This window comes from Zeaxanthinibacter enoshimensis (assembly GCF_004362865.1).
Classification (GTDB): Bacteria; Bacteroidota; Bacteroidia; order Flavobacteriales; family Flavobacteriaceae; genus Zeaxanthinibacter; species Zeaxanthinibacter enoshimensis.
The window spans coordinates 922,744-980,414 of record NZ_SNYI01000001.1 but is presented as its reverse complement, the minus strand read 5'-3'; the positions used below and the strand labels follow the sequence as shown (position 1 = coordinate 980,414).

Genomic DNA, 57,671 nt, shown 5'->3' with positions numbered 1-57,671 from the left:
AAAGTCCTTATCCATGGGATCGGTCAGGCTGGATTGCTGTCTCAGGATATTCAGGTTAAGACGGTTCGGCCACCAATCCCTGTTGGTCATCCCTCCGCCGGCGGTCTGACGCAGAGCACCATTGAGGAAAGGACAATGGGCGGGATCATTCATATTGTAACTCGATGTGCCGTGATTCTCCGAGGAGATCACATTGGTATCCTTTTCTTCCATAATTGATTTTGTTATTTATTTTGATTCTGTATCGCTTAAGCAATTTACCAAAGAAATAGCTATGTAGTTTTGCATGTTCATAGATTTTATCTATTAGCTATTTGCCGGGCTGGCTCCTATAAAGTACAATAATTTACTTACTTTAGAAAGTATCAAAACAAGCAGGTATTCAGATATGAGCTCAAGTAATATTGCGGCGGCAGAAGCACAAATGTTGATTCGGAAACCAGTGTCAGCAGTCTACAAGGCATTAACCGATCCCGCCATTACAACTAAATTCTGGTTTACAAAATCGAGTGGTAAACTACAGGAAGGTAAGACCGTAACCTGGGAATGGGAAATGTATGGGGCCAGGGCCGAGGTCAGGGTACGGGAATTACTGCAAGACCGGAAAATTTCAATTGCATGGGGTGATCCTGCGACCATAGTAGATTTTGAATTTATGGCCGTTACAGAAGATAGCTGCTACCTTAAAATCAGGAACTATGGATTCGTCGAGTCCGGGGATGCACTTTTGAGCGTAATAAAAGACAGCACCGGAGGCTTCACCTTGTTGATCGCCGGTCTTAAAGCTTACCTGGAGCACGGTATTCAGCTCAACCTGGTTGGGGACAAGTACCCCGAAGAGGTGCGAAAACTTAACTTGTAAGCTGCAGATTCTCCCTGTTAAAGTATTTCGCCAAAGAGCTTGAGTAGCTGTCCCGAATTTATTAACTTTAATAGAAGTGTTTATAAAACATATAGGCCATGGGACGCAGCCCGGTCATATCATCCGAAATATCTATTGCAGCATCAACTGCACAGGTGTGGGATGTTATTACTAACCCGGAATATGCCCAGGAGCTTGGGAATGCTTTTGATACCAATGCGTACTTGGATTCGGACTGGCAGTTGGGATCCAAGGTTCATTTTAAATATACCACCGGCGGAATCGTTGCTACCGGCAAGGTCACTAAACGGGTTGATCGCAAACTGATTCAGGTAGATTATAATTTTGACGGAATGGCCTATGTTGAGAAATTTAACCTCAGCGGGGGCGATTATGGATCTACTTTACAGGTTTTTTCCGGCCCCTATGGAGAAGATGTTGACGCGCAGAAAATTGTATGGAAGAACTGGTTACAGAAGGTAAAAGAACTCAGTGAGCAGTAATTTACTCTCCTGGTTTATACTTCCAGAATGTCCTTCCCTTAAATCTAAATAACGAACCATGAGAGTAAAAGTCGTCAGTATTCCCGTCCGGGAGCAGGAAGAAGCATTACAGTTCTACACTAAAAAACTGGGATTCATTAAGAAGCAGGATATCCCGGTAGGGGGCGGAAACCGCTGGCTTACCGTGGTGGCTCCTGAAGACCCGGAAGGACCCGAAGTTTTACTGGAACCTTCGCCCAATAATTTTGAACCTTCAAAAACTTACCAGGAAGCCTTGTTTGATGCTGGTATTCCCTGTACAGAGTTTTATGTTGACAGCCTGGATAAGGAGTATACCCGACTGAATGATCTCGGGGTGGAATTTACTACCACACCCACAGATATAGGACCTGCTAAAATAGCTATCCTCAAGGATAATTGCGGGAATCTTATACAACTTGTAGAGGTGAAATAATTTGCAAATTACCCTTTGCCCGAATATGCTCCGGACAGAACCTGTAATAGCCGTAAAAAATGTGGAAAACAGTGCCGCCTGGTACAGGAAACTCCTGGGCTGCACCCCAAGCCATGGCGGGTCATTGTTCGAAATACTGACAAACGACAAGGAAGAGCAGATACTATCTCTTCATCGCTGGGGTACCCATGAACACCCTACCCTATTCAACCCTGACATTATTCCGGGCAATGGGCTCATCCTCTATTTTGTGGTCGATAACCTGGATACTATCTGGGAAAATGCCCAGGACCTAAAAGCTATCATAGAGGAACGCCCGCATTTGAACACAAATTCCGGCAGGATGGAATTCTCATTACGCGATCCCGATGGGTATTATATTTCTATCTGTTCAGATGAATAATACAGAGAATTTTTGCCAATACTGCTGAGCATAATCCAAATGCAGCACAACGAGTAAAGTGGGTAATGTGCTCAAATTTCACTATCTTATAGTATATGAAAAACCCCTGTTATGAAATTTTTCGTTTTCATAATATTTCTGAGTTCAATCATGTCCAATGATATCATTTTTAATTTTACCAAATCTGCGGACATCAGTGATTGGGTTGTTGTTGTGGATGGTGTTATGGGCGGAAAGTCCACAGGCGAATTTTGCCTGACAGAAGAAGGGAACGCCCTGTTTAAAGGGCATATCTCCCTCGAAAATAATGGCGGGTTTTCTTCGGTGCGATACAGGTTTCCAAAAATGGACGTTTCTGACCACAGCCAGATTCACCTGCGGGCTAAAGGCGATGGCAAAAAATACCAGTTCAGAATAAAGGATCACGTCCGAAACTATTATTCCTACACCTCACATTTTGATACTTCCGGGGAATGGGAGGATATCACCATTGACCTGAAATACATGTACCCGGTCTTCCGCGGCAGGATCCTGAATCTACCGGATTTCTCTGCAGATGATATTGCCGAAGTCACTATCCTCATAGGGAATAAAGCGGAAGAATCATTCAGGTTGGAAATAGACTCCATTTACCTCGAGTAGTTTAGCCTTTCTATCCCCTGTTATTATAAATATTTACTTATTGAACCGCATATATTATACTTCCATGGACGGACTTCAGATAAGGTGACGCAGGATTAAATTATCTTTAATCTATACCAGGTTCTTAAGCAGGGAAGTTTTACTGTTTTTAGTCACCCAATTAACATGCTGAATTTTAAATCCACACGTGAAAGAAAATTATGGCTCTGGCTGCTGGCTACCCTGTTTGCCATTTTCACAACCCTGGGCTTTGCCGGTTCCCTGGCACGGGAAATGGAGGAAAGTTTTTTGGGCGTTGGACTTTTTATTACCTGTTGCGTGCTGGTGCTGGTCATGGTGATCACAAGTGGGTTATCCCGTCGGCCGGGAAAAGTTGAGGTAGGGCTCGCGCTGGGGATAGCCGCAGTGTATATCATGATCTTTGTACGGATGCGCAGCCCGGTTGAACGAAGTCACCTTTTTGAATACGGGGTAGTGTCCTTACTGCTTCACGAAGCTTTAAAAGAGCGCAAGAGCAAAGGTGCTAAGATCCCTGTGCCCGCCATTACTGCAATCGTGATCGCAACGCTGATTGGTGTTATAGACGAATGTGTGCAAGCCTTTATACCCCGGCGTGTATTTGATCCCATTGATATGTTTTTCAATGCATTTGCAGCATTTATGGCTGTGACAGGGAGTGAATTGCTTTCATGGGCCAGACGAAGGTTTGGCAGGTCGGGGTATTAGAATTCCTTACATCATTATGAAGGATGTGAACTTAAACTTCCTGCCTGGTGATGAGCTATCCAATTAAATTATTGACAACAGCTGGACTAACCATGAAAACCTGTTGATCTGCACCCCGGCTGGATTGAAAGTCATGTGGAGTGAGAGCGTGAAAAGCACACAGAATAAGTGAGAGGGTGAAAAGTACACAGGAATGGGTGAAGAATCCCGGTGGGAAAATTTTAGGCTTATGGGCTTCCCACCCGCCCCGTTTACAATGTAAGCCCGGACCCTGCAGAAAACGAGCACCCGGAAATGACCTGGACGGTCACAATTTCTGAAGGGTAACGTATGCCCTCATGTGCATGCCCAAATAAGTAACCGATTTACCCAACATGTACACCGAATATTTTACCATTTATTCATCCGAACTTTTGTATTTTCAATTCAAGATAACCCTGTATGAAATTTACCATTAAACTTGAAAAGATACGGTCTGTGGAGCGGATCGAAAATTTCTGGCAACCGGAAGATTATAAGAATTTGCTGCTTGCCATGGATTATGACGATGCAGACAGCATCCCGGAAACAGAACTGAAAGAGATGCTGTTTATGGCCCTGTCAGACCTTGAGGCCGAAGAGGCTGCCGCAGTAGTTTTGCGGTATAAACTGGGACAGCGGCTAAAAGAAGGTCAGATCAGTAATCTCTCGCACGAAATGCTGGTGAACCCTATGGCAGAAGAATACCCGGATATCGCATACCATTATCCCCTTTTTAATATCAACCAGCTGCTATACGATGCCTTCAATGGTAAGTTCCCACGATCCAAAGCCTCGGTAATCGACCTGTCTTTAAAACTGAATGGTAACCTTAAGGTTAACAAAGAGGTCATCCTGAGAACCCTGGGCGACCTGCTTTCCTCGAAAAGCGTGCTAAAACGTCTTTTCCAGGAACAACTGGATGCAGACGGGGAACTAAAGGATGCCGAGAATATCATTTGGCAGATGGAAACCACCGGGCAGGACAGCTACAGGATCATAACCTCGGACTACTGGATCGGGCGGGAGGATATTGAAAGAGAAGAATTCACCGGAAACCTGGACGATGATGAAATTGATCATTTGAAGTAAATACCAATGACAGCCCGGGAAAAATTTTCAGATCCTATTCATTCTGCGGTAGAAAAAGCCGGACTCGCACTGCTGATTCTTTTATGGATATATGTTGGGTTTACCTATATGGATCTGCCCGAATCAATTCCGGTCCATTTTAATGGGAAAGGTGAACCCGATAGTTTTGCGGATAAGAGTATGTTCTTTATGTTACCCCTGCTCGCCACCTTATTATTTGCCGGGTTGAACTGGTTGAAACAATACCCCGAATACCTGAACTACCCTGTCAGGATCACCGAGGAAAACGCTGCGCGGCAGTACCGGAATGTCCGGCGGATGATCCTGGTACTTAACACGATCATTATCCTCACCTTCTGGGCGATTTGTATCGGAACTGTTCTTGTCGCGAATGGAGAAGCAGACGGACTCGGAGATTGGTTTATACCCCTGTTTTTATTTCTTTCACTTGGTACAACTTTCTATTTCCTTTTCAAAGGATATAAAACAGGTTGATTGGGTCGGGACCTCGTTCTTATCCGGCAAGTATAGATTAACGCTGAAACCATTCAGGCATATTTCCAGGAGTCAGCAGGATTCGGTAAATTTCTATCATGGAAAAAAGTAATAGGTTCCGTGAATTGGCATTATCCTTTCCCAATTCTGAAGAACGCCCGCATTTTGAGCGGATGGGCTACAGGATTACAGGGAAGCGCATGTTCGCAACCTTTCTTCCGAAAGACGAAACCGCCAACATATTTCTCACCCCGGAAGAACAGACGGTTTTTTGCCGGATAGATCCCGGGAACATCTACCCGGTACCCAATAAATGGGGTGAAAAAGGGGCGACCACATTTGTAGTGAATAATCTATCTGAAAAAATTGTACTGGAGGCATTGCTCTCCGCTTATAACCAGGTTCTAAAACCCAAGCCATAAACTAAATGACAGGAATTGGAAATACTCCATTGATCAGATTGGAACAACTTACTGATAAAAACTGCGCAGATATCTATGTGAAATTTGAAGGCGCAAACCTGACGGGTAGCATGAAAGACCGTATGGCACTGTCCATGATCGAGGGTGCCGAAAAAAGTGGTAGACTTAAAAGAGGTATGACCGTGGTAGAATATACCGGGGGAAGTACCGGGAGCTCCCTGGCAATGGTATGTGCACGTAAAGGGTATAAAGCCCATTTTGTTTCCTCTAACGGCTTTTCTGAAGAAAAGATACAGACTATGAAGGCCTTTGGTGCTACGGTAGAACTTATCCATGCTGAAAATGGAAAATTGACCGGGGAAGTGATCAACCGTATGATCGCTCGGGCCAAGGAACTTATCGCGGAAGAAAACACCTTCTGGCCGGACCAGATCAACAACCCGGATAACAAACGCGGATATCACCCTATGGGGCATGAGATTCTCGAGGAATTGGGAACCGGGATCGATGAATTTGTTATGGCTGTCGGGGGTGGTGGATGTATATCCGGCAACAGCGAGATCCTGAAGGAAAAGATCCCCGGGATGCGAACCGTTGCGGTAGAACCTTACTACGTCAGGAACATTTCGGGCGGGGATACCAGTGGAACCCATAAATTGGAGGGTATCGGATTATCCTTTGTGCCTTCAATCTTGCGGAAAGACCTGATTGATGAGGTAATAGCGGTCACCGATGAAGATGCATATAGTACGGCAAATGATCTCGCAAAAAAGGAAGGTATATTCGGCGGAGCTACCTCTGGGGCAAATGTGTGGGCAGCCCTGCAACGTGCCCGCCAAATCGGCCCGGGAAAGAAGATCGTCACCGTGGTATGCGATTCCGGCTTAAAATACCTGAAAGGCGATTTACATGTGTGACATTTGGACGACGCAGTTTCTGAAACGCTAATTTTATTATATTTATAAAGGACTGCATTGTATAATTCTTTCGCTGCGGACACCCTGAAATAAAATATGGATCAATGAATCCATTTGCCGTTCTGTTGCTGCTGGTATTCTGCTCCTGTCATCTCCATGCACAGGCCTCTCTCCTATCCACAGACCCGGAACAATTTACTTCTCGCATGGATGCTGCATTTCAACTTTCCGAGCTGCCTGCAGTAGTTGCCATTGCCGTAGATGAGAAAGGCAATCAAATAGTATATGAAAAAGGCAATGCCATCTGGGACGAAGATATACCTGTCGATTCCGATCACATTTTTCGGATCGCATCCATGACCAAATTGCTGACGAGCATCGCAGCACTGCAGTTGGTTGAGAAGGACATCCTTGATCTCGATGAAGACCTTTCAGGATTAATGCCGGAAATGGCCGCTATCCCTATCCTCCAGGGAGATTCCCTTATTCCCGCAAAAAAACCGGTCACCCTGAGGCATTTGCTTACCCATACTGCTGGTTTCGGGTACTATGGGTATACCGTAGACCCCGCATTATTTAAACATGAGAACTGGTCTTACGATGATAAACCAAGGTTGTTTGAAAGTGGTACCGATTTTCTTTATGGCACCAGTACCGACTGGGTGGGTAAACTGGTTGAAAAAATAAGTGGTCTATCATTGGAAACATATTTTAAAGCTAATATCACCGGACCCCTGCAAATGAACAGCACCTTTTTTAATGTTCCCGATTCACTATATCATCGGATTGTATCCAGGGGGCACAGGGGTGCCAGCGGTAAGGAAGATTTGGTCGAATTAACTCCCCGTATTCCAGAACAACCCATCACATCTTTCAATGGGGGCGGTGGTCTTTTTTCTTCTCCTGCCGATTACACTAAACTCCTGTTATGCCTTTTGAACAAAGGGAGATTCCCGGGAGGAAGAATCCTGACGGAGGACACTGTAAATAAAATGATCACAAACCATGTGGGAGACATATCACTGAACCCTGCGGGTCGTTATGCTGCCCCTGGAAGTTGCTGTGATTTTAATGAGTTGATGGATGCCAAATCAAAATGGGGGCTGGCCTTTATGATAGATAATTCCCCTGAATCTTACGGGCGAAGTAAAGGTACAGTGGGATGGGGCGGTTATTACAATACTTACTTTTTCATTGATTATAAAAAAGGAATCGCGGCAAGTATTTACACCCAGCATATCCCTTTTAACCATCCAAGCACAAGGGCACTGTTCCGTCAGTTTTCAGAATTATTATATACATCTAATTAAGCTGCTTTGACTACCGAGAATATAATTACCTCAATCAGTAAAGGAAGGACAGATTATATCTTTCGGCTTCTCGCTATACCCGACTGGCAGGAGATCCTAAAGCAGGGCCAGGTTAAACCACTACAATGGTTGGTCTATTACAACGATACCACGGCCCTGAGGGCAATAATTGAACAGGGAGGCAACCTTGAAAGCATTAACCTGGATATTGAACTGGGAAATGCAGCTTTTTTCGGTCATTGGAAAGTCTGCGATTTCCTGATTTCCCAGGGAGCTGATGTTAATTATAAAGTGCCCGGTACAGGAGAAACCCCTTTACACAATGCGCTTTCCAAAGCTGGCAGACCCTATTATCTATACACAGTAAAACTGCTTGTAGATAAAGGGGCACATATTAATGCAAAAACTAATAACGGGCAGGAAACAGCCGCTTTTATGCGCGATGTCAGAACCAAGGGAGAAACCCCGCTCCACAGGGCTGCCGCCTATGCCGACGAACAAACTATTAGTTTTCTTCTGGATAATGGCGCAGATAAGACTATTAAAGACGCCAATGAAAATTCACCATTGAGCTGGGCTTCGGAACACCTTCGTCCAGGAAATATTCTTAGGATGCTGAGTTACGGTGACCACCGGATAAGTGAAGCCCATTTGAGGAATACAAGCGACCATGGTCATGGTTGGGGAAACGGGATGGATTGGAACCTTTTGGGTGAATACCTGCCGGAATAATCTAAAACAGGAGAATGAAAGCCATATTGATCGACAGCTATGGAGAAGGGGACAATCTGGTGTACACGGATATACCTATACCTGTACCAAAAAAGAAAGAAGTACTGGTTAAGATTCTTTACAGTACCGTCAATGATTACGAATGGTGTATTATGAGGGGAAAACCAAGATTATACCGTTTGCTGTTCGGGATATGGAAGCCAAAGCTTAAGCTTGGTATGGAACTATCGGGAGTGGTGGAATCCACTGGCCCTGACGCCAGTATTTTTGCAGTGGGAGATGAAGTTCTCGGAGACATTTCCCAGTATGGTTCCGGGAGTTTTGCGGAATATATCTGCATTGATGAAAGGGCACTCAGGAAAAAGCCCCGGGAGATCAGTGCAAAAGATGCAGCCTGTTTACCTCATGCAGGATTACTGGCCTACCAGGCTATTCAATTGTATGGGGAAATCAAAGAAGGTATGGAAGTACTTGTCAATGGCGCCGGAGGAGGATTCGGGTGTTTTACAGTACAACTGCTGAAACTCAATAAGGCAAAAGTCACAGGGGTAGACAGTGGGGATAAATTTGAGCTGATGCGGCAGTTAGGCTGTGATGCGGTACTGGATTACAAACAACAGGATTTTACCCGCCAGGGCAAAGAATATGACCTGATCCTTGACCCGAAAACTAACCGGTTTCCATGGCAGTATTTCAGAGCATTAAAAAAAGGTGGGCAATATATTACCGTCGGGGGCTCTCCGTCAAAATTATTACTGGGTGGAATTATGAATTTCCTTCTCGGTCCCTTCGCCGGGAAAAAATATCGCATCCTCTTTTTGGAAGCGAACAAGGGATTAGAAAAGATCCTGCATCATTATCGTTTCGATGAAATTCGGCCCTATATCCACGGGCCACTCCCCCTTGATAAAGCCGCTGAGGCTATCCAATGTTTCGGGCAGGGAAAACATAAAGGGAAGATTGTTATAAACGTATATAATGAGCAATGATGAAAACAGAAGAATTAGTGAAACTGTGGTTCAGTAAATGGAAGAATGGAAGTTTCCTGGAACTACCATTAACAGAAGATTTTTGCCATACCAGTCCATTTGGCACCATAAAAGGCAGGAAGACATATATGAATACCGTAATACAGAATAAGGATAAATTCCTGGGATACGATTTCATTATTAAGGACGCCGTTTACGAGGAAGCTAAAGCCTGTGTCCGGTACCAGGCGGTACAGGATGATTTTGAATTAGAAGTAAGTGAATGGTATTACTTTGAAAATAATCTTATCAGGGAGATCATTGCCTATTATCATATTGGGGAGATCAGGGAAGAAAGGCAATTGGAAACGCGGGCTTAGCTGTGCATTTCACCTGGGGCATTTACCTTTTCTATAACCACTGAATGGCAGAAAATACCCTATCTTTAATCGTAGTTAAACACCACCTTATGAAAAGTATAATTTTTTTACTACCTGTTGTTGCCCTGCTGTTCCTGGCCGGTTGCACCAACCTGGAAGAACGAAAAAATCACCTGATGGTCACGGTCACTTACAAAACCCAACCCAATAAAAATGTAGACGCACTTGTAGCCCTGGAAGAACTGCTGGCCGAGGTGAAAAAGGAAGAGCACTTTGTTTCCATTACCCTCCTGGTAGACCCTGAGGACAATTCGAATATCATGTTATATGAAGAATGGGCTGATGCCACGTATTACAGGAATCAGCATATGCAGACGGAACACCTGAAGAAATTTCGTGATAAGGCCGGTGAATTCCTGGCAGGACCACCTCAGATATCCTTTTGGAAGATCAACGAGGTATTAGACTAAACATATAATGGATACAAATATTTATCCCTGTATATGGTTTAAAGAGGATGCACAGGAGGCTGCCGCATTTTACACGCAGGTATTTCCGAACAGCCATTACCTTTCAAAAAGGGATCCCGTTATAGAAATTGACCTCAACGGCACCCGTTTTATGCTTTTGCAGGGTGGCCCGGCATTCAGCCCTAGTGCTGCGGTTTCCTATTTTGTCTATTGCGGTAGTGAAAAGGAAATAGACCGGCTGTATGCTGAATTATCAGAAGGCGGGAGTGTACTGATGCCTCTTGACACCTACGATTGGACCTCCCGTTATGCCTGGGTGCAGGATAAGTTCGGGGTGAACTGGCAGCTGGACATCGATGACATCCGTTCTGATCAGAAAATAGTTCCTGCACTGTTGTTTTCTAACGAGAAAAAACTCGCAGTGAAAGAAGCCCGTGATTTCTATACCGGGATCTTCGATCCTTCCCGATTTTTAATGGAATCTCCATATCCCCCGGGCCATGATATGCCCGGAGGAACCCTGCTCTTTGCACAGTTCAGGATCCGGGATGTGATCTTTAATATTATGAGTAACCCGATGCCGGCCGAATTTGATTTCAGTCCCGGCAATTCCTTCGTACTCGAATGTAAGGACCAGCAGGAACTGGACAAGTACTGGGAAGAACTTGGGAAAGAAGGAGCCTATAGCCAGTGTGGTTGGCTGGAAGACAAATACGGACTGTCATGGCAGGTAATTCCGGCCGAACTACCATCCCTGCTCTCTGACCCGGATCGGGCAGAGGAAGTCATGAAGCGTCTGCTAAAGATGCAGAAACTAGAAATTGCTGAATTAAAAAATACCTGAACCAAACCAGGTGATGTATGACCCTCAGTAAGCAAATCTCAGAACATTTCGCCCAGGCCTATTTTGGAGGTAACTGGACAGACGTACATTTAAAGGAACAACTGGCAGATCTCAGTGTACAGGAAGCAACTGCAAAGATCGGGGACCTGAACAGCATCGCCTCCCTTACCTACCACATACATTTTTTTGTAAAAGCAACACTTCAAGTGCTTGAAGGAGGCGAACTGGATGCCCATGACAAATACAGCTTTGATCTTCCTCCTATATCAAAGCAGGATGAATGGGAAACCTTTATCCAAAAGATATGGGCAGAAGCGGAAGCTTTCTCCAATGCTATTGCGGGCTTAGAAGATGATCAGATTTACCAGGTTTTTGTGGATAGGAAATACGGGAGTTACTACAGGAACCTAAGCGGGATCATCGAACACACCTATTACCACTTAGGACAGATCGTCCTGATAAAAAAACTACTGCGATCGGTTTGATTTCCAGCTATGCCGTTCGTTATTTACGGTTTCAGATTAAGCCTCATCCTGTGTTATACCTACCTTTTCACCATGTTTAAAAAATGGAAGACCTGGTTATTTGTCCTGATTGGGGTGATAGCCGTATTACTGCTGAGTGCCAATTTTATCGTCACCCACGTTGTACGCAACGCAGTAGAGACCGAGTTGGACAAACTTAAGACCAAGCATGACCTCAGCTGGGGGATGCATGGCCTGAACGTTAACATTTACGGGGGCAATATGAATATTGATCAGCTCCGTATTCACCAGGACAGCGCGGATATCAAGGCATACCAGGAAGGAAAGGAAAACTCTCCCCAGCTACTGAAGCTAACCCTGGACAGCCTTTCCCTGAAAGGGTTCAACCTATACAATATTCTTATCCGCAGAAAATTCCAAACCACAGGCTTTACTATTACCGGTCTGGATCTAAGCATGCATCAACGCACCGAGAAACAAAAGGAGGAACAGCAGGGGGACCTTGTACCGCACCCGGTCTGGGATTCTATCGCGTTCCTCGGGGTACAGGAGATCGATCTGGGTACCATCAACATAGACCGGGCCTCTTTCCGTATCCTCAACGATAGTACCGCAGACACCCTGCAGCACTACCGCGGCAGGTCTCTCGCAGTGAACGGGTTGATCCTGGAACCCGAAAAAAGTAAAAAGAGGTTAATGAAACTGAATACCTCGGGACTTAATCTCCGGATGATCAATCAGGAGTTAGAATTTGATAAGGCAAATTACAGTTTGTCTTACGATACGCTTCATTTTGATAAAAAAAGCCGGTTATTGCGCATCCATGGCCTTGGCCTTGAACCTACGACCAACACCTATGACCTGGCTTCTTCTTACCGGTTGGGTAAAGATGTTTACAAAGGCAAATTGTCTACCCTGCAGGCCCACGGATTCAGGTTTGATGAGCTTCTGCACCGTGGTTTATTTATCGCAGATAGCGTTGAGGTAGATTCAGCCTTACTACAAGTCTACAAAGACCATAAACAACCAAAGGATACCCTGAAGCAACCACAACTTCCCCAACAGGCGCTGGTTGCCTCAGCCCTTCCTATATACATTCCTTTGCTAAAGGTGAAACATGGGGAACTTACCTATCGCGAGTTTATTAATACCGACAGGGATTTCCTGAGGATCCAAATTAATGACATCGGCCTTACAGCTACCCAACTCAGGTCACCCTATTTTAATAACCGGTCCACTGACCCCCTGGAAATAGAGATTTCCGGGGTATTCCAGCAGATTGCCGATTTTGACATCTGGCTGGAGTTTCCCTATAAGGAATACGAGGGCTTTAAATTCCGGGGAGAGATCGGGGCTTTTGATTATACCCGTCTCAACCCCGTATTTGAACCCCTGACCAAGGTCAGGTTCACCCAGGGGAAGGGAAGGGGAATCGACTTTAACTCTTACTGCAACGGTCAGACCTGTGAAGGAAGAATGGCCATGAGGTATGACGAAATAAAACTCAAAATCCTGGAAAATGATGGGAACGGGAACAAGTGGTTCAATACGTTTATTGCCAATATCCTTATCCGGCAGAATAACCCGGTTGGAAATAACCTGAAAACGGTTCCCATGCGATTTGATATTAAACCCTGGAGTGGCACCATCAATCAATTGACCGGCAGCCTCCTTGGGGGAATGAAAGAGACAATAAAACCGTAACTTACAGAATACGATCCAATATTATGAGTAATACAATTATTTTAAAAAGCAGGCCACAAGGGACGCCCAAGGATTCAAATTTTCAATTTATACATGAAGAGGTACCGCAACCGGGAGAGGGTGAAATGCTCCTGAAATCCAGGTATGTTTCCGTAGACCCTTACCTCAGGGGAAGGATGAACGATGCTAAATCCTATATCCCTCCGTTTAAAGTTGGGGAACCAATAGATTCCGGTATAGTGGCGGAAGTCATGGAATCCAAAAACGAAAATTTCAAGAAAGGCGATTATGTCAGCGGCCGGCTACCGTGGAAAAAAGAACTGGTCAGCGACGGGGAAGGTCTGCATAAAGTAAACCCGGACAAAGCACCGCTCTCTGCCTACCTCGGTGTACTTGGACTAACCGGACTTACAGCCTACCTGGGTTTAATGAGGATAGGAAAGCCGGAAAAAGGAGAAACTCTTGTCGTTTCGGGGGCTGCAGGTGCCGTAGGAAGTGTAGTTGGCCAGATAGGGAAGATCATGGGGTTACGGGTAGTAGGTATTGCCGGTACAGATGAGAAGATCGAGCTGCTGAAGAAGGAATTTGGTTTTGATGTAGGCATCAATTACAAAACCACTGAAGACATGCGGGCCGCTCTGGGAGAAGCCTGCCCTGACGGGATCGATATCTATTTTGATAACGTAGGTGGTGAGATCTCTGATGCGGTATTATTCCATATCAACAAATTTGCCCGTATGGTGATCTGCGGGGCAATTTCCGTATATAATGAAACCTCGATCCCCAAAAGCATAAGTGTTCAACCCTTCCTGATCAAGAACAGCGCGCTGATGCAGGGATTTATAGTTTCGAATTACGCCGAACACTTCCCCGAAGCCATCAATGCGCTCGCAGGGTGGTTAAAGGAAGGCAAGCTGACCTATGAAGAAACTATTGTAGAAGGATTTGAAAATATTCCCCAGGCCTTTATGGACCTGTTCTCCGGGAAGAATAAAGGTAAGATGGTCGTAAAGATCTGAGCAGCGGGCAGTTTCACATACTCCTGGCATTAATGATTACAGAGATGACAGATCTGTGTTGAATTTACTTTTCATCACCCGGAACGCACATACCTGCCTTATAACCAGGAAGATATAATTACATTCCCACTAGACAATTTTGATGTCATTCACGGGTTTTTAATGTATTTTCGCTTTGTCAATGAAGTTTAATTTCCTTCTTTGACCCCTTGAAATGAAAAGCACTTTGCATACTGAACAGGAAATTGAACAGTTTGAAGAACTGATCAACGGATTTATGGATAAAGGCTATGGTTCCTGCGATGATTTCCTGGGGCCGCAGCTGATCAACAGCCTCCGGGATAAGCTCCTGGCTCTTCACCAGTCAGGGGATATGCACCCGGCCGGGATCGGGAAGAATTTCGACTATAAGAAAAATGCCGAGATACGGGGAGATGTTATTCGCTGGCTGGATGAAAAGAACTGCGATCCGCAGGAACAACAGTTCTTTGATAAACTTGACAGGTTTGTAACCCACCTCAACAGCACCTGCTATACCGGCATCAACGGGTATGAATTCCATTACGCCTATTATGCCCCAGGCAGTTTTTATAAACGCCACCTGGATCGCTTCCGCAGTGATAAAGGAAGGCAATTCTCATTTGTGATCTACCTCAACGATAACTGGCAGGAAACAGATGGTGGCGAGATCAGCCTGTACCTGGAGAATACTGATACGAGATTGTCCCCGGTAGCCGGGAGAGTAGTGTTCTTTAAAAGTGATGAGACAGAACATGAAGTACATATAGCCCCGGGGAGACCAAGACTCAGTATCGCCGGATGGTTAAAGAAAATATAGCTCACCCGCAACCATTTTACTAATCCCGACCGGGATTAGCGGGAGTCAGTATTTTAATATCTTTGAATATGATCGATAAAATCCTGAAAGGAAACCTGCTCACCGATATTCTCTGGACCGTCTTTGGCCTGATCGGCACGCTTTATTATTTCTATAAAGAGATCTACTGGATAGGTATCATCTTCGCTCTATGCCTTTTCCTGTATGCTGCTAAGGTTTTTTCCAGGATCAGAGAGCAGAAGAAAAAATGATTCCCGATCGGGAAAACCTGATATTATTTTCCCGGTTATATTCAAGCTATGCGATTTTTTTCTATATTTATATTATGAAAAGAATACTGGGAATATTGTTTCTGTTGGTTTCTTTATTTCTGCTGCTTGCATTCATAGGGCAGTTTTCTATTTTCCTATCAGACCTCACCAATTTTCTCGGCATATCCGACTCCACCGGTTCCTATGATACAGGATACCTACTGGGCCGGCTTTTCTACTGGCTGATCCACCTATCTGCTATGACACTGTTCCTCATTTTCGGGATCAGGATAATAGACAGAAGAAAAAAAAAGCTGCAAAATCCTGAAATATGATCTATTTCCTCTCTTCATCTATTTTGCCTGTAGTGGTCCTTATAATCCTAATCGTGGTTCCACTGATCGCCCTGATCGAAATTATCGGTGGTCGTCTACCAGGGCACCTGCAATTAATGTGGGTAGTACTCATCATCACCCTTAATGTAATTGGTGTGCTTTTGTATTATTTTTTTGGAAGACCAAAAAAAACCAGTGTGGAAAAAATTTCACACCGCTGATTTTTAATACCTTAACAGGGCGCCATGAAGATCAGCCTTGTACAGAACCGACCCTATACCGCCAATCTCTCGGCGAATATCAAAGATCATGTAGAATATGCTCAAAAGTCTGTTGAAACCGGGGCAGAGCTGGTCGTCTTCCCTGAACTGTCCCTGACAGGATACGAACCCACCCTGGCTGCTGGCCTGGCCCTGGAAAAAGACGATTCCCGTTTACAGCCGCTGCAGGATTTTAGTGATAAGCACAAGATCACCCTCGGCGTTGGTGTACCATTACTGAGCAAAAAAGGAATTTGTATCAGCTTATTATTCTTTCGTCCAGGTCTCCCGGTCATTGTACACCATAAACAATACCTGCATCCGGATGAGGAAGCCTATTTTGTCAGTGGCCCCAACCTTCCGGGGATACGGCTTGACGGTCTCCACGTCGGACTGGCCATCTGCTATGAACTGTCTGTAAAGGAACAATTAGTGGAACAGCTGAAACACGAACCGGGAATCTACCTAAGTAGTGTGGCCAAAGCTCCCAGGGGCCTGGCCACTGCTACTACTCAGCTTGCGCAGATTGCAAGGAAATACAATATTATTACCGGCATGGTGAATTGTGTAGGACCGGCCAATGGGTCGATCTGCATGGGGAATACCGCCATCTGGGATTCCGGCGGCTCCCTCCTGGGACTGCTGAACCAACAGGATACGGGCATCCTCATTCTCGACCTTGAGAACCGATACTGCGAATCCGTTTATTGCTGAACCGACTATCTTACGCATCATCACAGGGAATTGAATATCTTAGACCCGGAATAACCCTATGCAGCAGAAATACTCTATGTCTCCCAGGAAAATATCGTCGCTTCTGATTGCTGGTCTGATGATCTTAATCACCGCCTGTAGGGAGAAACCAATGGAGCAACAACAGGAGAACGCGAAAGAGTTTCCAGAAGCCAATTACTGCTTCCGGAAAATTAGGTTCCACCCGGCTGATTCTTCCCGGCAGGATGTACTCAGGATGAGTCTGACCGTGATCGGGGACAGCGTGGTTGGCTCCTATAACTGGCTCCCTTTTGAAAAAGATGCAAGACGCGGGATACTCAGGGGAATAAGGAAAGACTCCGGTTTACAATTAACTTATTTCTTTATGCAGGAAGGCGGTTACGACACTGCCGATCTGAGTGTAATACTCCGCGATGGGAAAGCTGTTATTGAAGGCGGGGAACCCTCGCTCGGTCTTTCTGCCGTACTGGAACAGGTGAGCTGTCTCGAATAGGTAAAATTCGATCCCGGATTAGCAAAGGATCCCACAATTAATGACGCAACCTCTTGCTTCCCCGCGCATCTGATTTAAAATATTTTCTCAAATTAGTACTCACAAAACTTAGACCATCTATCATGCGCAAATTTTATGCTTTACTACCCCTTGTTCTGATCTGCATACTGGTCTCCTGTAATGCCGCAGACGATGATATACAAAACACTACAGATATTATCGGCACCTGGCAATTGCGTGCTGTCCTGGCAGATCCGGGTGATGGCAGTGGAGAATATGAGCCGGTAAGAAGTGACAAGACCATCGAATTCTTTGCCGACGGAACCTTTATTACCAACGTCTCATTCTGCGATGGCAGCAGGGATGCGGAGGAAGGGTTTTCAGGAACCTATAATCCGGAAACAGGCGTCCTTTCCCCTGAAGGTTGTGTCTATGCCGGCTATATGCCCTCCTATTCGTTCGAGGGAAAAAACCTCATCATACAATTGCCCTGCATTGAACCCTGCGGTGAAAAATATGAGAAGATCAATTAATACTGAATGTGTATAATGACATTAAATTCTTTTCTTTTTATCTTAGTGTTCAAGAAGAAATAAACTATGCGTTATCTGTTCCTGGCGGTAATATTTTTCAGTCTCTTAACCGGCTGTTCAAAGGATGAAAATCAACCGGAACTGCAGGGCAGCTGGTATTTAAAATCATTCCAATGCTGCTTGGCACCCGAAGAAACTTATGAAGATGGGGAAATAACCTGGACCTTCGGCGAAGAGGGTGTCCTGACGGTAGAGATCCCCGGGGAGGTTGATGAATATTCCTCATTGCCCCTGAAGTTCAGCGATACTTACATGTACACGAGCACTTCCAAAACCATTAAGATCAAAAGCCTTGTCTTTGATTATTACTTTGAGGGAAAAACGCTGGTTCTCGCAGATTCGCCGGAAACGGATGGTTCCATTATCCGGTTCACAGCAAAGTAAATCTCTTTTATCTGGATCCCGTTTTCAATACAGTACACGCTGCCGAAAATGCTGTAGGGGTAATCTTTTGATGGGCAACGGAACTATTTGAATATTAGAGAATATACTGTTTTCGGCATGCGTTGTTTGGAAGTAAGACATCTACTTTGAAAAATCACCCTCCCTATCCTGTTTATTAATTAAATAATTTTACTTTTAACTGGTTACAAGCTTCAGCTCTTATCCCCAACGCTTATCACATGACCAGTCCAAAGTTCAATTCCCCCAAATCACAACTTCCAAATTGGATCATCTGGATAATTTTGGGACTTTGTATTCTTCCGATTATACTCCTCTTATCGGGGGTAAATTTTTCGAGTCCCCCGTTGGGTAATGAACTGGAACATTCCGGATTGATGTCTGCTAATTCTTATCAGGAGGCTGTTTTTCAATCGCTTGCCGGGGCATTCACTCACTTTATGTTAGAATGGAGCGCTGTAGCCGTAGCTTTTGCAACAGCCATACTGGCATTTATTCAATTCCGTATTACTGGAAATCTTGCAACCCCAATAATTGGCATGGCCCTTCTCTGTGCAGGCTTCATGGATGCATTTCACGCCCTTGCATCAACTCAATTGATCAAATCAGTTGCCGACAACGAAAATTTCATCCCTCTCACCTGGGCTGTTTCAAGGATGTTCAATGCCCTTATTCTTTTAGCTGTAACATTATTCATCCTGATTCGGATAAAACCGACCGGCAATCTCAGGAAACGCCATAATACGGTTGTAATTACCAATATAATTCTCCTTCTCATCTCCTACATCGTAGTCCGGCTTTGTGCAAGAAGTGAAAATCTTCCCTCCACAATGTTTCCTGAAGATATAATAACCAGACCATACGATGTGGTGCCGTTATTACTTTTTATTATCCTGGGGTTAGTGATTTTTCCTCGTTTTTATCGTCGTGAACGCAATGTTTTCAGTCACGCCCTCATCTGGAGCATGGTCCCGGCGGTAGCGACTCAATTACATATGTCTTTTGGCTCGGCCAGGTTATTCGATGCTCATTTCAATATCGGACATTATCTGAAGGTGATTTTCTATCTCGTACCATTCACAGGAATGTTAATTGATTATTTGATCACTTACCGAGAAGAAAAGAAAAGATTGGCATTGCTGGCCGTTGCTCATAGGGAATTGGAAAGAAAGAACAAGGAACTTGAACAGTTTGTATATATCGCTTCCCATGATCTGCAGGAACCACTAAGGACAGTTATGAATTTCACTGAATTACTACATCAAGATTATGGAGAGAGGCTTGATGATACAGCCAATACATATATGAATTTTATTCAAAAAGCTTCATCGAGAATGAGTGCTTTAATTAAAGGTTTGTTGGATTACTCAAGAATTGGAGCTGCAAAAAAAAGGAAAACGGTCAACCTTACAACATTAATAAATTCGGTTATTGAGGATTTAAATGCCAGCATCAAAGAGACGGGGGCTGTTATCGAACTATCCCAGATGCCCTCCCTTCCTGTATTCGAAACAGAACTCAGATTACTATTCCAAAATCTATTGACCAACGCTATAAAATTCCGCAAAAAAGATATACCCCCGCATATACGCATTAACTCCAGGGAAAAAGATGATTCGGTCGTTATTACCATTTCTGATAATGGTATCGGGATTGCAAAGGAGCATCAAGAAAAAATCTTTAGTATTTTTAAACGATTGCATGGCAATGATGAAATAGAGGGTACCGGTATTGGACTCGCCCATTGCCAGAAAATCATGAATTTGCACGGAGGTCAGATCTGGGTGACATCAGAAAAAGGCCAAGGAAGCAGTTTTAATATCTTAATCCCCCTGAACCATGATGAAGAAAGTGAATAGTATCCTATTAATTGACGATGATGAGGCTACTAATTTTTTGCATAAAATTATAATTAAAAGAGCAGATTGCGCCCACAATATTGTAGCCGTCGATAGTGGTCCTAAAGCCTTGGAATTTTTAAACACAAAAGTGAATGGAGAATATCCCCGACCGGATATAATTTTCCTGGACATAAATATGCCCATAATGGACGGGTGGGAGTTCTTAGAAGAATACAAAAAGTTAGACAAGAAAACTCACGCAGCCAAGATCGTGGTGATGTTAACTACCTCATTAAACCCGGACGACAGGGAAAAAGCAAAATCATTAGACCTGTTGGATGGCTTTATGAATAAGCCGCTTACCCAAGATATGTTACAAGATTTGCTGCAGAAATTCCATGCCAGTAACTTAAAGTAATACGTAAAACAGAACTGGATAGCCCTTCGAACGTACGACGGAATAAATTGGAACATAATACAAATAGAACCAAATGGTAATCCCCAGGAAATTTCCTTCACTGGTTTAACAGCTACGAATTTACATCCCTGTCATTCGTTCAAAATCCTGTTTTTTACTACCTTCAGTATCCGCTGAAGCTGGAGCATTCACCAGGCTGTATACATTACGTTTCCACATTGAATATAAACCTATGAAAGAGCGTTTTCAATTCGAGGAGATCTTTCCCGTAAGTCCGCAAGTGGTCTACGAATCGTGGCTCGATAGCGAAGCCCATTCGGCCATGACAGGTGGCAAAGCAGAATGCAGTAACGAAAACCGGGGAGAATTCTCTGCCTGGGATGGCTATATCAGGGGTGCCAATAAATCACTCCGGCCTTACAAGGAGATCGTTCAAAGCTGGAGGACCTCGGAATTCAAGGATGATGACCCGGACTCTGAGCTGATCCTGCGGTTTTACGAAGTAGTAGGCGGATGCAGGATGGTATTGATCCACCGGAACGTTCCCGAAGGTGAAACACATTACAGGCAAGGCTGGATAGATCACTATCTTAAGCCCATGAGAGCCTATTTTAATAAAGAGTGACGATCCCGAAACATATTTTACCTGTCATAGTTATTGCCCAATTCTGCTGTACCTCCCTGTGGTTTGCAGGAAACGGGGTCATGAGCGACCTTATCCGGGAATTTGACCTGCAACCCGAAGCCCTCGGACACCTCACCTCGGCAGTACAATTCGGTTTTATTTCGGGCACTCTCATCTTCGCTGTCCTCACGGTGGCTGACCGGATTTCGCCTTCCAAAGTTTTTCTATGGTGTGCAATCGCCGGGGCTGTTTGTAATCTCGGGATATTATGGGAGAAAAATAGCCTCGCCAGCCTTTTCACCCTGCGTGCAACTACCGGTTTTTTCTTAGCAGGCATTTATCCCGTAGGGATGAAGATTGCGGCCGATTACTACAGCAAAGGATTGGGGAAATCCTTGGGTTACCTGGTGGGTGCCCTGGTGCTTGGCACTGCCTTCCCCCACCTGCTCAGCAGTTTACCCGCTATGTATGATTGGGAACAAGTTATCATAGTGGTCAGTGGCATAGCTCTCGCGGGTGGCCTGCTTATGTTCTTAATGGTACCGGACGGTCCCAACCGAAAGGCCGGGAAGAGAACATCATTCCTCACTGCTTTCCGGGTATTCAGGAATATCGATTTCCGTGCAGCTGCTTTCGGGTATTTTGGGCATATGTGGGAGCTCTATGCTTTCTGGACCTTTATCCCCCTGGTAATTATGCAGTATTCAGGATTTCACGGGGAACCAATATCAGCTGTTTCCCTCTGGTCCTTTATCATAATAGGCATAGGAGGTCTGTCTTGTGTTGCAGGGGGTTATCTTTCCACGAAATGGGGAGAGGTCAGGGTGGCATTTGCTTCACTAGGACTATCCGGCCTGTGTTGCCTGCTGTCTCCCTTGTTCTTCTTACAAGAGATCCCTGGTTTAATGCTCACCTTCCTGGTTTTCTGGGGGATAGTGGTGATTGCAGATTCCCCTCTATTCTCAACCCTGGTGGCTCACAATGCCGAACCCCGTATCAAGGGGTCAGCACTGACCCTGGTAAATTGTATCGGTTTTGCCCTGACCATCCTCAGTATACAGTTGCTGAACTGGCTGTCAGATACGATCAGGTTTCATTACCTGTACCTCTTTTTGGTACCCGGCCCTGTTCTCGGGTTGTTAGCTCTCAGGAGTTTGGTGCGTTCACCTGGCCCAGTAAGCAGGGACTAAATTCAATCCGGTCACCCGGCCTCATCACCATGGGCTAAAGTTTTATTCTTTATGGCTATTTTTTCCTTCTCCCGGCACACCCTATCTCCCTGTTTCTGTGATACTTTAGCAGTGTCCCGGGAACATCATTACCAAGGCCAGGGAAACCATCAGATATGTATATCAAAAGGAATATCAGCTGGAAGTTAATTTTGCGCTATGCCTGGAAGAATATGCTCCTTTTTGTGCTGTATTCGCTGGCAATCTTTTATATGTACCACTACCTGGGCTGGTATTTTATTGACATTCCATTTGAGCCGCTTACCATTATCGGGATCGCCGTGGCATTTTACCTGGGTTTTAAGAATAGCCAGAGCTATGATCGTTTCTGGGAGGGCAGGAAAATATGGGGCGGTATCGTCAATTACAGCCGGACCTGGGCGATCAATGTTCTTAGTTTCGTGGATACCGGCAACGAGGAACAGACCAGGGAGACAAAACGGCAACTGGTTCACCGTCACCTGGCTTGGGTCAATGCCCTAAGGGTACAACTCAGGCAAAAACGCCCCTGGACCCGGGAACATGGTACTTTGGTTGAATCATTATTGGATATTCACGGGGAACGGAATAAAGTCTCGAACGAAGCTTTTAATTTTGTGAGCCTTGGGGAATACGAAGAGTTAAAGCAGCGCGTGAATCCCGCTACCCATATAATTAAGAACCAGGCGTTGGTAGTAGCCGAACTCAGAAAAAAAGAGTATATAGATGGCTTCCAGGAACAACAATTAATGAGCGTCCTCGAAGAACTGTATAACCTGCAGGGTATGTGCGAACGCATCAAGAACACACCTTTCCCCAGGCAGTACGCATATTTCACTAAAGTCTTCACATGGTTATTCGTATTGCTGGTCCCGCTTGGGTTACTCAATATCTTTGAAAGCCATGTCATCGGGGAAAGTAATGCGAATGACCAGACCGAATTCCTGTTCCTGCAAATGATCCCATTCACAGTTCTGATCATGTGGATCTTCACCACTATGGAAATGATCGGGGACATCAGCGAGGATCCCTTTGAAGGCAGCACTAACGACGTACCCATGACCTCCCTTTGCCGGACGATCGAGATCGACCTCCGGGATATGCTGGATGAAAAAGATCTGCCAGAGAGTATTGAACCCAAAGACAATATCCTCTATTAATATTCCTCTAAAACCGGGGCAGGCATTTTTAAGCTTCCTTTATGAAGGAAATTTCCTTAATTCTCTCTATTTTAGGATCACCAAACCAGAGCTGTTACAAAAATAAGTTTAAAAAGATGCCTTATAGAACCAAGTGGGAACCCGATGGAATCATCTGGGAATACTACGGCCATGTAACCTCGAAGGATATTTCTGAATCCAATTCAGAGTTCTTCCAGGACATTCGGAGTAAAAATGCCCGCTACCAGATTGTCGACACCTCCGAAACTGAAATTCTTGAATGGCCCGAAATGGACATCGTTGAGACCTCTGCCAATGATGTTGGCGCCAGCCGGGTAGTTGAGAAGATCAAGCTGGCATTCGTGATCCGGAAAGAAGAGATTTACCGCAAGATCCAGAAATACATTGAGATATCAAGGAAGCTCGATACCAATTGGGAATTCCGGATTTTTGATAATATCGAAGATGCCAGGTCCTGGGTAAATGAAGAGGCATGAAAATGGCCTGTCATTCAAGGCCTGTTTTTGCGCATGAATCTATAGTATTTGAGCGCCTCTGCCCCGGCAGCTTCCTCTATATTTAAATACTCTTTAAAAACGGATTATATGTATAGAATTGTTCTCATACTACTGCTGGCATTAGCAAGTTGTAAAGCTCCGTACAGCAGGACCACATCCAGACACGGCGCCGTAGTCGAAGGACCGGTTATGAAAATTCCCGGCCTGGATCGCAGCCGGCAAATAAGGGTATACCTGCCGCCGGATTACGAAAGTTCGGATCAGAGATACCCTGTGCTCTATATGCAAGATGCCCAGAATCTGTTTGATGAACGCATTGCGTATGCCGGTGAATGGCGGGTGGACGAAATCCTGGATTCCCTTGCCCTTGAGACCGGTTTACACCTCATTGTGGTGGGAATAGACAATGGCGGTCAGGAACGTATTCACGAGATGAATCCCTTTGAACACCCGGAATACGGCTTAGGGAAAGGAGAAGAATATGTAGAATTCATTGCAGATTATGTAAAGCCGCAGATCGATAGTGTATACCGGACCTTGCCTGAGCGTGAGCATACCGGGATCATGGGTAGTTCCCTCGGCGGACTCATTTCGCATTACGCAATCCTGCAATATCACGACAGGTTTGGAAAAGCGGGCTTATTTTCACCCTCCTATTGGTTCGGCGAACGCATCTACGAGCTGACAGAAGAAGACCCGTTCCCGGAGGATAGTAAGATATATATATTGGTCGGGGAGAAAGAGGATGATATGGTAGAAGGAGCAGAAAAGATGTACGAGCTACTGTTAGAAACCGGGCATCCCGATGAAAACCTGGTACTCGAGGTTGATCCCGAGGGTGAACATAATGAGCGATTTTGGGGGAAACATTTTGGTAATGCTGTTTTTTGGCTCTTCCGGGAGGAGTAAATACAGATACGATTACTTCAATTTAAAGGCACAACTCATAAATCTGTCCGGGGATCATAGCCCTCTTATCACGAGAATGGCACAGATCCGCGATCGTTTATTTTATTCCCGAAATCTACTTGGCAACACTTCAGTTTTTTAACATTTTTACCACTTAATTTTAACACTATAACGTTTTCGCTTTAACTTTTTTAAAGATTTTTATATATTCAGGCCATCCTTCATAAGAAGGAATAACTTAAATAACTAAAACTTTAAATTCATGAAGATGAAAATCACATTCCCCCGGTTCGCTGTATTTACAGCATTGGCGTTGTTGGCTTCATGCCAGCAATCCGGTGACCAGGTCTTAGACGACCTTCAGGAGCAAAATGCACTATTGGTAAGAGAAAATTACGAGCCCATTCCGGACCAATATGTGGTTACCTTTAAAGAGGGAACCCTCAGCAAGCCATCTCCTGCAAAAGGCCAGCAAGAATACGCCAGGACTACTGCAAGCAGCAAGGACGAAATCGTTAATAAATTCAGTAAAACAGGAATTACATCCCAGCAGTTGAAATCTGTGTATGCCTTTACGGTTGAAGGATTTGCAGCTGTTCTGGATAAGTCGCAACTATCTTTATTAAAACAGGACAATCGTGTAAAGTCAATAGAACAGGATTATCTTATCGTACTTGCTCCGCCGTCGGGAAAGAAGCCCGGAAACGGAGGCGGAGGTTCCGCACCTGAGGAAATCCCTTATGGGATAGAACGTGTAGGAGGAGGAGCCACTTACACAGGTTCAGGGGTAGCCTATATCCTGGATACAGGGATTGACCTGGACCATGAGGATCTGAATGTAAATGCCGGACTAGGATTTAATGCATTTACCACCGGTAAGGATGGCAGAAATCTTGATGATGGCAATGGACACGGAACTCACGTGGCCGGTACCGTAGCTGCCATCGATAACGAAGTCGGCGTTGTAGGGGTCGCAGCTGGTGCCACTGTGGTGCCTGTAAAAGTACTTAACAGCCAGGGTAGTGGTTCTTATTCAGGAGTTATTGCCGGGGTAGACTATGTCGGAAGCGCCGGGCAAACCGGCGATGTTGCGAATATGAGTTTGGGTGGACCCATTTCCGAGGCTCTGGATGCTGCAGTAGTCAGTGCTTCTTCCAAAGTGAAATTCGCGCTTGCGGCAGGAAATGAGAGTGATGATGCAAATAATCACTCCCCCGCCCGGGCAGAAGGCAATAATATCTATACTGTCTCTGCCATGGATAGCAGTGATAATTTTGCTTACTTTTCTAACTATGGTAGCCCCGTGGATTATTGCGCCCCAGGGGTTGCTATTAAATCGACATGGAAAGGTGGTGGGTATAATACCATTAATGGCACCTCTATGGCCGCACCTCATATTTGTGGTATCCTCCTTTGGGGGAATGTGGGCAGTAGCGGTTTTGTAAATAATGATCCGGATGGTGTTCCGGACCCAATCGCACATGTACAATAGAGCTTTCTTTACATAATAACCATAAAGCCGCCCTCAGGGTGGCTTTTTTTATGAGTATCCTCCTAAAACTATATTTCTATCGGTGAATTTTATTCTATATTTAATTCCACTTATACCGATAAACTTATCCTATGCGTTCAGCAATTTTTCTATTATTCTCCTTTCTTGTTGTAATCTCGGCATGCAAAGAAATTAAGACCGATTCGGCAGAAGCCTCTAAAGATGTGGAAATCGTCACCAACAAAGGTTCTATTATTATCAGGTTGTATGATGAAACACCATTACACAGGGATAATTTCTTAACCCTGGTGGAAGATAAATTCTATGACAGCATCCTTTTTCACCGGGTAATTGAAAATTTCGTTATCCAGGCCGGGGATCCTGAGAGCAGGAAAGCTGCAGCAAACGATTCCCTGGGAGAAGTGGACCTGCCTTATACAGTACCGGCCGAATTTCACCCGGATATTTATCATAAAAGGGGAGCCCTGGGGATGGCCCGGAATAATACGCCTTCCAGGGCCTCCAGTTCTACCCAGTTCTATATCGTGCAGGGAAGGGTATTCAATGACAGCCTGTTAAATATTGCCGAAGACCGCATCAACAGTCGCCTTGCCTTTAACCATGTAGTTAATGATCCTGCGAACAAAGAATTATCGGTTGTCTGGGCAGGTCTGGAATCGGATAAATCCTCCCCAAAAGAACTGGCCCGGGTTATTGCCCAACTGGATTCCCTGGCGATACTCGTTAAGGATTCCCTGCCTCGGTATATTATCCCGGCAGAACAGCGAAATATATATACTACGGCAGGAGGGGCCCCACACCTGGACCAGAGTTATACCGTATTCGGGGAAGTTGTGAGTGGCATGGCTGTGGTTGACAGCATAGCGGCAATGCAGACCAACCCCATGGACAGGCCCCTGGAAGATGTCCGTATTAAGGAAGTAAGACTTGTAGATCGGGTACAGCAAGCTCCACGGGATGAATAGAACGATAATATGTACCATCTCATTCTGCCTTGTATTGGGGGCTCTTTTCTCCCAGGACAGGGCCTACCGTCTGTACACTTCAAAAGGTAAAAAGACCTCTTTCAAAAAAATGGTGAACGAGCTCGAGGAAAAAGATATTATCCTTTTCGGAGAACTCCACGATAACCCGGTAGCTCATTGGTTACAACTGGAACTCGCCAAACATCTCCATGAGACCAGTCCACTGCTATTAGGTGCAGAAATGATTGAAACGGACAACCAGCAGGTCTTGAATGCCTACCTGGATGGAGAGATAGACCATGCCGGACTGGACAGCCTGGCTCGTTTATGGTCTAACTATAAGACCGATTACGCCCCGCTTGTCAATTTTGCAAGGGATAATAAATTGACATTTATCGGCACTAATATTCCCAGGAAATATGCCAGCATGGTATACAGGAACGGGTTCGGGATTTTGGACAGCCTTCCGCCTGGCGAGAAAAAATGGATTGCCCCCCTGCCTATCCCTTTTGACAGTACGTTAACCAAATACCGGGAGATCCTTAATATGATGGGAGATCATGGGAGTCCCGAACTAGTCATGGCCCAGGCCATTAAGGATGCTACCATGGCCCATTCTATCCTGCAGAATTATAAAGAAGGTTATATTTTCCTCCATCTCAACGGTTCTTTCCATTCCGATGATTACCAGGGCATCCTCTGGTACCTGAAAAAGCAACGTCCCAGACTAAAATACGCAACCATATCAACGGTTTCGCAAGATGATCTCGGTGAGCTGGAAGAAGCATACCTGGGAAGGGCAGACTATATCATCTGTGTGGATAGTGATATGACCAGCACTTATTAATTATGTACCTTACATGGGATCATTTTCTTTAACTCTCTTCTCTCAGAATGAAAATTAAATTTACCATAATAGCTCTAATCCTCCTCCTGGCCAACTTCTCCTGTAACACGGAAACCAAAACGGTAAAAACAGCGGACCTGATTTTACTGAATGCCACGGTGGTACAGGTAGATAGCGCCACAACAATTCCTAAACAGTTCGTGGCCATCAATGGCCGGAATATCCTTGAAGTAGGTTCCATGGAAGATGCCGGGGATTGGAAAGCCAAGGAAACCCGCGACCTGGGGGATGCCTTCATCATGCCCGGGCTCTGGGACAACCACGTACATTTCCGGGGAGGTGATTCCCTGTTACAGGAAAATAAGGATCTCCTTCCTCTTTTCCTCGCCTACGGCATCACTACGGTCCGGGATGCAGGGGGAGATATTACCCCGCAAGTACTGGAATGGCAGCAAGACATAACCCAGGGAGAATTGCCGGGACCCAGGATCTTCACTTCAGGACCTAAACTGGATGGTGATCAACCCGCATGGCCGGGATCAATAAAAGTAACCGATGCAACGGAGGTTGGTTTGGCATTGGATTCCCTCAAGCTGATCGGTGCTGATTATGTGAAAATGTACGATGGCAACCTCAGCCCTGATAATTATTATGAGATCATTCGCCAGGCAGAGGACCGGGGGATGAAAACCACCGGGCATATGCCATTGCAGGCAGACCTTCTGGAAGCCGTGGAATTTGGCCTGGATGGCACGGAGCACCTGTATTATGTCTTAAAATCATGCTCCCCGGCAGCTGACAGTATCAGTAAGAAGCATCCTGGATATGGGATGATCGGGGCCCTCGTTGATACCTACGATACCATCCTTGCTAAAAAGGTATTCAGACAATTGGCAGAAAAAGAAGTTTATGTAACCCCAACCAATTATATCGGTCATATCCTCGCTACCGTACTGGATACGGACCACAGTAAGGACAGTCTTCTGAATTATATTGGTCCGGGTATCCGGAAGACCTACGAAGGCAGGGTAAAAAGTGCAGAGCGGGCAAGGGCTTCCGGGAATTCCATGCGTTCCAAAACAGAAGGTCAGTTTATGTCCATGATCAAACCGATGCAACAGGCCGGTGTCCCCCTCCTTGCGGGTTCAGACAGCGGGGCATTTAATTCGTATGTCTATCCTGGCGAATCGCTCTGGGGAGAATTGCAGTTTATGGTCAGGGCAGGGTTAAGTCCGGCAGAAGCATTAGCCACATCCGTGATCAACGGTCCCCGCTTTTTTGATGTTACCACCGCCTATGGAAGTGTAGCCGGCGGGAAAAGGGCTGATCTGCTGATCCTGGAAAAAAATCCCCTGGAAGATATCAGTCACCTGCAAAGTATGACCATGGTAATAGCAGGAGGGACTGTTTTTGATAAAGAGCAGCTTGGAGAACTCCTTAAATCTGTAAAGAACAACTAACAATAGGAACCGCATATTAACACTCCCTATGAAACATTTACTTTTTGCCCTTGGCTTCCTGGTGACAATTGGGTACCATAACCTCCGGGCACAGCAGGATTCGGAAAGTACAGGACACGTTACCGAACTTTACCAGCTGGCGACAGAATTCAGGGCTGACCAGGGCAGCCTGTCTCGTTTCTATGCGATTGAGAACAGCCCTGAACGCAGAGAACGATTCCGTAAATTTTACGAGGACTACCTGGCTAAACTTCAGGAATACAAATTCGACTCCCTTTCCAGGGGAGGCCAGGTAGATTACCTGATGATCAAAAAATACCTGCATCAACAAATTCGGGAACTCAATACAGAAAAGAACGAATATGAAAAACTCCGCGACTGGATCTCTCCGGGCGAAGAATTATATACCCTTGAGAAGCTCAGGAGAAGGGGGAAACGCCTCGATGGACAAGAGGTTGCCGGAATACTCAATAATATAACTAACGATTTCTCGGCAGCTTCTGAGCGGGTAAAAGAACAACAACCCCTATTTACCCGCCAGCTGACTTCCAGGGCTAAAGGCATTTTGGAAGGGCAGCGTGCGGCCTTGCAGAGCATGTTCGGGTTTTATGAAGGGTACGACCCGCAATTCACCTGGTGGGTAACTCAGCCTTACAAAGTGCTCGACAGCGTCCTGCTCATCTATGCCGCCACACTGGAATCCAGGGTAGATCCTGCCACCCTCCCTGAAGATGATGGGAGCGGCATCATCGGCGATCCTATAGGCAGGGATGCCATCCTGCAGCAACTGGCATTTGAGCTGATCCCCTATACCCCGGAGGAACTGATCGCTATTGCCGAGAAAGAATTTGCCTGGTGCGACAGGGAATTATTAAAAGCTTCCCGGGAGATGGGATTCGGGGACGACTGGAAAGCTGCACAGGAAAAAGTTAAACAGACCTATGTTCCCGTTGGGCAACAACCGGAGGCTATGCTCGAATTATACGACCAGTCTATAGCCTTCCTGAAAGAGAAAGATCTGCTCACCATTCCGCCCCTGGCGGAAGAAACCTGGAGAATGACTATGCTGTCTCCCGAAAGGCAGCTGATCGCTCCCTTCTTCCTGGGAGGAGAAGTGTTACAGATCGCTTATCCAACGGATGCGATGAATCATGAAGAAAAGTTGATGAGTATGAGGGGAAATAACCCTCATTTTAACCGGTCTACCGTCCATCACGAATTGATCGCCGGGCACCATCTCCAGGGCTTTGTCAATAACCGGAATAAACCATACCGGTTCTACCGCACTCCTTTCTGGACAGAAGGCTGGGCCCTCTACTGGGAACTGCTCTTATGGGACCTGGATTTTCCCCGTTCCCCTGAAGACCGGATAGGAATGCTGTTCTGGAGAATGCATCGCTGCGCAAGGATTATTTTTTCTTTGAATTACCACCTGGGCAACTGGACCCCACAGGAATGCATAGATTACCTGGTGAACAGGGTGGGCCATGAAAGGGCGAACGCAGCAGGTGAAGTAAGACGTTCTTTCACCGGTGGGTACGGTCCGCTCTACCAGATCGCGTATATGATCGGGGGATTACAGTTCTATGCCCTCAAGGAAGAGCTAGTCGATAGCGGACAAATGACCTACAAAGAGTATCACGACGCCGTCATGAAAGAGAACAGTATGCCGGTCGAAATAGTTCGCGCCTTGTTAACATCGAAGAAGCTCAATAAGGATTTTTCTTCCGAATGGAAATTTTACGAAGATTAGCCCGGATGTAGTATCACCCCTGTACACGGTAGTGGCACCTCACCGCAGCCGGCCGGGACCCTGCTCTTAAGAGAGTTCCAGGCTCCTGGGAATACTCCGCTAGTCTGTCCAGTTTAAACGGAATTCACCGCTTGCTCGTATCCCTGAGGTATTTCAGGTAAAGACTTTCTACTTTCTCACGCGCCCAGGGCGTCCGTCTCAGGAATGCCAGGCTCGATTTCACGGATGGGTCGTGGGTAAAACATCGGATGTTGATCTTCTCCCCCAGTACGGTCCAGCCGTAATGGTTCACCAGCTCCCGGATAATCTGTTCCAGTTTAATACCGTGCAGGGGATTGTTGGGTTGATTTTCCAAGATCAGTATGATTTCCTTCGGCCTTCCCGCCTGTCGTTATTGCGTTTAGGTCTCGAGTTCTGGTTCCGGTTCTTTGAGGAATTCCTGGAACGGTTACCGCCCCTTTGTTGTGGCTTTACAGGTTCTGTAGAGGCATTGGGATCGGGTTCAAACCCTTCAATAATCTCCTTTGGAATAGAAATTCCCACCAGTTTTTCAATGTCTCTCAGGTAAGAGGTCTCATCCGCACTTACCAGGGAAATAGCTTCGCCACTAGCCCCGGCACGTCCTGTCCTCCCTATCCTGTGAACATAATCTTCAGGGATGTTCGGAATTTCGTAATTCATCACGTGGGGTAATAGCGGTATATCCAATCCCCGTGCCGCGATGTCTGTCGCAACAAGGACTCCAACTTCTCCACTCTTAAATCCGGCCAGGGCTTTGGTTCTTGCCCCCTGGCTTTTATTACCGTGGATAGCGGCCGCGGTGATCCCGGCCTGTCCCATTTTTTTACATAGTTTATTGGCCCCGTGTTTTGTACGGGTAAAAACCAGTACCTGCTCCCACTGTCCTTCGGAAATGAGTTTTATAGCCAGGTCTGTCTTCTTACCTTTTGCTACCCTGTATACCTTTTGGTTAATAGCATCAACCGTGGTATTCTCCGGGGTAGCTTCAACCTGTACCGGGTGGTTCAGTATCCCGTTGGCCAGTTTTTTAATATCCTTTGAGAAGGTGGCTGAAAACATCAGGTTCTGACGTTTCTTAGGCAAAAGCTTCATGATCCGCTCAATATCCCTGAGGAATCCCATATCAAGCATCCGGTCCGCTTCATCAAGGACAAAGATTTCTACTTTATCGAGAGAAAGTGCTCCCTGTCCGACGAGATCGAGTAATCGCCCCGGGGTTGCAACCAGTACGTCTACCCCGTTACGTAATTGCCTGACCTGAGGGTTCTGGTTGACTCCGCCGAATATAACACTGGCCCGCAAGTCAGTGTACGCACTGTACGACTTTACATTTTCAAAAACCTGGGCTGCCAATTCCCGGGTCGGCGTAAGTACCAATCCGCGGACAGGGCGCTGCCTGAGCTGCTGGCCCTGGGATAATATTTGAAGCATGGGCAGGGTGAACCCGGCCGTCTTTCCTGTTCCTGTCTGAGCTGATGCCAGGATATCTTTTCCCTCAAGTATAGGGGGGATGGCTTTCGATTGAATTGGTGAAGGGGTATCGTAACCCTGTTTTTCTACGGCTTTAAGAAAAGCCTGTGATAATCCTAAGGATTTAAATGACATATAAATTGTTTATGAAATGACAATTCTTTACATCACCATTTCTGAATAGCCGGCAAAGGTACGGTTAATTTTCCCGATGCAACATTCTAGGTCTATCAACCACGGTATCATTAGCTGTTTGGGTTAAAATAGTTACTGATTAGGCTAATTATTTTTAGTTACATCTGGTGTGTCAGTCGTGTTTTAAGCTTAATTTGTGAGGATTTTAAGTTTCGATCCTTATTGTAGAGTAAAACTCTATAACACAAACTTTTATAACAACCGAAGCTCTTAGGCATGACCCGATCTGTGGAATCTGAAAATTATTTTGGTATTCATTCATTACAAGGTGAAATGCCTGAACTAATCAAACGCAAGGATTGGTCTGCCACCCATCTGGGTGCCTACCACGAATGGCCTGCTCCCCTGAAATCCGCGCTGAGTATGATCATGGAGAATCCCCTTCCTATGTATATTGCCTGGGGAGAAGATTTTACCCAGATATATAATGACGGCTTTCTGCCTATACTCGGGATGGACAAGCACCCCAAAGCCCTGGGAAGAAGTACCCGCGATAACTTTAAAGAGATCTGGGATGAGATCGGTCCGCTGCTGGAAAAAACCAGGAACGGGACGCCGGTAAAATATACAGATGCCGAATTTACCCTGGAACGTAACGGCAAACTGGAACAAACCTATTTTGATTTTGCATACAGTCCTATCCGCCTGGAAAATGGAGAGATTGGCGGAGTACTGGCCACCTGCATAGAGACTACCAATCGTAAAGTTTCACAGGAAGCACTGCAGGAAAGTATGTTGCAGTTCAAGTTCGCCATAGAGGCAAGTGAATTGGGAACCTATGACTACAATCCCCGTACCAACAGGTTTACCGCTAACCACCGGCTGAAGAAATGGTTCGGGCTCCCCCCTGAAAACGAAATCTTACTATCTGATGCGATCGATGCAATGGTCCCTGAGGACCGGGAACGGGTTACAACGGCTATTGCCGAAGCCCTGCAATACGAATCCGGCGGGAATTACGATATCGTTTATTCACTGATCAATCCAAAAAACAATACTCCAAGGATAGTTCACGCCAAAGGAAAAGTAAGGTTTGATGAAAATAAAGTAGCATACCGTTTTACAGGTACTTTACAGGATATTACAGAACGCAAAGCTGCCGAACGATTACTAAAGATCAAGGAGAACAACCTGCGGCTGATGATCCTCCAGGCCCCTGTTGCCATAGCCATTATGAGGGGAAAGGATTTCGTGATCGAAATTGCAAACAATAATGCCCTGGAATTATGGGATAAAGAGGAAAAAGAGGTACTGGATCGGCCGGTCCTTGAAGTAATGCCCGAATTAAAAAAACAAGGCATCGACACCTTACTTACCAATGTCTTCGAGACCGGTGAGCGTTTTTGCACTTCAGAATTGCCTGTGGTCATAGATCGTAATGGAGTGCCGACAACGAAGTACATCAATTTCTCTTACGAGCCACTATACGACGCCTTTGGTAATATAGATGGCATCATGGCCATCGGGATAGATGTAACAGAGCAGGTCCTGGCCCGGCATAAGGTAGAGGCGAACGAGGAAAAACTGAACCTTATCATCAACGCTTCTGAACTGGGCTTCTGGGAGTTGAATTTTGAGGATAATATTGCCGATTGTTCGGAACGCTGTTATAAGATCTTCGGTTCCGAAAATGGAACCCGGCTCACCCACGAACAGATGAAATCCCAGCTGCACCCTGAGGATCGCCATATACGGGATAAAGCTTTCGATGAAGCAATGACCTCTGGTGTATTTGATTACCAGGCCAGGATTATCCTGCCCAACCAGAAGATCCGCTGGATAGAGATGAAAGGTAAGGTACTATTTGATGAGCAACAAAATCCGGACAAGATGCTGGGCACCATGAGAGATATAACCGAGGAGCGAACCTTGCACCAGCAATTAAAGGAAAGAGAAGAACGTTTCCGCCTCCTGGCAGATTCCATGCCCCAGTTTATCTGGACTTCAGACCCCGAGGGACACTTAAATTATTTTAATAACTCCGTCTACAAATATTCGGGACTGTCCTATGAAGAGATAAAGAAAGATGGGTGGATACAGATCGTGCACCCGGAAGATCGTCCGGAGAACCTGAGACAATGGGAACACTCCATTAAGACCGGTACCGATTTCCTCTATGAGCACCGATTCCGCAGCGCCGACGGAGAATACCGATGGCAGCTGAGCCGGGCAATCCCCCAGCGGGATGATGAAGGGCGTATAACCCGGTGGGTAGGAACCAGCACCGATATACAGGAACAAAAGATGTTTGCTTATGAACTCGAAAAACAGGTGCTGAAAAGGACTGCGGAACTCAAAGAAAAGAACGAAGCCCTGGAGAAAATGAACCAGGAACTGAAATCCTTCACTTTTATTTCCAGTCATGACCTGCAGGAGCCCTTGAGAAAGATAAGGATCTTTGCCGGGCTGTTACAGGAACGAGAGGTAAAGAACATGACCCCTGAAGGGAAGAACAAATTTTCCCGGATCATCAAATCTGCCGCCAGGATGCAGACCCTCATAGAGGCATTGCTGTTGTATTCCAGGACAAACACCGGGAAGAAAGATTTTAGAAAAGTACATATGACCGAGGTTCTCCGTGAAATCAGGGAAGACCTGAAGGAGGAATTGGAAAACAAATCGCTCGTGTTACAGACCGGTCACCTGGACGAGGTAAATATTATCCCCTTCCAGTTCCACCAGTTGCTGCACAATCTTTTAACTAATGCGATGAAATTTTCAAGGCCCGATACCATCCCGGTCGTGCATATTTCCACACAGTTAAAAACCGGCAGGCAATTTGGCCTGTCCGCCTTGGAGCCGGACACCACCTATTGCCACCTGAGAGTAGAGGATAACGGGATCGGCTTTGACCAGACCTATGCCAATAAGATCTTTGAACTGTTTCAAAGACTGCATGCAAAAGACCAGTACGAAGGAACCGGGATGGGGCTGGCTATTGTTAAAAAGATCGTTGAAAATCACAACGGGCATATTACAGCTGATGGTGTACTAGGTGTAGGAGCCACCTTTAATATATACATCCCGGCCTGAGGATTGTATTGTACTCCTGGAAGTAATGAGGTTATTCGTCTGGGTCGGATACCAGCACGAAACCCTCTTTTCTGATTTCATTATATTTATCCCGGAATCTCTTTAATATCCGCGGTCTATAACAAGTTTTGCATCCTCATGAAAGGTATCATATTCAATATTGCTGAAAAATTTATCGCCACCCGCTTCGGGGAAGAAAAATTGGAGCAGATCCTTTCTGCTTGCGAGCTTGAGACAATTGAACCCTTTGTAGGCCCGGGCACTTACCCGGACAACGATCTGATGGAAATCGTTCATACGGCGGCAGAGAAAGTAGACTTGCCCGTCCCGGAATTTATGAAACAGATGGGTCACTTTACATTTTTTAAGCTCGCGGAACGCTATCCCAACTTTGTAGCCCCTTACTCCAATCCAAAAGATTTCCTGATGACCGTAGATAATGTCATCCATGTAGAAGTCCGGAAACTTTACCGGGACACTCAACTACCGGTTTTCCAGTACAGCGAACCCAGTGAGAACGAACTGGTGATCACCTATTACAGCAAGCGCAAAATGTACGACCTTATGGAAGGCCTGATCAACGGGGTTGCAGAACATTTTGATACCCGGATCGAACAACGACATTCCCGTTACGAGAAGGACGGACACGAGTTTTATGACTATCACCTTATTTTTAGTTAATGAACGAACTGGAGTCCTATAAAAAAAAGCTGTCAGTGGCAGAAGAGAAGGTGAAGATCCTTGAAAAAATGATCGAAGATCGCACCCGCGAACTTTATACATCTAACCAGGACCTGCAACGAAAGAACCAGGACCTGGAACAGTTTTCTTATATCGCATCTCACGACCTGCAGGAACCCCTCAGGACCATCAGCAGTTTTTCAGATCTTTTTCTCCACCGGTATAAAGGGCAACTGGACGAAAATGCGGATAAATACATGAGTATTATTTCCAATTCGGCTCTGCGCATGCGCGCCCTGGTAAAAAACCTGATGGACTATAACCGTATTGGCTTAACACAGGCTCGTACTGAGGTGAATTGCGAAACAGTTGTCAGGGAAGTAGAATCTGACCTGGCTGATATCATTTACAAAACCGGGGCGACGCTGGATATCGGGGAGCTTCCCGTCATCAATGGCTATGAAATGGAGATCAGGCTGCTGTTCCAGAACCTGGTTTCCAATGCCCTGAAATTCCATAAAAGCAGGAAAAAACCTAAAGTAGAGATCAGTGCCACCCGCGAAAGTGTCTGCTGGAAATTTGCCGTAAAGGACAATGGAATCGGGATTGACCCGGTTCACCAGGAAAAAATATTTCTCGTATTCCAGCGGCTGCATAACCGATCTGTCTACGAGGGCACTGGCATAGGCCTGGCCCATTGTAAAAAGATCGTAGACCTGCACCAGGGCGAGATCTGGGTTGAGAGCACCCTGGGCCAGGGCAGCACCTTCTATTTTACAATAATGGACCCTAAGACCTTGTAATTCCAGGGTGGGGAATAGACTACTCCCTGGATAACATTCCTGCTATTCCAATTTCCCCCGGTTTCCTGAATAGTTAAAGGCAAGTTAAAATATGGATTAAAGGTAAAGAGTACATTTCTGGCCTTCTTATATTTAGGACTTCTTGATAATAAAATCCATTCCAACACATGAGAAAATTACCATTGGTGTTTGCCCTGTTCTGCTTTTTGCAGGCAGTGGTCGCACAGGATTACTTTCCTAAAAACGACGGGGTAAAAGAGAAGAACACCAACTACACGGCATTGACCAATGCCACGATCTATGTCACCCCTACCCAGGTGATCAAGCAAGGAACCCTGCTGATCCAGGAGGGTAAAGTAATTGATGCCGGCAGCAATGTCAGTATTCCGGAGAACACGGTTACCGTTGATCTGCAAGGGAAATTTATCTATCCTTCTTTTATCGATCCTTATACAGGCTTCGGGGTAGATCTTCCTAAGCGCGCAGAAAGAAACGGACGTTCCGCACAGTACGAACCATCACGGGAAGGTTTTTACTGGAATGACCACATCATGCCTGAGAACAGTGCTATCGGCAAGTTCGAGTATGATAAAATGAAAGCTAAAGAATACCGGGAAGCCGGGTTTGGCGTGGTGAATACCCACATAGCCGATGGTATTGCCAGGGGTACGGGGGCGGTGATCGCCCTTAATGATAAAGGAGGTGATGCGCAGAGAATACTGGAAGACGAGTCCGGCCAGTTCTTTTCTTTTGAAAGAAGTATCGCCAGTCGCCAGTCTTACCCTTCATCCCTGATGGGTTCGATGGCCCTATTACGACAGATGTACTGGGATTCTGAATGGTATGCCAAAGGAAATGTGGATACCAAGGATCGCTCCCTTGAAGCTCTGCTGGAAAATAAATCCTTGCCGGCATTTTTCGAAGCCGGGGACAAAGGGAATGCACTCCGTGCCGATGCCATCGGTGATCGCTTTAATATTAATTATATCATCGTCGGCGGGGGCAACGAATACGAGTCCATCGACGACATTAAAGAAACCCAGGCGAGATTTATCATGCCGGTGGATTTCCCCGATGCATACGATGTAAGCGACCCTTATGCCGCAAAATATATCGCCCTGGAAGATATGCGTGCCTGGAACCAGGCTCCCGGGAACCTGAAAGCGCTCAGCGATAAGGGGATCCCTTTTGCACTGACTACCCACAAACTCAAAAAGCCTACCGAATTTGGTGAGAAACTCCGGAAAGCTCTCACATACGGTTTGGATAAGACCAAAGCCCTGGAAGCACTTACCACGGTTCCTGCTTCTTACCTCAACATGAGCGGGGAGATCGGTAGTCTGCAGAAAGGACGTTATGCAAATTTCCTGGTCACTTCCGGTGATATTTTTGACAAGAAAACCACCTTGTATGAAAACTGGGTCCAGGGAGAAAAACACGTGATCAACAGCTTAGAGCAAAGAGATCTGAACGGCAAGTATTCGCTTACCGCCGGGACCCAGTCCTTTGACCTTGAGATCAGCGGCGGAGCTGACAAGCCGAAGTCCAAAGTCAGCAAAGGCAGTGAGGAACTGAAGTCGACCATGACCTACAGCGATAACTGGATGACCCTGAAGTTCTCGGATGAAAAATCCGGTAAGACCTGGAGGGCTACTGCATTGGTGCCGGATAAAGGGAGTCAGATCTCGGGCCGTATCGTTATGCCCGATGGCGCAGAAGGCAATTTCACTGCTAAAAGGACCGGGGATGCAGCCTCTAAAGATGAGAATGAAGAAAAAGCAACTTCCAAACCTGAAGTGGTAGCAGTTACTTATCCTAATGTAGGGTATGGTTTCTCTCAAAAGCCCAGGCAGACCGATATGCTGTTCCGCAATGCAACGGTATGGACCAGCGAAGATGCAGGGGTACTCGAGAATACAGATGTACTGGTACGCGACGGTAAGATCGCCAGCATCGGCAAGAACCTGAATGCAGGTCGGGCCACGGTGATCGACGCCACCGGGAAACACCTTACTGCCGGGATAATTGACGAACATTCGCATATTGCAGCCCTTTCCATCAACGAATCCGGTCAGAATTCTTCGGCAGAAGTGAGTATAGAAGACGTAGTGGATCCGGAAGACATTAATATTTATCGAAACCTGGGTGGAGGGGTGACCTCGATCCAGATCCTGCACGGTTCAGCCAACCCAATAGGAGGTCGATCAGCGATCATTAAACTGAAGTGGGGAGAAGACGCCGAGGGTCTGATCTATGATAACAGCCCAAAATTTATCAAGTTTGCCCTTGGTGAGAATGTAAAACAGAGCAATTGGCAGAGTTTCAGTCGTTTCCCTCAGACCCGGATGGGTGTAGAACAAGTATTCGTAAACTACTTTAACCGTGCCAAGGCCTATGATGCCAAAAAGAAGAGTGGCGAGCCTTACCGCTATGATGAGGAGATGGAAGTCCTCGCAGAAATTCTGAACGGGGAACGCTTTATCAGTTCGCATTCTTATGTACAAAGCGAGATCAATATGCTGATGAAAGTCGCAGAGCAGTTTGGTTTCCGTGTAAACACATTTACTCACATCCTGGAAGGCTATAAAGTAGCCGATAAGATGAAAGAACACGGCGTAGGTGCTTCTACTTTCAGCGACTGGTGGGCATACAAGTACGAGGTGAATGATGCCATCCCGTATAACGCAGCCATCATGGCGAATGTAGGCTTAACTGTCGCTATTAACAGTGATGACCGGGAAATGTCTCGTCGCCTGAACCAGGAAGCTGCCAAGACCGTGAAATACGGAGGTATGAGTGAAGAAGAAGCCTGGAAGATGGTGACCATCAATCCTGCCAAATTATTACATATTGATGACCGTGTAGGGAGTATCGCTGAAGGCAAGGATGCCGACCTGGTACTCTGGACAGACCACCCGCTCTCCGTAGCGGCCAAGGCAGAAAAGACCATCATTGAAGGGACCGTCTACTTTGACCTTGAAACCGATAAGAAAAAGCGGGAGGCCATTCAGGCAGAGCGCAGCAAACTGATCGGGATGATGCTCGATGAGAAGAACGGCGGCGGGAAGACTCGTGCCCCTGAAGGCAAAGACCGGATCAACTTTGAATGTGAAACCATTAACTAAGACATGATGAAATTTTATAAATATATAATCGCAACCCTGGCTTTTATGGCTAGTGCCACAGGCATCGCACAACAAACCCCGGCTGCACCACAGGAAGAAGCCATTACGATCAGCGGTGCTACCGCCCACATCGGGAATGGAGAAGTAATAGAGGATGCTGTGATCGTCTTTGAAAACGGGGTGATCACCGCTATGGGGAGCGCAGATACCGCCACGAAAGGAAAAGTGATCAACGCCGATGGCAAACACGTCTATCCCGGGATCATCGCTCCGGCTAAATCCCTGGGACTCATCGAGATCAACGCGGTCCGCGCCAGTAACGACCAGGACGAGATCGGCGAACTGATCCCTCATGTTCGTAGTATAATCGCGTATAATGCCGAGAGTAAAGTAGTAGAATCCATGCGCCCGAACGGGGTACTCATCGGGCAGACCACACCACAAGGGGGAACCATCAGCGGTACCTCTTCCATCGTTCAGTTTGATGCATGGAACTGGGAAGATGCCGTAATTAAAGAAGATGACGGGATCCACCTGCACTGGCCCAATACTTTCCGCCGCGGGCGCTGGTGGGAAGGAGAAGACCGCGGATTTAAACCTAATAAGGATTATGCGGAGGACATTACGGCGATTGAAACATTCATGAAGAATTCCATGGCTTATAAAGCTAAGGACGGGGAACAACCCAACCAGGCTTTTACTGCCATGAAAGGTTTATTTGACGGGTCACAGAAACTCTACGTCTATGCCGATGGAGAGAAAGAGATCATAGACGCCATCACCACTGCTAAAGAGAGTGGTGTAAAAGATGTAGTACTGGTAGGGGGGTATGAATCTCACAAGATCATTCCCTTTCTAAAACAACACAATATTCCTGTCTTAGTCCAGGAAACCCATAATGTTCCTGCCAGGGACGACGATGATTACGACCTGCCATACAAATTGCCAAAATTACTGGCAGATGGAGGTCTGCTGGTGGCGATACAAAATTCAGAAGCTTCTAATTTCCAGACCAGGAACCTGCCTTTTTATGCAGGCCAGGTGGCCGGCCAGGGAATGGACATGGAGACTGCTCTCACCCTGATCACCGGTAACTCGGCCAAGATACTGGGCATAGATGATAAGTACGGAACACTGGAAGAAGGTAAGAGTGCTACCCTCTTTATCAGTGAAGGCAATGCCCTTGATATGCGTACCAACCAACTTACCCATGCTTTTATAGATGGCCGTGAACTGTCTTTGGAAACTCACCAGACAGAGCTCTGGAAAAGGTATTCCGAAAAATACGAACGGCAGTCTAAGTAAAACCTGATAACTGAAGAATCCAAAGCCCCTCCCAAAGGGGCTTTTCTTATTTTAATCAACTGGGAAAACAGAATACATTTTTCCCTATTTTTAAGGTTAAACCACTAAATGTTAACCTTATGTCTGTCCGTCTGTTCCTGATCCTGTCCATACTTCTCTGTCTCCAGCTGCGGGGGCAGGAAAACACCAAAGACTACACTGAAGCCTTTAAACTGATCGAAGTCTGGCTTGATGCCCAAAAAGATTATGAAGCGCTTCCGGGTATTTCGGCTATTGTTGTTAAGGACCAGGAAGTGCTCTGGCAAGGTGGATACGGCATGGCCAACAGGGAAGAAAAAGTGGCTACCACTGCTGAGACCATCTGCAGTATCTGTTCCATCTCCAAACTTTTTACCGCCGTGGCGGTAATGAAACTCTACGAAGAGGGTAAATTACGGATAGATGACGAGGTAAGTGACCTCCTGCCCTGGTATAACCTGCAGCAGCAATTCCCGGACAGCGGACCGGTGACGGTACGCAGCCTCCTGACCCATTCTTCCGGTTTGCCCAGGGAAGCCAATTTCCCTTACTGGACGGGGCCCGACTTTCCCTTTCCAAGCGAGGAGCAGGTACGGGCCGAACTGGGCAAGCAGGAGACCCTTTACCCTGCCAGCACTTATTTCCAGTACAGCAACCTGGGACTTACCCTGCTTGGTGAGATCGTGACCCAGGTCTCGGGGATGCCTTATGAACAGTACATACAAAAGAATATCCTGGATCCCCTGCAGCTAACCGACACTCGCACCGAGTTGCCACAATCGCTTTACGGCAAACAACTTGCTATTGGCTATGGTGCCCTGAAACGCGATGGCAGCAGGGACCGCCTGAAATTATTCCAGGCCAACGGGATCACTGCTGCGGCCGGCTTTTCCTCTAATGTTTCCGACCTAGGTCAATTTGCCTCCTGGCAATTCCGCTTACTGGATACCACTACGACCGAGATCCTGAAACCGGCCACACTCAGGTATATGCAGCAGGTACATTACACAGACCCGGGATGGGACGTAACCTGGGGGCTTGGGTTTGCGGTCAGGAAAGCCGATGACGGCGGCAGCTGGGTGAGCCATGGGGGGAGTTGCCCGGGCTACAGGTCTGTTTTGATGCTGCACCCGGGGAAAGAGTTGGCCTATTCCGTAATGATCAATGCTAATGGCACTAATCCCGGGAAATACGCGATGGGAATGCATAAGATCCTGTCAAAAGTAAAAGAGCACGATAAAGACTCTGAAGACGGACCAGACCTTTCCCCTTATACCGGGTATTATGACACCCAACCCTGGGGCAGCGAGGCCTATATCGGGAGTTTGAACGGGCAGCTGGTAGAGCTCTACCTGCCGGCCGATAATCCCGCCGAAGCTATGACCTTTTACAAGCACATCGAAGGAGATACTTTCAGGCGTGTCAGGGATGACGATGAACTGGGTGAAACGCTGGAGTTTGAAAGGGATGCGAATGGCAGGGTCACCCGTCTTAAAAATCACGATAATTACGCCAGACGCATCCGTGATTAATTACCGTGGTTTTAAAAAAATACCAGCTCAAACAGTAACATTCCATATAGAATTGTAACATTTTTTTCTTAGGCTTATCTCTAAGGGTAGAATAATCCTTGTAAATACCTGCCTAATGAAGAAACTTTTATTGCTGTCCTTGATCTTTACCGCTCTATGTAGCAATCCGCTCAGTGCAAAAAGCTTTAAAACCTATTCCGTGGAGAGGAATGGGCTAAGCTTCCGGATCGACCCCAGGATCGAATTGTTTAACATCATTGCCATGCAATTTGGGCATAACGGGATGAGCCTGCATAACCTGGAGTACAAGCGAGAATGCCTGGATGCCTTTAAGGACTTTCGCAACCATCCTGCACCGGGCATCCTCCGGGAGACCTGGACCAAAGGCTGGGCGGTTGATGACCCTATCTTTTTCCTGTTACACCTGGACGAGGATTTTAAACTACAAGAGGGCTTGCACCCTGACATCATTGCCAGGGGCGGCGGAATTGAGCAATTAGAGAAACTAGCCCGTGCCATGGGCGAATATGCAACGCTTTCGGGTTTCCATCATTTTTTCAACGAAACTAAAGCGTCGTATTTTCAGCAGATCCTGGATAATACCTGCTACCAGTTCGGGGAACTTCCCCTCATCCCGGTAATGGAATCCTATTTTGGAGAGAAAGCCAGCGCTTATACTGTAATACTGAATCTTCTAGGGGGTTACGGGAACTTTGGAACCTCGGTCCCCGGACCTCCGGGAAAGGAATTATACGCTGTTATTGAACCGGGTGGCAGCCTGGGCAGGATTCCGGATTACCATCCTTCACCCCTGCTGATCGATCTCATTCTCCATGAATTTACACATGGCTTTGTCAATGATAAATTAGCCCCACTACAATCGCGCATCGATGAACTGGCCCACCTCTACTCCCCGTTGGAAAAGGTGATGAAAGCCCAGGGTTATCATAACTGGAGCAGCAGTTTTAACGAACACCTGGTCCGTTCACTTACTACCCGGCTGACAACAGATTTGTTTGGCCCGGCAGTATCAGATCATCTGTATCTGCAATTATTACAGGCCAGGAAATTTCAATATGCCGATAGCCTTATCCAGCTATTAAAAGAATATGAAAGCCAGAGAAAAACCTTTCCCAGGTTCAAAGATTACCTGCCCAACCTGGTGGAATCTTTTTCGGAAACAGTTACTCTTGCCAAAAAGGAAAATTTTCCGGAACACCAGGACATTCCCAAACCTTATGAGTTTTCAAGGGATTCAACATCAGTCTTCATCCTGCCCACAGCTGAGGCAGACTCCGGGGAAATGATAAAACTACATGACTGGGTAAAAAATTACAGGAATATGATCTCTCCTGCGAGCAGGATAGTGACAGACCGGGAAGCACTCGGGATGGATTTAACCGGGTTCGACCTGCTGATCTTTGGAACTCTCTCCGGAAATTTATTTCTCAACTCCCTAGACACAGAGTTGCCGGTGAAGATCCGTCCTGAGGGAATTTACACCAATAAATTCATCCCGGGAAATAACCTGCAATTAGTCCTTAGCTGGATTAATCCAACTGACCCGGGCAGGGCTATGATACTCTATACCGGGCAGCGGGTACAAGATATTCGGGATTTTAATTATTCCCCTGTCAAGGACCAGTATCATTACTGGGTAGGAAAAGACCTGCTCACCGTGGATAAAGGAGATTACCAGCTTTATTTTGGAAAATGGATACCCCCAGTTCAATAACGCTGAAGCCGGGAAAAACTTCCGTAGTTTAATTGAGTTTCCTTAAATTGGTTGCTTAATAATCCGGACCATCACACCATATACAATATGAACGCTCTCCTTAAGAACTTCCTGGTATTTTTAATATCAGTTACCGTACTCCAGGCACAACAAAAACCAACTGATTCCATCCCGGAGCCCAAGCGCTTCGTAACGCAGCATCAGGTGACTAACGGGGGGAAGACGGTATCGTATACCGCCACAGCGTCTGAAACTTACCTCAGGAACAAAAAAGGAGAACCGGCAGCCGCCCTCTGGTCTGTGGCCTATACCCGGAATGGATCAGCCGACAGACCGGTGACCTTTGTTTTTAATGGCGGGCCGGGTTCAGCATCAGTCTGGCTACACATGGGAATGTTCGGCCCTAAAAGGGTCAGGGTTCCATCGGATGCCGATAAAGACGACGGGGCTGCTCCCTACCCGGTAGAAACCAATACCAGGGGCATCCTTGACCTTACCGACCTTGTTTTTATCGACCCGGTGGGTACCGGTTATAGCCGGGTTATAGGGAATGGAAAGGTAGAGGATTACTGGGGACTTATGGAAGATGCAAATTCAGTCGCCCAATTTATCCGGACCTGGATCACGGAAAACAATCGCTGGATGTCTCCTAAGTATATCGCCGGGGAAAGTTTTGGCACCACCAGGGCTGCAGCCGTAGCAAATGTACTGGAAGAGGACGGGCAAAGCATGGCCCTGAACGGGCTCATCCTTATCTCCCAGGCATTGGATTATGCAGGATCTACCTCTATACATAACAATATTACCTCTTACCTGACCTACCTGCCCAGTATGGCCGCAACCGCCTGGTACCACAAAAAAGCAGGGCAGGGGAAAACACTGGAGGACTTCCTTGCTGAAGCGCGGCAATTCACCTATGACAGCTATGCCCCTGCTTTGTACAGGGGTAACCTTCTGTCAGCAGGAGAACGGGAACAACTCGCAGAGCGATTGGCTTATTTTACGGGCCTGGAAAAGTCCTATATCCTGCGATCCAATTTACGGGTGCTGGTTCCCAGGTTCCAGAAGAAATTACTTGAAGAAAACGGAAAGGCCGTAGGTCGTTTAGACGGACGTTTTATGGGACCCGAGATAGACCTGGTGGATGATCAGCCCCACCTCGGGGACCCGGCGAGCTATCAGATCGGGGATGCCTACACGGCCGCTTTGAACCATTACCTGGCGACTGATCTGAAAGTGAAAATGGACAGGCCGTACATTACTTCGAACAGTGAACTGGGCAGCAAGTGGCGCTGGAGACCGGTGCCTGACGGCAGGTACTGGGAGCCTATGCCCGTAAATACGGCTACCCTTCTGGCCGAAACCATGCAAAGGAACCAGGATCTTAAAATACTGGTGGCCAACGGGTATTACGATCTTATCTGCCCCTTCTTTGATGCAGAATATACCTTTTCACGGCACGGTATTGATCGGCAGCGGGTAGACATGAAATATTACGAGGCCGGGCACATGATGTACACCCATGAAGAAGATTTTGAGAAACTTGCAGAAGATATCCGGTTATTCCTTACTGATTAAGTAAATCTCCCACTAAGTACAGGCGATCCTTACACCTGCAGATAAAGGTAATCCCTTGGCGGATCAGGCACCTTCATCTCCTTCCCTGTCCATATTTTTGCGCGGAAGAACGGCCCTGTCCGGGTTAAGCTCCCAAGATATTAACAGATAGGGGTATCACGATTTGATTATCTGGCCGTATAGGCTTACTTTTGCACCCCGAATTTAAAAAAACCTTCAGCATTCATTAACTGAAGTTATTGTAAATAAACACCTATGAGAACACTGCTCCTAAGCTTTTTAACTGTAATTCTATTAAGCCTTCCCAAACAGCTTTCTGCCCAGGTAGATGAATCCCAGTACGGGGCCTGGTATATGTATTTCTGGAATACCAGTTTTAATGAAAGTAAATTTGGTCTTCAGGGCGATATCCAGTACAGGAACTGGGATCTTGGCGGCGACCTTGAACAGCTGCTGCTGCGTGGTGGTGTTACATACAAGCCGGAAAACACAGACCTGTTGCTGACTCTTGGATACGGCCACATTACCACAGGAGCCTTTGGAGACAGTGACGATAAGGTAACGGAAAGCCGTATCTACCAGGAGGCACTTATGCCCGGGCAGATCGGCCAGCGGATCTTTTTAAAGCACAGGTTTCGCTATGAACAGCGCTTTGTTGAGAACCAGGATTTCCGCACCCGCTATCGCTATAACTTATTTGTAAATATTCCCTTTAATCAGCCAGACCTTGATGAAGGCGCTGTATACCTTGCACTTTATAACGAGTTGTTCATCAACGGTGAAAGAAGTATCGGTGAAGGCCGTAGTGTAGAGATCTTTGACAGGAACCGCTCCTATGCCGCCCTTGGGTACTCTATTAAAAACAACCTTAAAGTACAGTTCGGCCTTATGCGCCAGATCACAGATAACATAAGTAAGAACCAATGGCAACTAAGCCTGCACCATAACTTCTAGATATCATTCACAGGCCTGGTTTTTATTTAAAAAGGATACATAACACGGGATTAGTCACAAATGCCTGTATAACAAGGGATTAATTCCCTAATTTTAGATTGCCCCCATAAAAAATATCTCATGAAAGATTCTCTCAATCCCTGGCACAGGGTGAACATTGGTAAGAATGCCCCGGACGTTGTAAACGGGATCATAGAAATCCCCAGGGAAACCCGGGCCAAGTACGAACTTGATAAAGAATCCGGTTTGTTGATGATGGACAGGGTTTTATATTCTTCCATGTATTACCCGGCGAACTACGGGTTTATCCCACAAACCTATTGCGACGATAAGGATCCCCTGGACATCGTGGTGCTTTCCCGTATCAATATCGTCCCTATGTGTATTGTTTCTGCCAATGTGATCGGGGTTATGCGTATGCTTGACGAAGGAGAAGCGGATGATAAGATCATTGCGGTAGCCAGTAATGATATGAGCGTGAATCATATCCAGGATATTTCAGAACTGCCGGTGCATTTCTTCCAGGAACTTCAGAATTTCTTCGAGGATTACAAGAAGTTGGAAAACAAAACTGTCCTTGTGGAAGATTTCCAGGATTCAAAAGTGGCCAAGGAAATAGTTCTTCAGAGTATGGAAGATTACAAGAATCTTGTGCAGGAAACAAATTTAATATAGAAATCATGTAACTTTTACGGTATCTTAGATACCAATAGGAAAATAGTTTCCTTCTTTAAAAAAGTTACAATGAAGACATTTAAATGGATTGCCGCCATCTTCTTTCTGGTCGTGGCCCTGCCTGCCCAGGCACAGACAGCTGATGAAATTATCGACACCTATTTTGAGAATATAGGTGGGGAAGAGAAGTTAAAAAGCCTGGAAGGGATGCAAATGACGGCTAAGGTCAACCAACAGGGGATGGAAATTCCGTTGGAGATCGTACAGTTGAAGGACGGCCGGCAGATGACCGTTATCAATTTCCAGGGCAAAGAGATCAAGCAAGGTGTCTTTGACGGGGAAACCCTCTGGGGTCATAACTTCATGACCATGAAAGCCGAAAAGAGCGATGCGGAAAGTACCGAGAACTTCAAGCTTAACAGTAACGATTTCCCGGATGCCTTTATAGATTACGAAGACAAGGGATATACGGTAGAATACCTGGGTAAAGAAAGTATTGACGGTACCGACACCTTCAAGATCAAGCTGGTAAAAGAACCCCTTACCATTGACGGGAAACAGGAAGAGGATGTAACCTTTTATTTCTTCGATACAGAGAACTACGTACCGATCGCCATACAGTCCGAAATCAAAGCCGGGCAGGGGAAAGGTATGATGCAGGAGATCACCATGAGCGATTACCAGGAAGTAGATGGTATTTACTTCCCCTTCTCCATGACCCAGGGCCTCAAAGATGGGCCATCCAGCCCGCTGACTATAGAGACCATCGTGCTGAATCCTGCCGTGGAAGACAGTGCTTTTGAGTTTCCCGAAGAAGTGAGCGAAGAAAAAAACTGATACCAACCCAAAAGACCCTTTCCCAGGGTCTTTTTTATTTACTGACTAACCATGAGATATATTATTCTCGCCCTGATAGCTACAGGGCTGTTTCTCCCGTGCCAGGCACAGGAACAGAGAGACACCATTAATGCCGGTGATCTTTTTGGCGACCTGACTGCAAGACATATAGGTCCCGCACTGATGAGCGGCCGTATCAATGATATGGAAGTACACCCAACGGACAGCAGGATCATTTATGCCGGAGCTGCCGGGGGCGGACTTTGGAAATCCAACGATGCGGGCACAACCTTCACCCCTGTTTTTGATAAGCATGCCCAGTCTATTGGGGCTGTGGCGGTAGATCCGAACGATCCTGACAAAACGCTCTATGTAGGTACAGGGGAAACATGGACCAGGAACAGCGTGACCATAGGAGATGGCTTATATAAAAGTACGGATGGTGGTACTAACTGGAAAAAGATAGGATTTGTAAATTCTGAGCGAATTGCCAACATCATCGTAAACCCGGAAAATTCCAATGAAATATATGTAGGCGTCCTTGGCGCCCTCTGGGGAGACAGCGAAGTCCGTGGCGTATTCAAATCCACCGACGGGGGCGAGAGCTGGAAAAAGATCCTGTATGTTGACCCCGCAACCGGCTGTGCAGACCTGGCCATAGACCCCAGGGATCCCAATACTATTTATGCCTCCATGTGGGAATTCCGGCGTACAGGCTGGTCTTTCTCATCCGGCGGGGGTAATAGTGCCCTGTACAAATCTACCGATGGAGGAGCCAACTGGAAAAAGATCCATAATGGTTTCCCGGAAGGAGATCTCGGTCGCCTGGCGATCGCAGTAGCCCCGTCTAAACCGGATGTTCTATACACAGTCATCGAAGCGGAGAAGGACGAAAGGAAAGGACTGTACAGGAGTGATGATGCCGGGGAAAGCTGGAAACAACTCAACAACGATTTTGGCATCACTGTAAGACCTTTCTATTTCTCCCGCATAGTGGTAGACCCTAAGGATGAAAATGTGGTGGTCAAGGCAGGATTAAGCGGGTCTATTTCCCGTGATGGGGGAAAGACCTTTAAGAACCTTGGAAATATGCACAGTGATATCCACGATATCGTCTTCAGTATCAAGGATTCCGATGTGATGTACGTAGGAACAGACGGAGGTGTCTACCGGAGCTGGAATGGAGGTACAACCATGGAGATCGTGGAGAATATGCCGCTTTCCCAGTTCTACCATATCAGTGTCGATGATGCCAAACCGTATAATGTTTACGGGGGACTTCAGGACAATGGTTCCTGGTATGGTCCTTCTTCCTCCCCCGGAGGTGTGGAAGCCCGGGACTGGAACTCGGTTGGGCCCGGAGATGGATTCAGGGTGTTAAAACATCCCACCAAGAATATTATCTATTCTGAAATGCAGGGTGCGGAAAATGTCTGGCGTTATGATGTGGACAGGAAGCTGATCAAGACCATACAGCCCCAGCCGTCCGAAGGTACTCCTAAACTCCGTTTTAACTGGAATGCTCCCATGGCCGTGAGTAATCACCAGCCCGACCGCTTTTACATGGGCAGCCAGTTCCTGCACAAGTCCGAGGATATGGGGGACAGCTGGGAGATCATTTCCCCAGACCTGACCACTAACGATCCCTCTAAACAGTTGCAGGAAGATTCAGGCGGATTATCTATGGATAATTCCGGTGCCGAAAACCATACCACCATCTTTACCATCGCCGAGTCACCGCTGGACGAGAATGTTCTCTGGGTAGGTACAGATGACGGAAATGTACAGGTCAGTAAAGATGGAGGGAAAAGCTGGTCGAATACCGTGTCAAATATCCCAGGCCTGCCGGCAAATACCTGGTGTTACCATATAGAAGCCAGTGTATTTGATAAAGGCACTGCCTATGCCGTTTTTGACGGGCATACGATGAACGATATGAAACCCTACGCTTACAAGACAACAGATTACGGGCAGAGCTGGAAATCCATCATTACTGAGGAAGTTAATGGGTTCGTCCGCAATATCCAGGAAGATTACGAGAACCCGGACCTGCTATTCCTCGGTACGGAGTTCGGACTGTATATTACCCTTGACGGGGGTCTCAGCTGGGCCAGGTTCACCAATAATATGCCTGCAGTAGCGGTACATTTCATCGATCTCCAGAAGACGACCAATGACCTGGTGATGGGAACCCATGGCAGGGGAGTTATTATTATAGATGATATCTCGCCCCTCAGGGAGATCAATAAAGAAGTCATGGAGAAGAATTTCCATTTTTTCAGTACCCCGCCAACGGTGATGGAAGAAGAAAACACTTTTAGCGGCAGTTTCGGAACTGAAACACAGTTCGTAGGCAGGAACAGTACCAAAGACGCACAGATCAAATACTACCTTAAGAAAAGGCATACTTTTGGCAAGATGGGAATGGAGATACAGGATATGGCCGGGAATACCATTACCGAGTTAGGCCCGGGAAAATCCAAAGGGATCAACATAGTGAACTGGAGCTATACCAGGAATATACCCAAGGTAGCCAAAGGTAAAACCTTGTCCTTTGACGGCTTTACAGCACCGCGAGTGCCTGCAGGAACCTATAAGGCAGTAATTACAAAAGGAAAGGAAACCTATGAACAACCTTTTGAATTAAAATATGACGAAGATTCCAGCCTTACTCCCGGGGAACGCGAGATAAAAAACCGCGTCTCCATGCAACTTTATGACATGGTCCAGGAACTCGCTTATGCTGTTTATAAGCTGGAAACAGTCCAGGAAAAAGCAAGAGCATCCGGGAACAGGAAGCTGGGATCAAAATTACAGCAGATCAAGGAGACCATGGTGATCACCACAGGTGACAATTATGTGGGGGCAGCAGAACCCCAGCTCCGAGAAAAGATGACCGCTCTTTACAATAAGGTAGCCAGCAGTTATGACAAACCGACCAAAGCAGACCTTGAGAATCTGAGACTGATCACCGAGCGGTTTGAAAAAACCAAGGATGACCTGGACAAACTGGTGAAAAAGTCAGAACCCGGGGAACTTAAATCATTTGAGGATTTTTTGGAGACGGAAAATTAATCCTGCTCCTCGATCCGGAATAATTAAGGGCCGGTAAATACCGGCCCTTCTTAAGATATTGTAATGTGGACCTGACCAAGGAAATAGTTCTTGAAAGCAGCAGGGTAAAACTCTCCCCTATGAAGGAGGAACACCTTGATGATTTACTCCCTATTGCCCTGAAATATCCTGACCTGTTACAGTTCTCCCCTTCTCCCTTCGGAACTAAGCCCGCCCTTGAGGAATACATTGCTGTGGCTTTGAAGGAAAGGGATACCGGCAGGCGCTACCCTTTTGTAATCCTGGATAAAGTATCCGGGAAGATTGCAGGCAGCAGCAGTTTTGGAAATATCTCCCTAAAAGATAAACGCCTTGATATCGGGTGGACCTGGCTGGCCAGGGAAGTCCAGGGCACCGGGCTGAACCGTCATTGCAAGTTCCTTATGCTCAGCTATGCCTTTGAGACCCTGGAGATGGAGAAAGTTGAATTCAGGATTGACAGCCGGAACAGTCGCTCGCGCCGGGCAGTTGAAAAGATTGGAGGCGTGCAGGAAGCAGAACTCAGGAGTCATACCGTGATGACGGATGGTTACCGTAGAAATACAGTAATCTATGGTATACTCCGGGAAGAATGGCCGGGCATTAAGAAAAACATTTTCCATTCAGGTAATCTCCAGTGAACCTCGGGTCCTGAGAAATTGATCTGATAATATTCGCGGAACTGTCGTATATTAAGTTGACTAACAGCCAACCAGCCCCTCTGAGATATTTACAGGGATGGATATGATCTCATGGTGTGACCTGGTTGCCTGTACCAACTTTATCTGCCATGACAAGGAAAACCTTCGGGACTTTTGCCGGGGTATTTGCCCCTACCACCCTCACGATCCTCGGGGTGATCATGTACATACGGCAACCGTGGGTGGTGGGCAACGCCGGGATAGTGGGAGCCCTTTCCATTGTTCTGCTGTCCGTGGCCATTACCGTTACTACCGCCCTCAGCCTCTCCTCGATCACCACGAATGTCCGCATTGGGGCCGGGGGAGCTTTCAGCCTGATATCCCAATCCCTGGGACTGGAGATCGGCGGGTCTATAGGGATCCCATTCTATTTTGCACAAGCTATTGCCGTGGCCATGTATATCTTCGGATTCCGGGAAGGGATACAGACCCTGTTACCAACTGTCAGTCCCCTGCTCCTTGACCTTAGCATTTTTATACTGGTAATGACCATTGCCTTTATCAGCACCAGTTTTGCATTTAAGATCCAATATGTAATTCTCGGCATCATTGCCTTATCCCTGGTTTCTATATACGGCTCCCTCTTCGTGCGCGAACTCAATTACGATTTTCAATGGTTCGGGGAATATCCCGGATCGCCTGAAAACAATATGAGCGGTTCCTCATTCTGGACGGTGTTTGCCGTTTTCTTTCCCGCCGTGACCGGGGTTATGGCCGGTGCCAATATGAGTGGGGATCTTTCCAACCCCAGGAAAAGTATCCCTTACGGCACCCTGAGTTCGGTGGTGATCACCACCTTTATCTATTTAAGCCTTGTATTTGTAGCTGCACTTATTGCAACCCCCGATGAACTGGCATCTGATTACAATATATTTATTGAGAAGGCCTTGTGGGGACCCATAGTACTGGCAGGCCTTCTCGGGGCTACGCTTTCCTCGGCCCTCGGATCCTTTGTCGGTGCCCCGAGAATTCTCCTGGCCCTTGGTGAAAAACGCATTCTTCCGAAAAGCCGTGCTCTTGCAGCCACCTCTAAGAAAGGGGAACCTGTCAATGCCATGCTCGTTACAGCAGTGATCGTGCTTTTCGGGATCTCCCTGCGAAACCTCAACACTATCGCCCCGCTCCTGACCATGTTCTTTATGATTACCTATGCTATGGTAAATATCGTAGCCTTGGTGGAGCAGACCCTGGGACTCCCCAGTTACAGGCCAACCCTGAAGATACCGCTGGTTATCCCTGCCCTTGGGGCCTTTGGTTCTATCGCCATCATGTTTATTATCAATGTACTGGCAGCCCTTTTCGCCCTCATCTTTATCGTGATGTTCTATTTCTACCTGGTAAAGAAGAATATAAGGTCAGACGTGGGGGATTCGCGCAGTGGCCTTTTTACCGCCCTGGCAGCCTGGGCCACGGAGAAGACCAACAGCCTCAGCCCGAAGAAAGAGGTGCGTTCCTGGAAGCCGGACCTGCTTATACCTATGACAATGCCTAAGGAGATTCGGAGTTCCTTTAAACTGATCCGTTCTATCGTTTACCCTAAAGGCTCCGTCAAGATCCTGGCGTTCCGGAATGAGGATCCGTCAGAACAACGCAGGTTGGAAAATTTCCTTTACAACGCGGTACAGAAATTCAAGGAAGGGGAGATCCCGGTATCGTATACCTTTATCGACAACACGGATTTCAATACTACGGTCAATGTAAGCATGCAATCGCTGAATGCTGCATTTTTTAAACCCAATATCGTCTTTGTAAGCGTAGACAATGAGAATCCGCAGTTATCATATTATAACAACCTGATACAGGATGCTAAGAAAAACGGTTTTGGCACCATTATCTATGTCCCCTTTTCCACAGTCAGCCTGGCCATTGAAAAGAACATCAATCTCTGGATGACGAATATTCCCAGGAACTGGAAGGAGTCTTTCAATATCCGGGAAAACAACCTTTCTACCCTTATCTCACTTCTATTGCGTAAGAACTGGAAAGGAACCATCGATGTCAAGATCCTGAACAACGACCCCGAATTGATATTCACGGAACAAGATCTCAACGACCTGAGGACCATGGTGCGTTTTCCGAAATCTACCACTTTTGAACTTAAGCAAGGTCACCTGCTGGACCAGGTAAAAAGTGAAAAAAGCACGGATGTGAATATCATCAGCATTGAAGGAAAAATGACCATAGAAGAAATGGTCCTGATCGTAAACGAGTCGAGGATCTCAGCCATTTTCTGCGGCGATTCCGAATTTGAAAATGTAATGGTATAAGAGAATATGATCAACCTTAAAAACATCCAGACCGAAGTAGATGCCAGCTATTTATATAAAGTACTGGCAGAGGTGGAAGACGATCCGAATGTGGCCAGCGTCTTCGAGCAGATGAGCCAGATAGAGCACGGGCATGCGGTGGCTTTCATGAAAAAGAACGGCATGGACCCTGCAAACCTGCCGGGTCCTTCATGGAGAGCGCGCTTACTGCATTCGATTGGCAAAATACTGGGGTATGATTACGTCCTTGGCGTACTTATGGATACCGAGAAAAGCATTGCCTCGGCAGCACAGAACCTCAGGCGCAGTTCCAAAACGGAGCCATCCCTCTCTGATACGGCACATGTCGCTATTCTCAGGAATATACTCGAAGGGGATTACGATTTGTCCGGGACAGACGTTGCCAGATTTGAAAAACGCCACAGGCATGTTGGGGGTAATGCATTGCGCGCCGCCGTATTAGGGGGGAACGATGGCCTGGTCTCTAACTTCAGCCTCGTCATGGGAATTGCAGGGGCAACAAGCGGGCGCACAGAGATCCTGCTGGCCGGAATTGCGGGATTACTCGCAGGTGCCCTATCCATGGCATTGGGCGAATGGATCTCGGTGAAAAGTTCGCAGGAACTCTATGAAAACCAGATGGACCTGGAAATGGAAGAACTGGAAACGAACCCCGAGGGAGAAGAACTGGAACTGGCCCTTATTTACCAGGCGAAAGGAATCCCCGCAGAACAGGCCGCCGAGATGGCCAGGGATATCATGTCTGATAAAACCCTTGCCCACGAAGTACTGGTAAAAGAAGAACTGGGTATCAGTGCAGAGGAGATGAAAGGATCTCCTATGCAGGCTGCCCTCTCCTCCTTCGTGATGTTTGCCTTTGGTGCAATAATCCCGGTAATTCCCTTTTTCATATTAACGGGGGTTCAGGCGGTGGTCCTGAGTGCACTCTTCAGTGCCCTCGGCCTTTTCCTGATCGGGGGAGCCATTACCCTTTTCACGGGTAAGAATGTATGGTATTCCGGATTCCGGCAGGTATTGTTTGGCCTCGCTGCCGCCGCCATAACTTATGGGATCGGGTCATTTATCGGGGTATCCCTGGCGGGATAGATCAATTCCAGCTATTAAGAACTTACCCGTACTGCCCCCTAACCGTAATTGTTTTCTGAAAAACAAATTGACCAAAAATGGGTACATTTAACATCCTGACGAAAAAACTGAAAGAACAATGAAATACTTAAGTATGCTGGGACTGCTTTTGACAGCTTCCCTGACCTTTGCCCAGGTTAACCTCGATTACCAGAAACCCTCACCAGAGATCCTGGAACTTGTTGACGTGGAGCGTGCACCAACAGTGCTTTTCGACGAAGAGAAAGACCACATGATCCTGTTATATCGGGATGCTTATAAATCTATCGAGGAACTCTCACAGGAAGAATTACGATTAGGTGGGCTTCGGATAGATCCGAAAACCAATATTGGCTCCAGGACTACATACTACAACAATATAAAGCTGAAGAAACTGGATAAAAAAAATTCCGGTGTACAACAAGTCTCCGGCTTACCTGAAAACCCTAAACTCTCTAATTTCAGGTTTTCTCCTGACCAGCAGAAAATTGCCATGACCCATACCTCGAAAGAAGGGGTAGAACTTTGGGTCTTACACCTGGAGAATGCTATGGCCGAAAAGCTTACGGGTCCTCAACTGAATGCAAACCTCAGGGATGTCATCAACTGGTTCGAGGATGGGCAGCATATCCTTGTAAAAATGGTTCCTGCTGATAAACAAGCCTTGGTTGATTCCGGTGCTGCTGTTCCTTCCGGACCTACTATCTCTGTCAATGACGGTAAAAAAGCACAGAATCGCACTTACCAGGACTTGCTGAAAAATAAGAACGATGAACATAATTTTGAACAACTGGCTCTCTCAGAACTGACCAAGGTATCCCTGCAAGGGGCAAAACAACCATGGCTGGAGGCTGCTATGTATAATAATATCAGCTTTTCCCCCAATGGGGAATACGTAATGGTGAATACTGTAGAGAAACCGTTTTCCTACCTGGTTCCTTATTACAGGTTCC

General features: G+C 46.5%; 58 protein-coding genes (2 of these 58 only partly in view). 55 read left to right on the top strand and 3 right to left on the bottom strand.

What is annotated here, in order from left to right:
• Positions 1-153, bottom strand: the start of a protein-coding gene (katG, locus tag CLV82_RS04300) for a catalase/peroxidase HPI (protein ID WP_394346158.1). 2,049 nt of this gene lie to the left of the window's left edge; 153 of the gene's 2,202 nt are visible here — the first part of the coding sequence; the start codon lies at positions 151-153; the stop codon falls past the left edge of the window.
• Positions 154-388: 235 nt separating this feature from the next.
• On the opposite strand from katG, the gene CLV82_RS04295 reads away from it, so the two are divergent.
• From CLV82_RS04295 to CLV82_RS04105, 39 genes are all read left to right on the top strand, one after another.
• Positions 389-862 (top strand): SRPBCC family protein, encoded by a 474-nt coding sequence (locus tag CLV82_RS04295; protein WP_208107966.1) that lies wholly within the window; start codon positions 389-391, stop codon positions 860-862.
• Positions 863-960: 98 nt separating this feature from the next.
• Positions 961-1,365 carry an SRPBCC family protein gene (locus CLV82_RS04290; RefSeq protein WP_133643048.1) on the top strand — a complete coding sequence of 135 codons (405 nt, stop codon included), beginning with the start codon at positions 961-963 and terminating at the stop codon, positions 1,363-1,365.
• A gap of 58 nt (positions 1,366-1,423) precedes the next feature.
• Positions 1,424-1,819 (top strand): VOC family protein, encoded by a 396-nt coding sequence (locus CLV82_RS04285; RefSeq protein ID WP_133643047.1) that lies wholly within the window; start codon positions 1,424-1,426, stop codon positions 1,817-1,819.
• A 25-nt stretch (positions 1,820-1,844) separates the two neighbouring features.
• Positions 1,845-2,222 (top strand): VOC family protein, encoded by a 378-nt coding sequence (locus tag CLV82_RS04280; protein WP_133643046.1) that lies wholly within the window; start codon positions 1,845-1,847, stop codon positions 2,220-2,222.
• Between the two features lie 111 nt (positions 2,223-2,333).
• Complete coding sequence (locus tag CLV82_RS04275; RefSeq protein WP_243744138.1) at positions 2,334-2,864, top strand: CIA30 family protein; 531 nt, start codon at positions 2,334-2,336, stop codon at positions 2,862-2,864.
• Between the two features lie 165 nt (positions 2,865-3,029).
• Positions 3,030-3,590, top strand: a complete 561-nt coding sequence (locus CLV82_RS04270) for a VanZ family protein (protein ID WP_133643045.1) — start codon at positions 3,030-3,032, stop codon at positions 3,588-3,590.
• A 441-nt stretch (positions 3,591-4,031) separates the two neighbouring features.
• Positions 4,032-4,700, top strand: coding sequence for a hypothetical protein (locus CLV82_RS04265; protein WP_133643044.1), 669 nt, complete (start codon positions 4,032-4,034; stop codon positions 4,698-4,700).
• A gap of 6 nt (positions 4,701-4,706) precedes the next feature.
• Entirely contained in the window at positions 4,707-5,195 is a 489-nt protein-coding gene (locus tag CLV82_RS04260; protein WP_133643043.1) for a DUF1648 domain-containing protein, read from the top strand.
• 98 nt (positions 5,196-5,293) lie between these two features.
• Positions 5,294-5,617 (top strand): MmcQ/YjbR family DNA-binding protein, encoded by a 324-nt coding sequence (locus CLV82_RS04255; RefSeq protein WP_133643042.1) that lies wholly within the window; start codon positions 5,294-5,296, stop codon positions 5,615-5,617.
• Positions 5,618-5,622: 5 nt separating this feature from the next.
• The gene (locus tag CLV82_RS04250) at positions 5,623-6,534 is read left to right on the top strand and encodes a PLP-dependent cysteine synthase family protein (protein ID WP_133643041.1); all 912 of its coding nucleotides are present in this window, start codon (positions 5,623-5,625) and stop codon (positions 6,532-6,534) included.
• A gap of 104 nt (positions 6,535-6,638) precedes the next feature.
• Complete coding sequence (locus CLV82_RS04245) at positions 6,639-7,844, top strand: serine hydrolase domain-containing protein (RefSeq protein ID WP_133643040.1); 1,206 nt, start codon at positions 6,639-6,641, stop codon at positions 7,842-7,844.
• Between the two features lie 6 nt (positions 7,845-7,850).
• On the top strand, positions 7,851-8,576 hold the full coding sequence (locus CLV82_RS04240; RefSeq protein ID WP_133643039.1) for an ankyrin repeat domain-containing protein: 726 nt from the start codon (positions 7,851-7,853) through the stop codon (positions 8,574-8,576).
• Between the two features lie 14 nt (positions 8,577-8,590).
• Positions 8,591-9,565, top strand: a complete 975-nt coding sequence (locus tag CLV82_RS04235) for an NAD(P)-dependent alcohol dehydrogenase (RefSeq protein ID WP_133643038.1) — start codon at positions 8,591-8,593, stop codon at positions 9,563-9,565.
• Positions 9,562-9,924 carry a hypothetical protein gene (locus CLV82_RS04230; RefSeq protein ID WP_133643037.1) on the top strand — a complete coding sequence of 121 codons (363 nt, stop codon included), beginning with the start codon at positions 9,562-9,564 and terminating at the stop codon, positions 9,922-9,924. The genes CLV82_RS04235 and CLV82_RS04230 overlap by 4 nt, the downstream gene beginning before the upstream one ends.
• 89 nt (positions 9,925-10,013) lie before the next feature.
• Positions 10,014-10,394, top strand: a complete 381-nt coding sequence (locus CLV82_RS04225; protein ID WP_166636665.1) for a putative quinol monooxygenase — start codon at positions 10,014-10,016, stop codon at positions 10,392-10,394.
• Positions 10,395-10,401: 7 nt separating this feature from the next.
• Positions 10,402-11,238 (top strand): VOC family protein, encoded by an 837-nt coding sequence (locus CLV82_RS04220; protein WP_133643035.1) that lies wholly within the window; start codon positions 10,402-10,404, stop codon positions 11,236-11,238.
• A gap of 17 nt (positions 11,239-11,255) precedes the next feature.
• On the top strand, positions 11,256-11,723 hold the full coding sequence (locus tag CLV82_RS04215; protein WP_133643034.1) for a DinB family protein: 468 nt from the start codon (positions 11,256-11,258) through the stop codon (positions 11,721-11,723).
• Positions 11,724-11,795: 72 nt separating this feature from the next.
• The gene (locus CLV82_RS04210; protein WP_166636664.1) at positions 11,796-13,427 is read left to right on the top strand and encodes a hypothetical protein; all 1,632 of its coding nucleotides are present in this window, start codon (positions 11,796-11,798) and stop codon (positions 13,425-13,427) included.
• A 23-nt stretch (positions 13,428-13,450) separates the two neighbouring features.
• Positions 13,451-14,446 carry an NADP-dependent oxidoreductase gene (locus CLV82_RS04205; protein ID WP_133643032.1) on the top strand — a complete coding sequence of 332 codons (996 nt, stop codon included), beginning with the start codon at positions 13,451-13,453 and terminating at the stop codon, positions 14,444-14,446.
• A 214-nt stretch (positions 14,447-14,660) separates the two neighbouring features.
• Positions 14,661-15,284 carry a 2OG-Fe(II) oxygenase gene (locus tag CLV82_RS04200; RefSeq protein ID WP_133643031.1) on the top strand — a complete coding sequence of 208 codons (624 nt, stop codon included), beginning with the start codon at positions 14,661-14,663 and terminating at the stop codon, positions 15,282-15,284.
• A 68-nt stretch (positions 15,285-15,352) separates the two neighbouring features.
• Complete coding sequence (locus CLV82_RS04195) at positions 15,353-15,535, top strand: hypothetical protein (RefSeq protein ID WP_133643030.1); 183 nt, start codon at positions 15,353-15,355, stop codon at positions 15,533-15,535.
• Positions 15,536-15,609: 74 nt separating this feature from the next.
• Entirely contained in the window at positions 15,610-15,870 is a 261-nt protein-coding gene (locus tag CLV82_RS04190) for a hypothetical protein (protein ID WP_133643029.1), read from the top strand.
• Positions 15,867-16,091 (top strand): PLD nuclease N-terminal domain-containing protein, encoded by a 225-nt coding sequence (locus CLV82_RS04185; protein WP_133643028.1) that lies wholly within the window; start codon positions 15,867-15,869, stop codon positions 16,089-16,091. Before CLV82_RS04190 ends, CLV82_RS04185 begins: the two co-directional genes overlap by 4 nt.
• A 24-nt stretch (positions 16,092-16,115) precedes the next feature.
• On the top strand, positions 16,116-16,844 hold the full coding sequence (locus CLV82_RS04180; protein WP_133643027.1) for a carbon-nitrogen hydrolase family protein: 729 nt from the start codon (positions 16,116-16,118) through the stop codon (positions 16,842-16,844).
• Between the two features lie 118 nt (positions 16,845-16,962).
• The gene (locus tag CLV82_RS04175; protein ID WP_133643026.1) at positions 16,963-17,358 is read left to right on the top strand and encodes a hypothetical protein; all 396 of its coding nucleotides are present in this window, start codon (positions 16,963-16,965) and stop codon (positions 17,356-17,358) included.
• Positions 17,359-17,480: 122 nt separating this feature from the next.
• Positions 17,481-17,891 carry a lipocalin-like domain-containing protein gene (locus CLV82_RS04170; RefSeq protein ID WP_133643025.1) on the top strand — a complete coding sequence of 137 codons (411 nt, stop codon included), beginning with the start codon at positions 17,481-17,483 and terminating at the stop codon, positions 17,889-17,891.
• A gap of 66 nt (positions 17,892-17,957) precedes the next feature.
• Positions 17,958-18,335, top strand: a complete 378-nt coding sequence (locus CLV82_RS04165; RefSeq protein ID WP_133643024.1) for a hypothetical protein — start codon at positions 17,958-17,960, stop codon at positions 18,333-18,335.
• Between the two features lie 365 nt (positions 18,336-18,700).
• Positions 18,701-20,212 (top strand): sensor histidine kinase, encoded by a 1,512-nt coding sequence (locus tag CLV82_RS04160; RefSeq protein ID WP_166636663.1) that lies wholly within the window; start codon positions 18,701-18,703, stop codon positions 20,210-20,212.
• The gene (locus tag CLV82_RS04155) at positions 20,193-20,612 is read left to right on the top strand and encodes a response regulator (protein ID WP_133643022.1); all 420 of its coding nucleotides are present in this window, start codon (positions 20,193-20,195) and stop codon (positions 20,610-20,612) included. Before CLV82_RS04160 ends, CLV82_RS04155 begins: the two co-directional genes overlap by 20 nt.
• A 232-nt stretch (positions 20,613-20,844) precedes the next feature.
• On the top strand, positions 20,845-21,237 hold the full coding sequence (locus tag CLV82_RS04150) for an SRPBCC domain-containing protein (protein ID WP_133643021.1): 393 nt from the start codon (positions 20,845-20,847) through the stop codon (positions 21,235-21,237).
• Entirely contained in the window at positions 21,234-22,427 is a 1,194-nt protein-coding gene (locus CLV82_RS04145; protein ID WP_133643020.1) for an MFS transporter, read from the top strand. Before CLV82_RS04150 ends, CLV82_RS04145 begins: the two co-directional genes overlap by 4 nt.
• Positions 22,428-22,582: 155 nt before the next feature.
• Positions 22,583-23,605: a bestrophin family protein gene (locus tag CLV82_RS04140; protein WP_133643019.1), complete on the top strand. Its 1,023-nt coding sequence runs from the start codon at positions 22,583-22,585 to the stop codon at positions 23,603-23,605.
• Between the two features lie 116 nt (positions 23,606-23,721).
• Positions 23,722-24,102 carry a hypothetical protein gene (locus CLV82_RS04135; RefSeq protein WP_133643018.1) on the top strand — a complete coding sequence of 127 codons (381 nt, stop codon included), beginning with the start codon at positions 23,722-23,724 and terminating at the stop codon, positions 24,100-24,102.
• A gap of 108 nt (positions 24,103-24,210) precedes the next feature.
• Positions 24,211-25,032 carry an alpha/beta hydrolase gene (locus tag CLV82_RS04130; protein ID WP_133643017.1) on the top strand — a complete coding sequence of 274 codons (822 nt, stop codon included), beginning with the start codon at positions 24,211-24,213 and terminating at the stop codon, positions 25,030-25,032.
• A gap of 268 nt (positions 25,033-25,300) precedes the next feature.
• Positions 25,301-26,524, top strand: coding sequence for a S8 family serine peptidase (locus CLV82_RS04125; RefSeq protein ID WP_133643459.1), 1,224 nt, complete (start codon positions 25,301-25,303; stop codon positions 26,522-26,524).
• Between the two features lie 131 nt (positions 26,525-26,655).
• Entirely contained in the window at positions 26,656-27,510 is an 855-nt protein-coding gene (locus CLV82_RS04120; protein WP_133643016.1) for a peptidylprolyl isomerase, read from the top strand.
• Positions 27,503-28,357, top strand: a complete 855-nt coding sequence (locus tag CLV82_RS04115; RefSeq protein WP_133643015.1) for a ChaN family lipoprotein — start codon at positions 27,503-27,505, stop codon at positions 28,355-28,357. The genes CLV82_RS04120 and CLV82_RS04115 overlap by 8 nt, the downstream gene beginning before the upstream one ends.
• A gap of 47 nt (positions 28,358-28,404) precedes the next feature.
• On the top strand, positions 28,405-29,817 hold the full coding sequence (locus tag CLV82_RS04110; RefSeq protein WP_133643014.1) for an amidohydrolase family protein: 1,413 nt from the start codon (positions 28,405-28,407) through the stop codon (positions 29,815-29,817).
• Positions 29,818-29,845: 28 nt separating this feature from the next.
• The gene (locus CLV82_RS04105) at positions 29,846-31,570 is read left to right on the top strand and encodes a DUF885 family protein (protein ID WP_133643013.1); all 1,725 of its coding nucleotides are present in this window, start codon (positions 29,846-29,848) and stop codon (positions 31,568-31,570) included.
• A gap of 124 nt (positions 31,571-31,694) precedes the next feature.
• Here the strand turns inward: CLV82_RS04105 and CLV82_RS04100 are convergent, their stop codons facing one another.
• Positions 31,695-31,925 (bottom strand): VF530 family protein, encoded by a 231-nt coding sequence (locus CLV82_RS04100; protein ID WP_133643012.1) that lies wholly within the window; start codon positions 31,923-31,925, stop codon positions 31,695-31,697.
• Positions 31,926-31,927: 2 nt separating this feature from the next.
• On the bottom strand, positions 31,928-33,196 hold the full coding sequence (locus CLV82_RS04095; protein WP_133643011.1) for a DEAD/DEAH box helicase: 1,269 nt from the start codon (positions 33,194-33,196) through the stop codon (positions 31,928-31,930).
• 333 nt (positions 33,197-33,529) lie between these two features.
• Between CLV82_RS04095 and CLV82_RS04090 the strand changes: the two genes are divergently transcribed.
• The 16 genes from CLV82_RS04090 to CLV82_RS04015 form a co-directional block, all read left to right on the top strand.
• Positions 33,530-36,289: a PAS domain-containing sensor histidine kinase gene (locus CLV82_RS04090; protein WP_166636662.1), complete on the top strand. Its 2,760-nt coding sequence runs from the start codon at positions 33,530-33,532 to the stop codon at positions 36,287-36,289.
• Positions 36,290-36,427: 138 nt separating this feature from the next.
• Positions 36,428-36,970 carry a heme NO-binding domain-containing protein gene (locus CLV82_RS04085; RefSeq protein WP_133643009.1) on the top strand — a complete coding sequence of 181 codons (543 nt, stop codon included), beginning with the start codon at positions 36,428-36,430 and terminating at the stop codon, positions 36,968-36,970.
• Positions 36,970-37,773, top strand: a complete 804-nt coding sequence (locus CLV82_RS04080) for a sensor histidine kinase (RefSeq protein ID WP_133643008.1) — start codon at positions 36,970-36,972, stop codon at positions 37,771-37,773. Before CLV82_RS04085 ends, CLV82_RS04080 begins: the two co-directional genes overlap by 1 nt.
• Before the next feature lie 167 nt (positions 37,774-37,940).
• Positions 37,941-40,898 carry an amidohydrolase family protein gene (locus CLV82_RS04075; RefSeq protein WP_133643007.1) on the top strand — a complete coding sequence of 986 codons (2,958 nt, stop codon included), beginning with the start codon at positions 37,941-37,943 and terminating at the stop codon, positions 40,896-40,898.
• 6 nt (positions 40,899-40,904) lie between these two features.
• The gene (locus tag CLV82_RS04070; protein ID WP_133643458.1) at positions 40,905-42,203 is read left to right on the top strand and encodes an amidohydrolase family protein; all 1,299 of its coding nucleotides are present in this window, start codon (positions 40,905-40,907) and stop codon (positions 42,201-42,203) included.
• A 119-nt stretch (positions 42,204-42,322) separates the two neighbouring features.
• Positions 42,323-43,753 carry a serine hydrolase gene (locus CLV82_RS04065; protein ID WP_133643006.1) on the top strand — a complete coding sequence of 477 codons (1,431 nt, stop codon included), beginning with the start codon at positions 42,323-42,325 and terminating at the stop codon, positions 43,751-43,753.
• Between the two features lie 115 nt (positions 43,754-43,868).
• Complete coding sequence (locus CLV82_RS04060; protein WP_133643005.1) at positions 43,869-45,488, top strand: DUF4932 domain-containing protein; 1,620 nt, start codon at positions 43,869-43,871, stop codon at positions 45,486-45,488.
• An 87-nt stretch (positions 45,489-45,575) separates the two neighbouring features.
• Positions 45,576-47,066 (top strand): S10 family peptidase, encoded by a 1,491-nt coding sequence (locus tag CLV82_RS04055; protein ID WP_133643004.1) that lies wholly within the window; start codon positions 45,576-45,578, stop codon positions 47,064-47,066.
• Positions 47,067-47,321: 255 nt separating this feature from the next.
• Positions 47,322-48,020 (top strand): DUF2490 domain-containing protein, encoded by a 699-nt coding sequence (locus CLV82_RS04050; protein WP_133643003.1) that lies wholly within the window; start codon positions 47,322-47,324, stop codon positions 48,018-48,020.
• Between the two features lie 120 nt (positions 48,021-48,140).
• Entirely contained in the window at positions 48,141-48,695 is a 555-nt protein-coding gene (locus CLV82_RS04045; protein ID WP_133643002.1) for an inorganic diphosphatase, read from the top strand.
• Between the two features lie 69 nt (positions 48,696-48,764).
• Complete coding sequence (locus CLV82_RS04040) at positions 48,765-49,532, top strand: outer membrane lipoprotein-sorting protein (protein ID WP_133643001.1); 768 nt, start codon at positions 48,765-48,767, stop codon at positions 49,530-49,532.
• A gap of 51 nt (positions 49,533-49,583) precedes the next feature.
• Complete coding sequence (locus CLV82_RS04035) at positions 49,584-52,607, top strand: WD40/YVTN/BNR-like repeat-containing protein (RefSeq protein WP_133643000.1); 3,024 nt, start codon at positions 49,584-49,586, stop codon at positions 52,605-52,607.
• A 65-nt stretch (positions 52,608-52,672) separates the two neighbouring features.
• On the top strand, positions 52,673-53,266 hold the full coding sequence (locus CLV82_RS04030; protein WP_243744137.1) for a GNAT family N-acetyltransferase: 594 nt from the start codon (positions 52,673-52,675) through the stop codon (positions 53,264-53,266).
• Positions 53,267-53,415: 149 nt separating this feature from the next.
• Positions 53,416-55,593: an amino acid permease gene (locus tag CLV82_RS04025; RefSeq protein WP_133642999.1), complete on the top strand. Its 2,178-nt coding sequence runs from the start codon at positions 53,416-53,418 to the stop codon at positions 55,591-55,593.
• 6 nt (positions 55,594-55,599) lie between these two features.
• Positions 55,600-56,700 carry a VIT1/CCC1 transporter family protein gene (locus CLV82_RS04020; RefSeq protein ID WP_133642998.1) on the top strand — a complete coding sequence of 367 codons (1,101 nt, stop codon included), beginning with the start codon at positions 55,600-55,602 and terminating at the stop codon, positions 56,698-56,700.
• Positions 56,701-56,818: 118 nt separating this feature from the next.
• Positions 56,819-57,671: the 5' portion of a S9 family peptidase gene (locus CLV82_RS04015; protein ID WP_133642997.1), read on the top strand. The gene runs 1,574 nt beyond the window's last position; the window shows 853 of its 2,427 coding nt (coding positions 1-853); the start codon lies at positions 56,819-56,821; its stop codon lies beyond the right edge, outside the window.

Bases quoted from the DNA above. Each gene is read 5' to 3' on its own strand.
- CLV82_RS04295 (WP_208107966.1), top strand. From the start codon at position 389: ATGAGCTCAAGTAATATTGCGGCGGCAGAAGCACAAATGTTGATTCGG.
- CLV82_RS04290 (WP_133643048.1), top strand. From the start codon at position 961: ATGGGACGCAGCCCGGTCATATCATCCGAAATATCTATTGCAGCATCA.
- CLV82_RS04285 (WP_133643047.1), top strand. From the start codon at position 1,424: ATGAGAGTAAAAGTCGTCAGTATTCCCGTCCGGGAGCAGGAAGAAGCA.
- CLV82_RS04280 (WP_133643046.1), top strand. From the start codon at position 1,845: ATGCTCCGGACAGAACCTGTAATAGCCGTAAAAAATGTGGAAAACAGT.
- CLV82_RS04275 (WP_243744138.1), top strand. From the start codon at position 2,334: ATGAAATTTTTCGTTTTCATAATATTTCTGAGTTCAATCATGTCCAAT.
- CLV82_RS04270 (WP_133643045.1), top strand. From the start codon at position 3,030: ATGCTGAATTTTAAATCCACACGTGAAAGAAAATTATGGCTCTGGCTG.
- CLV82_RS04265 (WP_133643044.1), top strand. From the start codon at position 4,032: ATGAAATTTACCATTAAACTTGAAAAGATACGGTCTGTGGAGCGGATC.
- CLV82_RS04260 (WP_133643043.1), top strand. From the start codon at position 4,707: ATGACAGCCCGGGAAAAATTTTCAGATCCTATTCATTCTGCGGTAGAA.
- CLV82_RS04255 (WP_133643042.1), top strand. From the start codon at position 5,294: ATGGAAAAAAGTAATAGGTTCCGTGAATTGGCATTATCCTTTCCCAAT.
- CLV82_RS04250 (WP_133643041.1), top strand. From the start codon at position 5,623: ATGACAGGAATTGGAAATACTCCATTGATCAGATTGGAACAACTTACT.
- CLV82_RS04245 (WP_133643040.1), top strand. From the start codon at position 6,639: ATGAATCCATTTGCCGTTCTGTTGCTGCTGGTATTCTGCTCCTGTCAT.
- CLV82_RS04235 (WP_133643038.1), top strand. From the start codon at position 8,591: ATGAAAGCCATATTGATCGACAGCTATGGAGAAGGGGACAATCTGGTG.
- CLV82_RS04230 (WP_133643037.1), top strand. From the start codon at position 9,562: ATGATGAAAACAGAAGAATTAGTGAAACTGTGGTTCAGTAAATGGAAG.
- CLV82_RS04225 (WP_166636665.1), top strand. From the start codon at position 10,014: ATGAAAAGTATAATTTTTTTACTACCTGTTGTTGCCCTGCTGTTCCTG.
- CLV82_RS04220 (WP_133643035.1), top strand. From the start codon at position 10,402: ATGGATACAAATATTTATCCCTGTATATGGTTTAAAGAGGATGCACAG.
- CLV82_RS04215 (WP_133643034.1), top strand. From the start codon at position 11,256: ATGACCCTCAGTAAGCAAATCTCAGAACATTTCGCCCAGGCCTATTTT.
- CLV82_RS04210 (WP_166636664.1), top strand. From the start codon at position 11,796: ATGTTTAAAAAATGGAAGACCTGGTTATTTGTCCTGATTGGGGTGATA.
- CLV82_RS04205 (WP_133643032.1), top strand. From the start codon at position 13,451: ATGAGTAATACAATTATTTTAAAAAGCAGGCCACAAGGGACGCCCAAG.
- CLV82_RS04200 (WP_133643031.1), top strand. From the start codon at position 14,661: ATGAAAAGCACTTTGCATACTGAACAGGAAATTGAACAGTTTGAAGAA.
- CLV82_RS04195 (WP_133643030.1), top strand. From the start codon at position 15,353: ATGATCGATAAAATCCTGAAAGGAAACCTGCTCACCGATATTCTCTGG.
- CLV82_RS04190 (WP_133643029.1), top strand. From the start codon at position 15,610: ATGAAAAGAATACTGGGAATATTGTTTCTGTTGGTTTCTTTATTTCTG.
- CLV82_RS04185 (WP_133643028.1), top strand. From the start codon at position 15,867: ATGATCTATTTCCTCTCTTCATCTATTTTGCCTGTAGTGGTCCTTATA.
- CLV82_RS04180 (WP_133643027.1), top strand. From the start codon at position 16,116: ATGAAGATCAGCCTTGTACAGAACCGACCCTATACCGCCAATCTCTCG.
- CLV82_RS04175 (WP_133643026.1), top strand. From the start codon at position 16,963: ATGATCTTAATCACCGCCTGTAGGGAGAAACCAATGGAGCAACAACAG.
- CLV82_RS04170 (WP_133643025.1), top strand. From the start codon at position 17,481: ATGCGCAAATTTTATGCTTTACTACCCCTTGTTCTGATCTGCATACTG.
- CLV82_RS04165 (WP_133643024.1), top strand. From the start codon at position 17,958: ATGCGTTATCTGTTCCTGGCGGTAATATTTTTCAGTCTCTTAACCGGC.
- CLV82_RS04155 (WP_133643022.1), top strand. From the start codon at position 20,193: ATGATGAAGAAAGTGAATAGTATCCTATTAATTGACGATGATGAGGCT.
- CLV82_RS04150 (WP_133643021.1), top strand. From the start codon at position 20,845: ATGAAAGAGCGTTTTCAATTCGAGGAGATCTTTCCCGTAAGTCCGCAA.
- CLV82_RS04140 (WP_133643019.1), top strand. From the start codon at position 22,583: ATGTATATCAAAAGGAATATCAGCTGGAAGTTAATTTTGCGCTATGCC.
- CLV82_RS04135 (WP_133643018.1), top strand. From the start codon at position 23,722: ATGCCTTATAGAACCAAGTGGGAACCCGATGGAATCATCTGGGAATAC.
- CLV82_RS04130 (WP_133643017.1), top strand. From the start codon at position 24,211: ATGTATAGAATTGTTCTCATACTACTGCTGGCATTAGCAAGTTGTAAA.
- CLV82_RS04125 (WP_133643459.1), top strand. From the start codon at position 25,301: ATGAAAATCACATTCCCCCGGTTCGCTGTATTTACAGCATTGGCGTTG.
- CLV82_RS04120 (WP_133643016.1), top strand. From the start codon at position 26,656: ATGCGTTCAGCAATTTTTCTATTATTCTCCTTTCTTGTTGTAATCTCG.
- CLV82_RS04115 (WP_133643015.1), top strand. From the start codon at position 27,503: ATGAATAGAACGATAATATGTACCATCTCATTCTGCCTTGTATTGGGG.
- CLV82_RS04110 (WP_133643014.1), top strand. From the start codon at position 28,405: ATGAAAATTAAATTTACCATAATAGCTCTAATCCTCCTCCTGGCCAAC.
- CLV82_RS04105 (WP_133643013.1), top strand. From the start codon at position 29,846: ATGAAACATTTACTTTTTGCCCTTGGCTTCCTGGTGACAATTGGGTAC.
- CLV82_RS04095 (WP_133643011.1), bottom strand. From the start codon at position 33,196: ATGTCATTTAAATCCTTAGGATTATCACAGGCTTTTCTTAAAGCCGTA.
- CLV82_RS04090 (WP_166636662.1), top strand. From the start codon at position 33,530: ATGCCTGAACTAATCAAACGCAAGGATTGGTCTGCCACCCATCTGGGT.
- CLV82_RS04085 (WP_133643009.1), top strand. From the start codon at position 36,428: ATGAAAGGTATCATATTCAATATTGCTGAAAAATTTATCGCCACCCGC.
- CLV82_RS04080 (WP_133643008.1), top strand. From the start codon at position 36,970: ATGAACGAACTGGAGTCCTATAAAAAAAAGCTGTCAGTGGCAGAAGAG.
- CLV82_RS04075 (WP_133643007.1), top strand. From the start codon at position 37,941: ATGAGAAAATTACCATTGGTGTTTGCCCTGTTCTGCTTTTTGCAGGCA.
- CLV82_RS04070 (WP_133643458.1), top strand. From the start codon at position 40,905: ATGAAATTTTATAAATATATAATCGCAACCCTGGCTTTTATGGCTAGT.
- CLV82_RS04065 (WP_133643006.1), top strand. From the start codon at position 42,323: ATGTCTGTCCGTCTGTTCCTGATCCTGTCCATACTTCTCTGTCTCCAG.
- CLV82_RS04060 (WP_133643005.1), top strand. From the start codon at position 43,869: ATGAAGAAACTTTTATTGCTGTCCTTGATCTTTACCGCTCTATGTAGC.
- CLV82_RS04055 (WP_133643004.1), top strand. From the start codon at position 45,576: ATGAACGCTCTCCTTAAGAACTTCCTGGTATTTTTAATATCAGTTACC.
- CLV82_RS04050 (WP_133643003.1), top strand. From the start codon at position 47,322: ATGAGAACACTGCTCCTAAGCTTTTTAACTGTAATTCTATTAAGCCTT.
- CLV82_RS04045 (WP_133643002.1), top strand. From the start codon at position 48,141: ATGAAAGATTCTCTCAATCCCTGGCACAGGGTGAACATTGGTAAGAAT.
- CLV82_RS04040 (WP_133643001.1), top strand. From the start codon at position 48,765: ATGAAGACATTTAAATGGATTGCCGCCATCTTCTTTCTGGTCGTGGCC.
- CLV82_RS04035 (WP_133643000.1), top strand. From the start codon at position 49,584: ATGAGATATATTATTCTCGCCCTGATAGCTACAGGGCTGTTTCTCCCG.
- CLV82_RS04025 (WP_133642999.1), top strand. From the start codon at position 53,416: ATGACAAGGAAAACCTTCGGGACTTTTGCCGGGGTATTTGCCCCTACC.
- CLV82_RS04020 (WP_133642998.1), top strand. From the start codon at position 55,600: ATGATCAACCTTAAAAACATCCAGACCGAAGTAGATGCCAGCTATTTA.